Raw genomic sequence first — 57,671 nt, 5'->3', positions numbered from 1 at the left:
CCCGGAACCTATCTTGCCACCGGCATAAACATTAAAACCATAGGCACCTTCTTTGATTGCAAGGTAAAAACAAAGGTCGTTATACTTACAATTTATAGAGTCAACTTTTGCACCAAGTAAAGAAGGATTAAACTTTCTTGGAAGGTTAGCAAACTCCTTTTTACCAATAAATATATCTTCTATTTTTTTAGCAATAGGAATAGTATCTATAATACTTTCCTCGGTAAGTCCGGAAAGAGGATATCCTGTAATATTACGCACATTGTCCATTCCTGTTTGTAAAGTAGTTAAACCTATTTTTTGAATAGATTCTAATATTGTAAAAATATTTTTTAGCTCTACCCAACGAAGTTGTATTTGCTGTCTTGATGTAATATCTACTTCATTTCTACCAAATTCTTTTGAAAGATATGCAATTACTCTAGCTTGATCTGAACTAAGTTTTCCATGGGTAATTCTGATTCTAACCATAAAATAACCCGGTGTAGCTTTTCTGTAAAAAAATTCCGTACCATTTTAATCCGATATCTCTATCATCTAAAGGTATTTCCTCATGATTACTATACACTTTCAATTTATTTATAAGGTCAACATCAAATGGATGTTTTTCTTTTTTGTATACTTCCACTTTATTATTTGACATGATTAACTCCTAAAAATGTATTTTTATATTTACTTGCAATACTTATGCCATTTTGTTAAGTATCTGATAATTGTTAATTTTAGCAAGAATTAATTTTTCTTTTGCATAAAAAATATGCAATCAATAACTATACTCTGTCTGTTTTTTGTTCAAAAATTCTCAGTTTAAATATTTGAAAATTTTCAAGTAATTGATTTATAAATATTTTTTCAAATTGGCATAGTATTTGCTTTAAATAACATTAACAACATTTAAAAGGAGGAAATGGATATGAAAAAAGTTGAAGCCATCATTAAGCCGTTTAAGCTTGATGAAGTGAAAGATGCTTTGTCAACGCTTGGAAACTTTGGTATTACAATCACAGAAGTTAAAGGCTTTGGAAGACAAAAAGGTCATACAGAAGTTTATCGTGGTGCTGAGTATGTTATTGATTTCGTGCCTAAGATTAAGATTGAAGTGGTCGTAGATGACGCAATCGTTGAGAAAGTAATAGAAGCAATAATTACTGCTGCAAGAACGGGGAGGGTGGGGGATGGAAAAATTTTTATCTCCACTATTGAAGATGCTGTAAGAATTAGAACTGGTGAAAGAGGAACAGAAGCTTTATAAAAAAATTTTAAAGGAGGTATAGTTATGAAAAAGCTGTTGTTTTTAACGGCAAGTTTGGTTCCGTTGTTATCTTATGCGGAAGAGGCTAAGAAATTAGACGTAGGAAATACTGCTTGGGTTTTGGTTGCAACTGCATTGGTTATGTTAATGACACCGGCAGGCCTTGCTTTATTTTATGGTGGCATGACAAGGTCTAAAAATATCTTAAATACAATTGGAATGAGCTTTTTAGCTTACTGTGTTGTTTCTGTGGTTTGGATATTATGGGGATACTCACTGGCTTTTGGAACTGATGTTGGAGGAGTAATTGGAGGCTTAGAGAATGTATTTCTCTCCGGAATATCTGTAAATGATATTTGGGCAACTGGAAATATCCCAACGTTGTTGTTTGTTGGATTTCAGTTAACGTTTGCTGCAATTACTGTGGCATTAATAAGCGGTGCTGTTATTGAAAGAATGAAGTTTCAAGCTTGGTTAATATTTGCTATTTTATGGGCAACTTTTGTATACTCTCCTATTGCTCACTGGGTATGGGGCGGAGGATTTTTATCAAAATTAGGAGCTTTAGATTTTGCCGGTGGAACTGTTGTTCATATAAACGCAGGGGTTGCTGGGCTTGTCCTTGCAATACTACTGGGTAAAAGAAATGATTATGGCAAAAAAGCTATCTTGCCATCTTCAATCGTGCTAACAGTTGCCGGTGCAGCTTTATTATGGTTTGGATGGTTTGGATTTAATGCAGGTAGTGAACTTGGAGCGGATGGAATTGCAGCTTCGGCTCTTTTAGTAACAAACACTGCAGCAGCTCTTGGAGCAATTGCATGGATGTTAGTTGAGTGGATGGTAACTAAAAAACCAACTTTACTTGGTGCAGCTTCTGGAGTAGTGTCGGGTCTTGTAGCAATTACACCTGCAGCAGGTTTTGTAGATTTAATTGGTAGCATAGTGATAGGTTTAGTATCTGGTGTAATCGGTTTTATTGGTGTTTACTGGTTAAAATCTAAGTTAAAATACGATGATTCCTTAGATGCTTTTGGAGTGCATGGATTAAATGGTATATGGGGTGCGATTGCAACGGGTATTTTTGCAAATCCAAGCGTAAACTCTGCTGGAAAAGGTCTATTGTATGGCAATCCGGGACAAGTAATAGTCCAAGTTGAAGCAGTTTTAGCTACAATAGTATATACAGCTATCATGACAGCTATTTTATACTTCATCACATCTGTTTTAACAGGTGGTGGAAGGGTTGACGAAGAAACTGAAACTATCGGGCTTGATGAATCGGTTCATGGAGAAAGAGGCTTTGAAATCTAATAAAAATTTTAATTTAAAGGAGGCATTTGTCATGAAAAAATTAGCAGTACTATCAGGAGCAATCTTCAGCGTTGCGGTTGCAAATGCTGGACAGATCACTGTAGCAAACAGTGATATTAAAATTGATGGAGCATTGACAACAGGTTATTTTGCATCAAACAATACTGGTTCAAGCAATCATGACAGCTTTAAAGTGTCTAACTTTATTCTTGGGCTTAGCTCTGATGCAAAAGATGGAGGAATTGGCTTTAATGTAGGATTTGGAACAGTATTACTTCCAACTGTTTATGATGGTGGATTGGTTGATAACAAAGCAATCATTAACAAAAGCTTTGGACCTATCTATGCAGTATTAAGCTATAAACCAATTAGCAGTCTAACATTTGATGCAGGACTACTTACAACAAATATTGGATACGAACTTGCAACATCATTTACAAATCCAAACATCACATACGGAGCTGTATGGTTTGCACAGCCGTTTATTTATCCCGGTGCAAGAATCACTTATGCAGTAGGAGATATTAAATTCTATGCAGAAGCAAGCAAAGATAAAATATACTCTGATGGAGATTTTGCAAAGATTAAGAGTCCTTCTGGGAGAGATTTATCATTATCCGGAGCTTATGCAGTAGGTTCTCTTGGTATGCTTTACGGTATTAATTATGCAATATCTTATTATGATTACACAGCATATAAAAACTTAGTAGATATTGTCCTTTCAAAATCTATTAATGATAATTTAGACGTAGGAATTAACTTTGACTATCAATGGTTAGATAGTACAGCAAAAGATTCTGGATATGATAGTAAAGGCTATGGTGTAGCTGGTTATATTATTCCAAAATTTGGCAATTTCTCTTTACCTGTGAGAATTGAGTATGTGAATGGCGGTTCTAAAGGAAAAGAAAGCGGTATTTATAATGGTGCATCTAAAGCCTGGACTATTACAGCAACCCCAACATTTAGACCAACAAAAAACACATACGTTAGAGCTGAAGTTTCTTATGTAAACTCAGATAACAAAATATTTGCAGATAGTTCTGGAAATCCAAAAGATACGAAAGTATCTGCTGCTGCTGAGTTTGGATTTTTGTTCTAATAAGCTTTTTCAGGTTAACCTCCAACACCTTGCCTCCAAGGTCTAAAGCCTTGGGGGGATTTTTAGATTTTATATTAAGTAATTGTAGAGAGTGTTTTAAAATTCATGTAAGTTGCATGATGTATATGTAAATTTGGCTTGTCTTTGTTGGTTATCCTAAAGCCGAGGGCTAAAATGTTTCCTCTTTAAAAGGTGAGAAAGTGAGTAAAGGCAATTCATGAATTGCCCATACAGTGAATAAGTGAGAAGTAAAATGAAGGAGATTCTTCGCACGGCTGTAGAATGACATCTAAGGTTATCCTTCCTTTAATGTTTATCATTCAACCTTTGACTGTCATCGTTGTATAAGCTAAAAGAAATATGGGAAAATATAATATAAGAATTTAAAATTATGAAAATCGGGGGATAAAGATGAGAAAGAAAGTAGGAGCATCTACCTACATTCTTCAGAGAATTAATACACTTGAAAGAAAGCTTTTAAAACAAGTAAAAGAATTAGATGATGTTATGGAAAAACATCCAGAAATAATCTTTAGATTGCAAGTTGTAGAGTTTGCTTTAAAACATTCAGTGAAGGTTGCAGTTGAAGCTTTTGGTGTATCAAAATCTACCATATACAGATGGATTAAAGAGTATAAAAGCAGTAATAACAATCTCGTATCTCTTAAAAATCGTTATATATCAAAAAAAGGAATGAAATTAGAAAAATTACAAAAAATAACAGAAAAACATAAACAATTAGTTTTAGAAATAAGAAAGAAACATCCTAAGCTTGGGAAAGAAAAAATAAAGGTTTTACTTGATAAACTCTGCAAGCAGCACAATATTCCTACGATATCTGCAAGTTCAATTGGAAATATAATAAAAATGCTTAAAGAGGAAAGGAAGTTAAATCATGAGTACGCCAGGCAAAGAATCACAATCAACGGAAGAACTGGAAAGCTAATAGTGAAAGAAGATAAAAAGAAAACAAAGAAAGATAGATATAAAGACAAAAAACCAACAAAACCAGGAGAATTGGTACAAATAGATACAAAGCATGAATATGTAAATGGTAGAAAAGTTTATATATTTGTAGCCAAGGATGTAAAAACAAGAATCTCTTTTACTTTTGCATATGACAGGCTAAACAGTAAAAACGCAAAGGACTTTTTAGAGAAATTAATAAAAGCAATACCATTTGAGATAAAAGGTATACAAACAGATAATGGCAGTGAATTCTTGGGTGAGTTTAGCAAGGCATTAAAGAAAAAAGATATAAAACATTATTTTAACTATCCAAGATATCCAAAAGGACAAGCATATGTAGAGAGAATGAATAGGACATTACAGGATGAATTTATCATGTACTACGAAGATTATGAATTAAAAGATGTTTATGAGTTTAATAAAAAAATGATGGAGTATATGCTATGGTATAACATAGAAAGACCTCATCATAGTTTAAACAAAAAATCACCTATTGCATACTTTTGTGATATTATAAATTCAAGAAAATCGGAATTTTCCCAAACTGGTATGACCTATACAGATACTTGAACAAAAGTCTTAAATGATGTATAATATATATCTCTTTTGTGAGTCGCTAGCTCAGTCGGTAGAGCACCGGTCTTTTAAACCGGTGGTCCTGGGTTCGATTCCCAGGCGACTCACTTCTAAATATGGCCCCATCGTCTAGCCCGGCCTAGGACACCGGCCTTTCACGCCGGCGACACGGGTTCGAATCCCGTTGGGGTCATTTCTTTAAAACTCATAATAACATGGTCGGTTAGCTCAGTTGGCAGAGCACCTGCTCGACACGCAGGGGGTCATAGGTTCAAGTCCTATACCGACCACTTCTCTTCTTTTTTACTATTGCCTACCTTTCACTCTCTCACTTACTCACTTTTTATTAGCCGTACTAAAATTTTACGAAAGTCTAAAAATTGCTTGCTAATTAATTTTTTTGGTTTAAATTTAAATCAGAAAAAGAGTAACTTTAATTTAAAAAGGAGGGTAAATCATGAAAAAAGTTGTAATTGTTGGAAACAATGGAAAAGTATTTGTGAAAGATGCATTGAATGAAAATGTTTTAAAAGAGTTTAGTACAGTTTTTGAAGCCATAGAATACTCTATCGAAAATAATTTACAAATTCCAGATCAAGCTTATAATGGTGAATTTATAAGAGATGAAAATGGATTTATCTATTTCAATGGTAAGGATTTTGAATATGCAAACGGAGACTTGTTGGTAGATACAAAAAGATGTTTTAATTGTGGATGGATAACAATATGGAATGAAATCTTGGATGAAAATAAAAATACAAGAGAATGTTATGTTTGTCCAAAGTGTGGATTTGTAGAAGCTTGTAACCCAATTATTGAAGAGATGGCTGAAGGAGAATAATTACCAATATCTTATTCTTCCAGTGTCTATATGCACAAAATTAGAAGATAGGTAATATCCTACACCACCAGCTTTGAGGGATATTGCCGCATCTCTTAAAATATGTAATGGAACTCCAGAAATGTTTATATCAATTGCTTTCCCTTGCATGTGCAAGCTATTTTTTGCAACCCCTGAACTTAATTCTCTCAAAAGATTGTTTGTTTTTGGAGATCTATACCCAGAAATGATATTTATGGGTCTATTGTTTACTTCTAAAGTTTTTGTTAATATGTAAAGTGTATCTATTAATTTTATATCAATTTCAGCAATTTCATTAGTTCTAAAATCCCTTAAAATATAAAAAATATTCTTTAAACCTTCTTCATTGTACCTTCCATTTTCGTAAAATATCTCTTTTAAAAATTCTCCTGTATGTGTATTATAAAAATAAAGAATTCTTGCTTGGAAGTAACTATTAACAATACTACCAAAGGATTTTGGAACCAGTACACAAAAACCTGTAATTAAGCCGAATTTTAAAAAATCTCTTCTATTCATCAATATCCAACATTAAATTTAAAATCTTTTTATCAAAATTATACAAATCTTCATAAAAATATATTGTATCATTTTTTACTAATGCTGTGAAATAAAAAATATAAACATAAATATTTTTTGAAGGAACTAAATCAAGTGTTTTATTACTATTTATAAAATTTACTATTTCATTTTTATCTTTGTTTAAGATATACGAAGTTAAAGACAAAGCATCATTGATTCTTATACAACCAGAACTAAATGCTCTTCTTTTCTGTTTGAACAATTCTTTGAATGGAGTATCATGTAAATAAACTTGAAATGGGTTTGAAAATGTTATTCTTATTCTTCCTAAAAAGTTTTTATCACCGGGACTTTGTATCAAAGTAAAGTTAAAATTACTTTCATTATATTTACGCCAATTTATCTTTTTATAATCAACTTCTTGACCGTTATAAAAAACTTTAAAACCAAAATCTTCTAAAAATCTTGGATTAGACTTTATCTTTTTAAGAATATCTTTTGCTGCAATTTTCTTAGGTACATACCAGTATGGATTTAACGTAATTTTCTCAATTTTACCGTAGTATATAGGTGTTGGTCTAAAATCTTCTTCATAATTTTTTCCAACAATAACCTCTGTACTTAATACTTCTATATCATTTTCGTAATATTTTAGTTCAAATGAAGGAATATTAATTTCTATCCTATTTTCAGCTAAATTTTCAGGCAACCATCTGTATTTTTCCATGTTGATTTTAATAATATCAATTAATTCATTAAGAGGTCTGTTTAATTCGCTTAATGTTTTGACGCCTATTATTCCGTCTGCTTCTAAGTTTCTACTTTCTTGAAATCTCTTTACCGATTCCAAAAGTTCATCGTCATATACATCAGAATTTGTGTTTCCGTTATAAAAACCATAGATATACAAAAGCTGTCTTAATTTTTTGACTTCTTTATCTTTTGTTTTCGGTTTTAATTTTTTATTTATCTTTGGTAAATATGGATTTGATGCTATGATTTCATGGTATTTTGATAAATATTTTTTTAATGCTAAATAACCATCGTAATTTGGTTGACAGAGTTCAGGCAAGTTTTCTAATTGATTTTCTTTGATAATATTGGCAAGTTCTTTATATTTGTTAAATTTTTTCTTTGGTAAGTTCCAAGTTCTAAAAATTTCTTTAGGATTTATAGTTCCATTATAAAGGTCTAAGCAAATTTTTAAAGTGAGTTTTGATAGTTCAATCTCATCTTTTACAGGATTTCTGCTTAAGAAGAAGTTGTAGTTTGATGGATTTAAACCTTCTTTATCCAACACTTCTATTAGATTTCTAAGTTTTTCAGTTTTTTCTTCAAAACTATCGTTTATCCAAATCGGTGAAAAATTAGTAAATTGATATAAACTTTTTAAACTTTTATCATTCTTTAAGTATGTTTTTAAATCAACCAGCTCGACAGGATAGGCTTTGCTGGTATTAAATATAAGCAGTAGTAAAGTTTTAATTAATAGTAATCTTTTTATGAGCAAAATTCATTAAGCATTTTCTTTAACTTTTTCTTTTTTTATTACTTCTGCTTCTATTTCCTTAGGTGTGACAACTTTTTCATCTTCTTTCTTCTCTTCGCCAGATATAGCCGACTTAAAGCTTCTGATTCCTTCGCCTAATCCTCTTCCTATCTCAGGCAACTTTTTTGCACCAAATAGTAAAACTATAATTCCAAATATTAGTAAAAGCTCTGTCATTCCAATAGAACCCATTATATCATCCTCCTGTTAGTGAGATTTTAATGACCTAATTACTTTTATAACATCTTCGGTTTCCTCTTCTATTTTAAGAGGTTCCCATTCTTTTATAATATGTCCTTTGTCATCTACAAGGATTCCTTTTCTTATGACCTTTTCTTTTTCTATCCCATTTACAAATACTTTTTCATAAGCTCCTAATCCTTTTACTGTTCCCAACGTAGGGTCAGATAAAAGTTCAAAATTTATGTTGTATTTATGTTTAAACTCTCTATGTTCTTCAACCGTGTCTTGGCTAATTCCTATTACAATCACACCTTCTTTTTGAATTTTTTCTAAGTTTTCTTTAAATGGGCATTCAGATCTATTGCATTTAAATTTTTCATCCGTTGGATAGATGTAAATAAAAATTGGTTTTCCTTGACCAAGTGAATCATTTAAAGATACAAGCTTATCTTCTGTATTTAATAATTCAAAATTTTGAATAGCTTTAGCCATAATTTAACTCCTATATTTTATATTTACAGTAAATTATAACACATGAAATTAAAAAATCAAATTTCCGTATAGGTCATAATAGTTTTGGAAAATCTAAAAAATCAAAAATGACAGAAAGGACAGCCATCAAATGTTTTAAGTATACCTTTTCTCTTAAAATTTCCTCTGCTTTTTCTTCTGATGATGCTAATAGCATAGGTGGATTATTTTAAGCGATTACCAAAATTTAAAGAAGAAGTCGTCCTGACTAATGACCTTAGAATTAAAAATCCTGAGATCAAACATCGGAGAAAGAATATTCTTTCTGGTTATTCTGTAGGCGGTGAAGAATCTAATACTTTTTTGAATTTATTACTCCAAGGTATATTATAATTATATTTAAGAAATCTAAAATCAAAGGAGTAGATAGATGGAGATAAATTTAACAACAAAAAAGTTGGATAACGTTAAGACAGATGCAGTATTTTTCTTAATGTTTGAAGATAATAAAAAGCTTGAAGGAGAGTTAGAAAAGATAGATAAAGCTTTAAATGGTGGAGTTTCTGATTTAATCAAACTACAAAAATATAAAGCTGAAGAAGGTAAGTTTTTAATAGTTCCAACTCTTGGAAAGATTAAGGCTAACTATGTGGCTATTGTCGGGCTTGGTAAGGAGAAAAAATTTGAAAATGATATTTTAAGAAGAGTTGCAAGCTACATAATAAGAAAAGCAAAAGAGCTTAAGCTATCTGATATTATCATTGATACAAACTTACAACAGTTTGAAAATTATGATGAAGTAGTTCAAGCCATCACAGAAGGGTTAATACTTGGAGATTACTCGTTTGATAAATATTTCTCTAAAAAAGATGAGCATAAAGTAAAAGAAGTTCAGGTAAATATTCCAAAAAATCAAGATAAAGACAGATTGAATGAATTTGTTAGAATTGGGGAAATTCTTGCAGAAGCACAAAACTTTACAAGAGACCTTGTAAATGAGCCGGCTAACGTAATCAACACAATCCAATTTGCAGAAATTGCAGAAAAGCTTGCAAAAGAGTATGGTTTTGAAATCAAAATCTACGATGAAGAAGAGATTGAAAAAATGGGAATGGGTGCTTACTTGGCAGTTGCAAAAGGTAGCGATAATCCACCAAGATTTATACATTTAACATACAGACCTAAAAATTCACAAGGCGAAGTTGCTATAGTTGGAAAAGGATTAATGTTTGACAGCGGTGGTTTAAATATAAAAACTGGCGATTTTATGAGATGGATGAAGTCAGATAAATCAGGTGCTTGTGCTGTTTTTGGAATTTTTAAAGCAATTGGAGAATTAAAGCCTGATATTACTGTTCATGGAATTGTGGCAGCGGCAGAAAATATGCCAAGTGGAAAAGCTTACAGACCGGATGATATATTAAAAGCTAAAAATGGTGTAACAATAGAAGTTGGCAACACAGATGCAGAAGGAAGATTGACCCTTGCTGATGCTTTATCCTACGCTTCTGAGTTAAAACCAGATGCAATTATAGATATGGCAACATTGACCGGTGCTTGCGTTGTTGCTCTTGGAGAGTTTACAGCCGGAGTAATGGGAAATAATCAAAAATTTATAAATGAGATATTAAAAACTTCTGAAGAAACAGGAGAATGGATGTGGCAACTTCCATTTAACGATAAACTAAGAGAGCAGATAAAAGCTCCTCATGCTGATGTTTATAACGTTGGAACGACAAGATACGGTGGTGCTATCACAGCTGGATTATTCTTAGAGAAATTCGTTGACCCAAAAATTCCATGGGTTCATATAGATATTGCCGGACCTTCTCATCATACGAGTGGTTGGTATTATCACCCAAAAGGCGCAACAGGAATACCTGTTAGAACAATAACTTGGTATTTACTTAAAAGATCAAAGTTCTTTGATAAAATCGGTAAGTAATCGTATAAATCAACAAGGCAGGGTTAACCCTGCCTTATCCTGAGGACTTTAGTCCGAAGGATCTCCTCTTTTAAAAATGAGGAAAAAGGAGATTCTTCGCTTCGATCAGAATGACGATCAAAAGGTTAAATTAATTTTTAGACTTGGTTAAAATTTTAAAGCACCCCCACCTATTATTTCTTATTTCTACTTTAAATACTTTTTCAAAAACTTTCCTGTATAAGATTTTTCATTGTTTGCAACCATGTCTGGCGTTCCTTCTGCAACAATATAACCACCTCTATCACCGCCTTCTGGCCCAAGGTCTATAATCCAATCTGCACACTTTATAACATCAAGATTATGTTCTATCACAACAACAGTGTTACCCTTTTCTACAAGCTTATTTAAAACCTGTATTAGCTTTGCTACATCATGAGAATGCAAACCTGTTGTTGGTTCATCTAACAGGTAAAGAGTTTTCCCTGTATCTCTCTTTGACAGTTCTCTTGAAAGTTTTATTCTTTGAGCTTCTCCTCCGCTCAACGTGGTTGCTGGTTGTCCAAGTTTTATATAATCAAGACCCACATCGTGCAAAAGTTTTAATTTGTTTCTAATAGATGGAATATTTTCAAAAAATTCCAAAGCTTCTGCAACTGTCATATCAAGAACATCTGCAATACTTTTTCCTTTGTATAAAACCGATAAAGTTTCTTTGTTGTATCTTTTTCCACCGCAAACTTCACAGGTTACGTATATATCCGGCAGAAAGTGCATCTCAATTTTAACTACGCCTTCACCTTGGCATGCTTCACATCTTCCTCCTTTTACGTTAAAAGAAAACCTTCCTGGGTCGTATCCTCTTATTTTTGCCTCAGGAGTAGATGCGTAAAGCTCTCTTATTAAGTCAAAAACTTTTGTGTAGGTTGCCGGGTTTGACCTTGGCGTTCTTCCTATGGGTGATTGGTCTACGTTTATAACTTTGTCTATATGCTCCCATCCTTCTATTTTTTCATGCTTGCCTACGTATTCGTTTGACCCATGGAATCTGTTTTTAGCTGCTTGCCATAAGATATCGTATATCAGCGTTGATTTTCCGCTTCCTGATACTCCTGTAATAGCCACAAACAATCCAAGTGGAATTTTTACATCTATATTTTTTAGATTATGCTCTTTTGCACCATGAATGATTAAGTATTTATTATCATTTGGGGGTCTTCTTTTTGCCGGCAGTGGAATTTTTAGCTTTCCGCTTAAATATTTACCTGTTAATGAATTTGGGTTATTTTTTATCTCTTCAACAGTTCCAACTGCTGTAATATAGCCACCGTATACACCACTACCCGGTCCAATATCAACAATATAATCTGCCTCTTCAATAGTCTCCGGGTCATGTTCTACTACTATAACAGTGTTTCCAAGGTCTCTAAGCTCTTTTAATGTATTGATTAGCTTTTCTGTATCTCTTGGATGAAGTCCTATGGATGGCTCATCAAGAACGTATAAAACACCCGACAATTTAGAGCCTATTTGAGTAGCAAGTCTAATTCTTTGAGATTCTCCACCGCTTAAAGTTGTAGCCGTCCTGTCAAGGGTTAGATAATCAAGTCCAACATCTAATAAAAACTTTAATCTTTCTTTTATCTCTTTTACAATCTTTTCTGAGATTAATTTTTCTTTTTCTGTTTTCGGTACGCTCTCATACTCTTGGAAAAACTCAAAAGCTTTGGCTATATCCATTTTTACAACATCGTAAATATTCTTGCCGTTGACAAGTACAGTTAATGCTTCTTTTCTTAACCTTGCACCTTTACACTCCGGACATTGAATTTCTTTAATGTATTTCCCTATTTCTTCTCTGTATTTTTCGTTATCTGTTTCTAAGAATTTTCTTTCAAGGTGTGGAATTACACCTTCAAAATATCCATTACCATAAAGAATCTCTTCCTTTACATGCTGTGGCAGTTCTTTGAATTTTTTAAGCCTTGGAATTCTATTAAAAGTTAAATAATCGCTAACCATTGCTTTTATGTATTTAAAAGAGATATTCTCGGCTATTCTAAAAGCTTCTGTGGCTACTCTTTCTTCATCTATTAAAAGATTTTCATCAATTTTATGAATAACTCCAAGACCTTTACAGGTTGGACACGCTCCATAAGGACTGTTAAAAGAAAAAAGTCTTGGCGAAAGCTCAGGAATGGAGAAGTTATGAATAGGACATGCAAACTTTTCACTGTAAATAATATCTTTACCTTCATCTACAAGATTTACAACCACAAGTCCATCGGAAAGCTTTAAAGCCTGCTCCACAGAGTCATTAACTCTTGTTCTTGAACCTTCTTTTATAACAATTCTATCTATTACAACTTCAATCGTATGTTTTTTGTTTTTATCAAGCTTTGGAACTTCTTCTGTAAGATACACTTCTCCATCTATTCTTAATCTTGGATATCCAAGCCTTTTTAACTTTTCTAAGGTGTCTTTATGCTCTCCTTTTTGTCCCCTAATGATTGGTGCGATTATCTGTATTTTTGTTCCCTCCGGCAAAGACATTATACTTTCTGATATTTCTTGTGCAGATTGGGATGAGATTTCAACCCCACATTCCGGACAGTGTGGTTTTCCTGCCCTTGCAAATAAGAGTCTTAAATAATCATAAATTTCTGTTATTGTTCCAACTGTTGAACGTGGATTTTTAGATGTGGTTTTTTGGTCTATTGCTATTGCGGGAGATAGTCCTTCTATACTATCTACATCAGGTTTTTCCATTACTCCAAGAAACTGTCTTGCATAAGCTGACAGGCTTTCTACATATCTTCTTTGACCTTCTGCATAAATCGTATCAAAAGCCAATGAAGATTTCCCGGAGCCAGATGGTCCGGTGATAACTATTAATTTATTCTTTGGCAGTTCTAAATCTATATTTTTTAAGTTATGTTGTCTTGCACCATGAATTACTATCTTGTCCATTTCTCTTCTTCTTTCAAAAGCTGTTTTGCTAAACTTAAAGAATTTTCATCAATCATTCCTGTAAGCATTCTTGCTATTTCATGACTTCTGTCTTCTTCAAGAAGACTTACCTTTGCAACCGTTTTACCGTCTTCAATCTCTTTGCTGATGTAAAAATGTCTATCTCCAACTACTGCAATCTGTGGAAGGTGAGTGATTAAAATAACCTGAAAATCTTTTGACAGCTCTTTTAATTTTTTAGCCATCTCTATAGCTGTTTTTCCGCCAATTCCTGTGTCTATCTCATCAAAGATTAAGGTTTTAACAGATTTTTTTGATATTAGTTTTAATATTAAAGAGATTCTTGAAATTTCACCGCCGGATGCAACCTCTGAAAGCGGTCTTGGTTCAAATCCTAAGTTTGCAGAAAAATAAAAAGTTATCTTATCTTTTCCGTATTTGTCTATTGGCTTTTCTTCTATCTTAACCTTAAAAATAGGTGTTTTAAACGCCAAATCCTTTAAACCTTCAACCACTAAGTCTTCAAACTCACTTACTTTGCTTTTTCTAATGCTTGAAATTTCATCCGCTAACTGATTAATCTTATTTTCTAATGTTTTTAACCTCTCTTCAAGCTCAGGCAGTTTGTCTTCCAAGCTCATAAGTGTAGAAAGCTCACCATTTAAACTCTCCAAAAAGTTTGGCATCTCATCAGCTTCAACATGATACTTTCTCTCTAAGTCATTTATAAGATTTAGTCTTTCTTCAATCTCTCTAAGCTTATAATCATCTGCATAAAAATCTGTATCTTCAAGCTTATAAAAAGCATCTTCAATCAAGGCTTTAGCTTCTTCAAGATTTTGTAAAACTTTATTTAAACTCTCACTCAAATCAGAAATTTTTGAGATATTTTTTATCACCAAGCTTAAATTTGATAAAACGCTGTTGTCTTGAATCGATAAAACACTTTTAGAAAGCTCTACAACCTCTTTTATAAGTGCTATATTTGATAAATATCTATATTCCTCTTCAAGCTTGTGTTTTTCTCCGGGCTTTATGTTTGCAGATGAAAGCTCGTTTATCTGAAATGTTAAAAAATCAATCTTTCTTTGATTTTCTGCCTGCTTTGATAAAATATCTTCATACTCTTTTTTGACTTTTATATACTCTGAATATAACTTTTGAAACTCTTCAAGTTTATCTTCTGCTTTTGCAAATTTATCAAATATTTCTCTTTGATAGTCTGCATCAAAAAGCTTTTGGCTTGCATGCTGTCCGTGAATCTCTATAAGGTTTTGAGAAATCTCATCAATGATAGATTTAACAACCTTTCTTCCGTTTAGATAATATATATTTCTCCCATTTTTTACCTGCCGTGCAAGAATCAAAATTCCATCTTCTGCATACTGATTGTCAGCTTCAAACATCAGCTCAACATAATCATTCTCTTCAAAGCTTCCTCTCTCTCCAAGAACAAACGATATAGCATCAATGATTAGAGATTTACCAACGCCAGTCTCACCGGTAAAAACATTTAGTCTATCAGAAAGGGAAATCTCAATATCTTTTAAATAAAGGAATTTTTTAATTCTAATCTCTGAAAGCAAGTAATACCCCGTTTGATTTTAAAGTCTCAATTTTAAATTATAACATAGTGAATTTTTAAATTATTCTTGTCTGATAGTTTTTCAAGATTTTAAAAAGAGTGTTCCAAAAATCCACATCGTCATTCTGCAGCCAGCGAAGAATCTCCTGTTATTGTTTCCTTCCTTTTAAAACACATTAAAACATGAGATCCTTCACTTCGTTCAGGATGACAAAGAACGACCCAATGGTGTCATTCTGAGCGTTAGCGAAGAATCTCATTTTTCCTTATTTTAAAAGAGGAGATCCTTCGGCTTACAGCCTCAGGATGACAGGAAAAGGTAAGCTTACGAGAATTTTGGAACACTCTCAGATTTTGAAAGTAATTGTAAGAGTCCTACAAACACTTTAAAAAAGTTTTGATTATGATTGAGAAAACCTCTTACCAACTGGCAGGGATAAGATAATTAGATTGATTTATCTAATTTTTTCGCTTCATTTAAAACATCTTTAGCATTTTTTTCTGCCCCGATAGATTTAAAAAGATTATATGCACGAGTATAGTAATCTCGTGCCGTTTCTTTGTCTCCTTTGTCTCTGTAAAGATCTCCAAAATAACTATAACCTTTTGCTTCGAAATATTCATCTCCTGCTCTTTTTACACCTTCAAGCCCTTCAGAAAGATACTTTTCTGCATTTTTATAATCTTTCATATCTCTATAGACTTCCCCAAGGTTCAACTTAGAAAAAGAAACATTAAAATAATCTTTATATCTCTCAGCTACTTCAATAGCCTTTTAATAGTTCTCGATAGCCTTTTGGTAATTACCTTTTTCGTAATATATACTGCCAATATTGTTATAGACAATCGGTTTTCCTTTTTCGTTTTTTTCTAAACTTAAATACTCTTGGCAATGACCTAAAGCTTTATCTAGTTCTCCTTTTTGATGATATATACTAGCAATGCCTTTTAGTGCAATAGCCTGTATATCTGTATCACCTAATTCTTTTGCTAAACTTAAACTTTTATTGTAGTATGTAAGCGCATCATCTAAGTTATTCATATTCTCTAAAATCTGACCAATTCTACTGTAAATTTGCATTAGATTTTCTTTTTTGTTTGTTAAACTTTCTGCTTTTTTAAAAATTTCATAAGCGGCATCAAGTTTTAAAGTACGGTAATAAGCTTCTCCTAAGCAAAGATAGGCCACTAGATTATCAGGGTATTTTTCAACGGCTAATTTGCCGACCTCTATAGCTTTTTCATAATCTCCAGCATTAAGGAAAGCTATACATGCATCAATTAATGTTATTTTTTGTTCCATGGTTTTTATGCCCTCTATGAAATTTTTGCTTTATTTAAAAATTACCTTCCTCCCTCATTTTCTGACATAAGTATAGATAACTCCTCAATTTATTCTACCTAAACATTTATATAAACTATCATCAATATTATCTCTAAAGTTATACCTAAATTCAAGCTCTTTTAGATAGCAGATATAGATACCCTTACTTACACCATGCAATTTTAGCAACCTCTTTTGTTATTTCGTAAGTATTTATCCTTACAATCTCTTTCAAAACCATTTTTTTGTTGTAAGTAGGAAATTAGAGAATATTAAAAACCGAGATATTTTTAAAAACTATGCTTATTAATAGGTCTTTAATAATGAGTAGTTGTTAGATAGTGTATAATAGTTAAAGGAAAGCAATAAAATGTATATAGAAAAAATAAACTTATGATCCTTTATTATTGGACAAAGCATTTATTGTAAAAAAAGAGATCCTTCACTCTGTTCAAGATGACAAAGAAATAACAGGTTATGTTTGAAAAGTGAAATACAAAGCGATGTGTGATCCGTTATGTGTAAAAAATTTTAAAATAATTTTCACCTCTCGCTTCTTACCTTCTCATTACCAAGCTCTATTGATTAATCTCAAAAATACGAGAATCATCTTCTAATGGCTCAATCTTTATTTTTATAACTTTACAATCATCGCATCTTATCTCGATTTTTGGCCATTCAATAACGATTAAACCATTGCCAATTAAATCAGAAATATCAATATCATTAACTCTATACATATCAATGTGATAGATATCAAAATTTGGACTTTCGTATTGATTCATGACTGTAAAGGTTGGAGAGGTTATATGCTCATCAACTCCAAGATTTTTTAGTAAATACTTTGTAAAAGTAGTTTTGCCAGCTCCAAGGTCTCCTTCAAGGAGTATTATCTCATTTCCTTTTAGATTTTTGGCAATCTCTTTTGTTAGCTTATCTAATTCTTCTAAATTCTTTACTATGATTCTTTCCATTAAAAACCTTAAAAAATGTTTATAGAATAAGTTATAATTATTTTAACATTTCAAATCGGGAGGCTTTTTATTATGTTTTATGGCTCTGTTGTTGCTTTAATTACTCCATTTAAAGATGGTACGCTTGATAGACAAGGATTAAAAAGATTAATAGAATTTCATATAGAAAATGGAACAGATGCTATAGTTGTAGCAGGAACAACAGGAGAATCTCCTACTTTAACATACGAAGAACATGAATTACTAATAGAACTTGCGGTTGGGTATTCAAACAAAAGAATTCCAATAATTGCCGGTACCGGTGCAAACTCAACTCATGAAGCCATTACTCTGACAAAGTTTGCAGAAAAAGTAGGGGCTGATGCTTCACTGCAAGTTGTCCCGTACTACAACAAACCAACACAAGAAGGTATATATCAACATTTCAAAGCAATTGCAGAAGAAACAAACATACCACTAATTTTATACAACATACCATCAAGAACCGGCGTCGATATGCTACCTGAAACATTTGCAAGATTGTATGGTGACTTTCCAAACGTTATTGGAATAAAAGAAGCAACAGGTAATGTAGCGAGAGTTTCAGAAACTATATCCTTGACAAATGAAGATGTTTTAATATTATCCGGAGATGATGCATTAACACTACCGATGATGGCAGTAGGTGCAAAAGGTGTTATATCTGTAGCTAACAACATAATTCCAAAAGAAATATCTCAGATGTGCAAGCTTGCATTGGAAGGAAAGTTTGAAGAGGCTAAAAAAATTCACAATCAGTATTGGGATTTATTTAAAGTTTTATTCATTGAGACAAACCCAATTCCTATAAAAACAGCTGCATATCTCATGGGCTTAATTGAAAGCTTAGAATTAAGACTTCCACTTTATACAATGTCTAAATCTAATGAAGAGAAATTAAAGGAAGTTCTCAGAAAACATTCGTTAATAAAGTGAGGATGTTATAAAATTCCTGCAAGTTATATAACGTATGTGTAAAGTATCTTTACCTTTGCTTTTCATCCTGAGGACTTTAGTCTGAAGGATCCACTCTTCTAAAGAAGGTGAGAAAGTGAGTAAGTGAGAGGTAAGAAAAACAGGAGATTCTTCGCTTTACTCATGATGACGAATAAGGTTATCTTCCTTTAATGTTTATCATTCAAACTTTTCCTGTCATCCTGAGGACTTTGTCCGAAGGATCTCCTCTTTTAAAAATTGAGGAAAAAGGAGATTCTTCGCTTACGCTCAGAATGACGATCAAAAGATTAATTAATTTTTAGAATTAGTTAAAATTTTAAAGCACTCTCAGAAATTTACCAAAAATTTTTTTCTAATATTGGGGTGAGAAATTGGGAATTTTTATAAAATTTAAATAAATAAAAAGTGAGTAGAGACGATTCGTGAATCGCCCGTATACATCGCCCGTCAGTTTGTTTATCATTCTGCAGCCAGCGAAAAATCTTAGATTTTTTTAAATCTCTCATCCCGCTGTATATAACCTATACATATATTTGTTATAATTTCTCATGAATTTCTAATTGCTGTCTAAAATTTCAATTGCTTCTTTAACAATTTGTAATAAAGCCTTATCATCTTTGAATTGTTTTAATTTTTCTCTCAACAAAGGATGCCAGAATTTTTTAAAGTGATCAACTATTGCTTTAATACTGTCTTCTTTTTCATAAAATTCAAAAAATAACCCAATTCTATTTGCCATATCAATGATTATATTTTCTCCCGATTCTTTTAATTCTGGCTCAGATTCTGAAATCGGTTTTTCAATAGGTTCAACATCAACAGCTGTAAATTTATACTCTGGACATAGTGTTGCCCAATCAAAATTATTTTTTGTTAGAACATTTGTTTTTGTCTCAGGAAAATGGAAAGTTGAAAACACCACTCCGGGACTAACCCTTTCCGTTATTTTTGCTTTTATTACTATAGAACCATTTTCACCTTTTAATCTAACATAATCTCCATCTTTTATATTTTTTGCTTTTGCGTCCATTGGATTTATTTCTAAAATATCTTCTTTGTAAAAATTGATATTAAAAGTTCTTCTTGTGTTAGTACCAACGTTATACTGAAATAGATTTCTTCCCGTTGTTAAAATCAATGGATAATTTGATGATATTTTTTCTTTTGAAGGAATGTATCCAGTAATAAAGAATTTTCCTTTTCCAATTAGAAAACCATCTTTATGCAATGTAGGAGTGCCGTACGGAGCATTTTCATTGCAAGGCCATTGAATACCTCCAAACTTTTCCAATTTTTCATATGTAATTCCGTTGTATGTTAGGGTTAGCTTCGATATTTCTTCCATGATCTCCTGAGAATTCTGATAGCTAATATCATATCCCATCACTCTTGCTATTTCACAAAAGACCTCCCACTCTTGTTTATCACACATAGGTTTAATGACTTTTTTAAGAAGTTGAACTCTTCTTTCAGCGTTTGTAAACGTCCCTTCTTTTTCTAAGAAAGAGCATCCAGGAATGAATACATGAGCATACTTTGCTGTCTCGTTCAAAAATAAATCATGGACAACCACTAACTCCATTGACTTTAATGCTTCAATAACATAGTTTGTATCTGTTAGCGATTGAACTAGGTCAAAACCATGAAGATAAATACCTTTAAATTTTCCATCTATTGCAAGCTGAAGCATATCTTGGATTCTTAACCCGGGTTCTGGGTCTATATCTACATTCCATGCCTCTTCAAATAATTTTCTTGTTGCCTGGTCTGAAACATGTCTGTATCCACTTAGGTCATGGGGAAATGACCCCATATCATTAGAACCTTGAACGTTGTTTTGACCTCTTAGAGGATTAACACCTGTTCCCTCTCTTCCAACGTTACCTGTAATCATAGCAAGGTTGGCTAAAGCATAAACTGCTGTTGTTCCCTGTGTATGTTCGGTTATTCCAAGACCATAGTATATTGACCCTTTTTCTGCTTTTGCGTACAATCTTGCAGCTTCTTTTATCTGACTTGCAAGTACTCCTGTTATTTTTTCTACATATTCTGGCGAATTTTCTTCTTTTAAAATAAATTCTTTCCATCTTTCATATGTTTCTAAATCACATCTTGATTTTATAAATTCTTCATCTTCTAAATTCTCAGATATGATTACATGAGCCATAGCATTTAAAAGCGGAACATTTGAACCCGGTCTCAACTGAAGATGGATGTCAGCTTTAACGTGAGGAGAGTCTGAAATCTCTATTTTTCTTGGGTCTATTACAATTAGTTTAGCCCCATCTCTAACTCTTCTTTTTACTAAGGAACCAAAAACAGGATGACCTTCTGTAATATTTGCTCCAATTATCATTATTACATCAGATTTTAAAACTGAATTAAACTCATTTGTCCCGGCAGATGTACCAAATGCTGTTTTTAAGCCATATCCTGTTGGTGCGTGGCATACCCTGGCACAGTTATCAACATTATTATTTCTAAAAGCAGTTCTTACAAGTTTCTGCAATAAATATGTTTCTTCGTTTGTACACCTTGAAGAAGTAACTGCCCCAATAGAATATCTACCATATTTTTCCTGAATTGACTTAAATTTGTTAGCAACAAAGTTTATTACCTCTTCCCATGTGCATTCTCTCCAAGGTTCATTAATGCCTTTACGGATCATTGGCTTTGTTATCCTGCCTTTTGAATATATATAATACCAAGCAAATCTTCCTTTTATGCATGCATGGCCTTGATTGGCCTTACCCTTTTTGTCTGGAATCATTCTGATTACGTTATTTCCACTGACTTCGGCATAAAATGAACATCCAACGCCACAGTATGGACACACAGTTTTAACAAATCTATTCCCTCTACCATGTTCAACTACTTTTTTCTCTACAAGAGCTCCTGTAGGACAGTTAATTACACACGCTCCACAGGAAACGCATTCAGAATTTATAAAAAGCCCATCAATTCCGGGTTTTATCTTAGAGTTAAATCCTCTTCCTTCAACTGCTAAAGCATATGTTCCTTGAATTTCATTGCATGCCTCCACACATCTATAACACATAATACATTTTGATGGGTCAAAAACAAAGTATGGATTGCTATTGTCCACTGGTAAATCACAATGATTTAATCCTTTTTTATATTTAAATTCTCTAACACCAACCAAGCTTAAGGCCCTTTGAAGTTCACACGAGCCATTTGCCGGACATATTCCACATCTTAAAGCATGGTCTGAAATATATAGTTCTAATATTCCTCTTCTTAATTTTTGTATCTTTTCCGAATTCGTTTTAACTTTCATTCCTTCTTCAACGGGGGTTGTACATGCTGTCGGATATCCTTTTTTACCTTCAATCTCTACAATGCATAGTCTACATGAACCAACTGGTTTAAGTGTGTCTGTGGAGCATAATTTTGGAATATCTATACCAGCCATTTTTGCAGCTCTTAAAACAGATGTTTTTTCTGGAACTGATACTTCTTTGCCATCTATTTCAACTGTAATCAATTTTTCACTATTGCTTGGTGGAGTTCCAAAATCATCAAAAATTCTACAAATCATGTCAAACTCCTAAAAACTAAATTTTTCAAGGTCTTCTTTAAACAATCCAAACTCTTCTGGGAAATGTTTAAACAAACTTAATATTGGCTTTGGTGCCATTCCACCCAAACCACATAAAGATGTATTTATCATTACCTCTGATAAATCTACAAACATGCTTATTAACCTTTCATCTCTTCCTTGATTTAACAATTTATCTAAAATTTCTAAACCTCTGATAGAACCTATTCTGCAAGGAGCACACTTTCCACAAGATTCTATAAAACAAAATTCCATTGCAAATCTCGCTAAATATTTCAAATCAGCTTCTTCATCAAAAACTACAATACTTCCATGACCAATCGTACCTCCAATTTTAGATAGTGATTCATAATCTATTGAAATATCAAACATACTTTCCGGAATATAAATACCAAATGGACCACCAATCAATGCAGCTTTAACTTTTTTTCCTGTTTTTGTTCCACCACCAAAACCATAAACAATATCTTTAATAGAAATACCAAAAGGAACTTCTACTAATCCGGGATGTTTAACATTCCCCGAAAGCTGAATAGCGATTGTTCCTCTTGATTTTCCTACACCATAGTTAAAATATTTATCTCCACCTTCTCTGATTATCCAAGGAACTGTTGCCAATGTATTTACATTATTTATAAGCGTTGGCTTGTTCCATAGACCATTGATTGCAGGATAAGGAGGTTTTGGTCTGACAACGCCTCTTTTTCCTTCCAAGCTTTCTAAAAGTGCAGTTTCTTCTCCACAAACATAAGAACCTGCACCAACATATACTTCTAAATCAAAGTCTTTCCCTGAGCCAAGGATATTTTTACCAAGATACCTGTTTTTGTATGCCAAATCTATTGCCTTTGTTAAAACTTCTTTAGCCAAAGGATACTCTGAACGTAGGTAAATATAACCTTCATCTGCTCCTACCGCCAAACCTGCGATAACCATCCCCTCTATTAGTAAAAATGGGTCTGACTCCATTATCATCCTGTCAGAAAAAGTCCCAGAATCTCCCTCGTCAGCATTGCATACTACATATTTTTTATCAGAGCCTGTTTTAAAAACGGTTTCCCATTTTATTCCAGTTGGAAATCCAGCTCCTCCTCTACCTCTTAAACCAGATTTTTTTATCTCTTCAATGATTTCTTCTGATTTCATAGAAATTGCTTTTTTTAAACCTAAAAAACCACCGTTTGACTGGTAATCTTTTATGGATAAAGGGTCTACCAAACCAACCCTTTCAAAAGTAATCCTTGTTTGATTTTTAAAAAAATCTAAATCTTCAACCAATCCAACATATTTTTCATGATTTTGACTTCCAAAATAAAATTTGCTTTCAAATAAACTTTCAACATCATCAATAGAAATATTCCTATAACCGACTCTTCCTTTTTCTGTTTCAACTTCAACCAAAGGCTCAAGCCAATATGCACCTCTCGAGCCATTTCTTATAACTTCTATATCTAAATTTCTCTTTTTAGCCTGATTTACAATTTCTTCAGCTACTTCGTCAGAACCAACAGAGACTGAAGAAAAATCTTTTGGAACATAAACTTTAAATATCTTGTTCATTTTTATCTCCAGAAAGATTTTTTAATAATTCTTCTAATTTTTTTAAAGAAACTCTTCCATAAAGCTTGTTATTTATCATTACAGAAGGACCACATCCACAGTTGCCAAAGCAGAATACCTCTTCAAGGGTAAACTTCCCGTCCTCCGTTGTCTCTTTGAAGTTTATGTTAAGCTTTGATTTGAGATATTTTTGTATTTCCAACCCGCCGTTTGCAATACAAGACTCAGACCTGCAAACTTTTATTATATTTTTTCCCGGTTTTTTAGTTTTAAAATCAGAATAAAATGTTATTACTCCCCAAATTTCAGCTTTTGATAAATTTAACCTTTTAGCTAAAATTTCTACAAATTCAATGGGTATATATCCATAGTGATTCTGGATGGAATGTAATAATGGTATGAAACCGTTCTTTTTATTTTTAAGATTTTCAAATTCTTTATCTATATCAAACATAATATAGCCCTCTTTTTTTAACAGATTATTGTATTAAGTTAATTCATGATTAAAATCATTTCAAGATTTTGTTAATAATTTGTACAGACCCATCCCATAAATCCACAAATGATATAATAATTTCAATTACTAAAGTCAGGAGTCATCAATGGAAGAAAAAATTTTAAAAGCCCATGGATTAAACGTTGAGGAATATAAAAGAATTGTAGAGCTGATAGGTAGAGAGCCAAATGAAATAGAGCTTGGAATTTTTGGAGCTTTATGGAGTGAGCATTGTTCATACAAATCTTCAAAACCATTTTTAAAAGTATTTCCAACTAAAGCTGACTGGGTTATTCAAGGACCTGGTGAAAACGCTGGAGTTGTTGAAATAGATGATAAATATGCAGTTGCTTTTAAGATAGAGTCTCATAACCACCCATCATATATTGAGCCATTTCATGGGGCAGCAACAGGTGTTGGTGGAATTATCAGAGATATTTTGTCAATGGGTGCAAGACCAATAGCTTTAATGGATAGTTTGAGATTTGGAGATATAAGAAAAGATGGCACAAGAAAAGGAATAAAAGATGCTAAGCCTATTGTTAAAAGAGTTGTTGAAGGAATTGGATTTTATGGCAACTGTATAGGGGTTCCTACGGTTGGTGGTGAGGCTGTATTTGATGAAGTTTATGCAGGAAATCCGCTTGTAAATGCTTTCTGTCTTGGAGTGTTAGAAAAAGACAAAATGTTTAGAGCAAGAGCTACAAAAGTAGGTCAAAAAATGGTAATGGTAGGGTCTTCTACTGGAAGGGATGGCATTCATGGTGCAACGATGGCATCGGCAGAATTTAGCGAAGAAAGTGAATCAAAAAGACCAAACGTTCAAATCGGAGACCCGTTCTTTGGAAAAAGATTAATTGAATGTACATTAGAAGTTATGGAAAAAGGATTGATAGAAGGATGTCAAGACTTTGGAGCTGCAGGGTTTGCAGGTTCAACTTCAGAATTTGGAGCAAAATCTGGAATGGGCGTCAAAGTATATCTTGAAAATGTTCCACTTAGAGAAGAAGGAATGACACCTTACGAGATATTACTATCAGAATCTCAAGAAAGAATGCTTTATGCAGTAAATGATGAAAATGTAGAAGAAGTTATAAAAATAGCCAAAAAACATGGACTTGAAGCAGCAGTGATTGGAGAAACAACAGATACAAAAAGAATGGAAGTATTCTACAAAGGAGAAAAAGTTGCAGACCTTCCAATCTCAGCTATTGTAGATGATGCACCCGTGTACAACAGACCAAGAAAAGAGCCTGAGTATCTAAAACAAGTCAAATCATTTAGCCAAAACAACCTTCCTGAGGTAGATTTAGCGGAAGCTATAAAAAAAGTTTTATCATCTCCAACAGTTGCTAAAAAATCATGGGTATACTCTCAATACGACCATGAAGTAGGAACAAATACAGTCTTTAAACCCGGTCATGATAGTGCAGTTTTAAGATTAAAATGGGTTGTTAGACCAGAAGTAAAAACAGAGAAAGGTATAGCAATATCTTCTGATGGAAATGGCAGAATCGTCTACTTAGACCCATACGAAGGCGGAAAAAGAGTTGTAGCCGAGGCGGTTAGAAATGTTTATATAACAGGAGCAAAACCACTTGCAATAACAGATTGTTTAAACTGGGGAAATCCAGAAAATCCAGAAATCATGTGGCAGTTTGAACAAGCTACAAAAGGAATGGCTGACGCATGTAAAGAGCTAAATACACCAGTTATAAGCGGAAACGTATCTTTATACAACGAAACAGTATTATCAGACGAGAGAATAAACATATATCCAACACCAATAGTGGTTGCAGTAGGAGTATTAGATAAAGTAGAAGAAGCGATACCGTCATTCTATCAATCAGTAGGAGACTTGATAGCAATCGTTGGAGAAACAGAAAAAGGGCCAAACATAGCAGGAAGTGAGTATTTAAAAGAAATCTTTAATACAGTAGCGGGAGATATAGGGCAAATTAGCTTTAAAACAGAAAAAAAGTTAATGGAATTTATCCATAAAAATAAAGACAAAATCAAATCAGCTCATGATGTTAGCGATGGTGGACTAATCACAGCTTTATTAGAGCCAGCATTTAGAGAAGGTCAAAAACTTGGTTTAGAGCTAAATATAGAAACAAAATACAGACCGGATTTTGAACTTTTTGACGAGCTTAGGTCTATCGTAGTTATATCATTAAAAGAAGATGATTTAAAAATATTAGAAAAAGAGGCTAAAAAATTAGGATTGGGCTTTAAGATTGTCGGTAAAGTTTTAGAAAGAGATAAAATTTTATTAAAAGTTAACGATAAAATCATACTTGAAGAGCCTTTAAGCAATTTGAAAAATTTATATGAAAATGGACTTAGTAAATTAATGGGTTAGTTTGATGAAAAAACTACCAATAGGCATTCAAACTTTTGAAAAGATTATAAATGAAAACTGCTACTATGTAGATAAAACACCTTTCATTAAGAAATTAGAACAAGGTGGATATTATTTTCTTAGCAGACCAAGAAGATTTGGGAAATCTCTATTTTTAGATACAGTCAAAGAAGCATTCTCGGGAAATAAAGAGTTATTTGAAGGCTTGTACATCTATGATAAGTGGGATTGGAATAAAAAGCATCCGGTTATAAAAATTGATTTTACAGAAGGAAATGTTAAGACACAGGAAGATTTAAAAATCAAACTAACAGAAATGTTTATTAGTCTACAGAGAGAGTTTGACGTTGAGATTACTTTTCAGACATTTAGCGGTAAACTCAGTGAGCTTATTTATGCTCTGTATAAGAAATATAACCAGCAAGTGGTAGTTTTAGTAGATGAGTATGACAAGCCAATCTTAGATGCAATAGAAAACATAGGGTATGCAAAAGAAAATAGAGAAATATTAAAAGACCTTTATTCAGCACTGAAAAAATCAGACCCATACATCAAGCTTGCATTCTTAACAGGAGTATCAAGATTTTCTAAAGTATCTATTTTCAGTGGATTAAACCAGTTAAACGATATTACATTAGACCCAAACTTTGCTACTATCTGCGGATATACACAAACAGATTTAGAAACAGTATTTGCAGATAGGATAGTAGATTTTGATAAAGAAGAAGTAAGAAAATGGTATAACGGCTACAGCTGGCTTGGAGAGAAGGTTTACAATCCTTTTGATATTTTACTGCTTTTTGATAAGAAAATATTTAGACCTTATTGGTTTGAATCAGGAACACCTACATTTTTAATCAAACTTTTTAAACAGTACAATTATTATTTACCAGAATTAGAAAACTTAGAAGTAGGCGAAGAGCTTTTATCCAATCTTGATATTGATGATTTATATGTAGAAAATGTTTTATTTCAAGCAGGATATCTGACTATAAAAGATGTAAAAAGAAGACTATACAGAGAAGTTTATACACTCTCATATCCAAACTATGAAGTAAAAGTAAGTTTAAATAATTTCTTTTTGCTACATTTTGTTCCTGACCGTAGTTTAAAAGATAAAACAGAAAATGAGTTAGAAAAAGCTTTAAGAGACAACCAAATAGATAAACTAAAAGACATCTTATACAGATTCTTTGCAAGCATACCATATGATTGGTATAGAAAGAATGATTTAGAAAACTACGAAGGCTTTTATGCATCAATCGTCTATGCTCTATTTAGTGGAGCAGGATTTGAAATAATCGCAGAGGATACCACAAACAAAGGCAAAATAGATTTAACAGTTATATACAATAACAAAGTGTATATCATAGAGTTCAAAGTAGTAGAAGACAAGCCAGAAAAGACAGCTTTAAAACAGATTGAAGAGAAAAGATATTATGAAAAGTATTTAGGTAAGTTTGAAGAAGTTTATTTAATTGGAATTGAGTTTAGTAAAAAGGATAGAAACATAGTGGATTTTGATTATAAAAAAATACAGGAGGCAGATTGATGTTTGATTTAGTAATTAAAAATGCTTGGGTATTAACAATGGATGAAAACTTTACAGAATATAAAAATGGATACATTGCCATAAAAGATGGAAAAATTGCAGAAGTAGGAGAAAACAAAGAGAATTTAAAAAGTAGAGAAGTAATTGATGCTAATGGAAATATTGTACTACCCGGATTTATAAACACACATACCCATGCAGCAATGACTCTGCTTAGAGGATATGGAAGCGATAATCCTTTAAAAGTGTGGCTTGAACAGTATATTTGGCCAGTTGAAGGAAAGTTTGTTAGTTATGAGTTTGTAAAAGATGGTACAGATATAGCATGTTATGAGATGTTAAGAAATGGTATCACATGTTTTGTTGATATGTATTTTTACGAAAATGCAGTTGCTGATGCTGTAAAATCCGCACATATGAGAGCTGTATTGACCACCGGAATTCTTGACTTTCCTACCCCCGGAGCAAAAACACCAGACGAAGGAATCCAAAAAACCATAGATTTTATAAGAGAATATAAAAATGATGAGTTTATATATCCAGCAATAGGACCACATGCACCTTACACGTGCAGCCCTTCAACGCTACAAAAATCCATGCAGGTTGCAGTAGATTATGACGTTGTATATCACATACACGTTGCAGAAACTTTACATGAAGTTGAAGATATTAAAAACAGATATGGAGATACACCTGTAAAACATCTAAACAATATCGGGGTTTTAAATGATAGAGTTTTAGCAGCTCATATGGTTCATCCGACAGATGAAGAAATTGAACTATTGGCAGAAAAAAATGTAAAGATTGCCCACTGCCCAGAGAGTAATTTAAAATTAGCATCAGGAATTGCACCTGTTCCAAAAATGTTAGAAAAAGGAGTTATTGTTTCTTTTGGAACTGATGGAACAGCTTCAAACGATGACCTTGATATTATTGGTGAGCTTTCTACTGCTGCAAAATTACACAAAGGATATAACTTAAATCCAACAGTTTTACCTGCAAAGCAAGTTTTAGCAATGGCAACAAGAGATGCAGCAAAAGCAGTTAGATTAGACAAAAAAATAGGAAGTATAGAAGTTGGTAAGTATGCAGATTTAGTAATAATTGATATAAATCAACCACACTTACAGCCACTTTTTGACCCATACATACAGATAGTCTATTCATCAAGAGGCAGTGATGTTGATACTGTATTAATAAATGGAAAAGTTGTAGTTAAAAACAAGGAAGTTTTAACTGTTGAAAAAGAAAGAGTGCTATCAATAGCTAAAAAGTGGAAGGAAAAAATTTTAAGTTAAATATTAAGAAGCTGTTTTAAATTTTCTACTTGACAGGTTAAAAATTTTTTTGTATATTTATGTTAGTTTTTTAATTTTTTATCTGTACCTTGGCAATTGAATAGGTTAGCCCGCACAAGCTTATTTTACGTGAGAACGTGAAACGTGAGACGTGAAAAGTTAGAGATAAGTTAATCAATATCTTAGTAATTTTTGTTTGATTGAGTGATGGCTTGGTGAGATGATTTAACAGTCAGTAGAGCTAAGGTATTGATAATGTGATTTTATTTTTTGATGTTTGATTTAAGCTTGTGTAGTAATGGTTTGAAAGGGATTTTTTGAAAAGAAGTTGTAAGTATTTGTTGAATTAAACTTTTTGATTTTGAATTTTTTAATTTTTAAGTTTTTGAGAATTTATAATTTTTTATTTTATAATTTTTTCAGATCGGGAAGTTAAGGAGTGATATTTTCCGCCCCTTTCTGAGTTTGGGGTTTTTGGAAATCGGCTTGTGATGGGAAGTTGGAGGATAAAATATAATAATATATTTTCTGTATATCGAGGTTTGTGGAAAAAAACTTCAACTTGCCGATTTCTTAAAAATTTGGTATAATGTTTTACACATTGGCAATTGAATAAGGTTTTCGCGATATGATTGTTGAGTTAAGATTTAACGGGTTACATCTGAACCGTGTGGGTTATAAAGTAAAAATGTAATCATAATAAAAACCATAAAAAATTAAGTTACATCTGAACCGTGTGGGTTATAAAGTTTTATTTTAAATTATTTTACCATATAAATTTTATTGTTACATCTGAACCGTGTGGGTTATAAAGCATCATAAGCATTAGCAACTGTTAGTCTATTATTAGGTTACATCTGAACCGTGTGGGTTATAAAGCATCATAAGCATTAGCAACTGTTAGTCTATTATTAGGTTACATCTGAACCGTGTGGGTTATAAAGCATCATAAGCATTAGCAACTGTTAGTCTATTATTAGGTTACATCTGAACCGTGTGGGTTATAAAGTAAATCTACAAAATCTCTTTTATCTTTTGAAAGCAAGTTACATCTGAACCGTGTGGGTTATAAAGTTTTCTTATTCAATTTTTTACATTATAAATTTTATATGTTACATCTGAACCGTGTGGGTTATAAAGTAATGCAATCATAAAACAATCATAAAAAGCCATAAGTTACATCTGAACCGTGTGGGTTATAAAGCCGATTATATCCGATGCTTGGACTTTAGTCGGGTCAGTTACATCTGAACCGTGTGGGTTATAAAGGTAGGAATAGTAGTATGAACTGGTGCAGTTCCAACAAGTTACATCTGAACCGTGTGGGTTATAAAGTTGCTCTTTTAGTCTCTGCTTTAGAAATCATAGCCGAGTTACATCTGAACCGTGTGGGTTATAAAGCTGCAAAAACTGCAAAAACTTTTTGTGCTCTTTGGGGTTACATCTGAACCGTGTGGGTTATAAAGTCTCTGTAAAAAGATTATAACGACAAGAACTACTCCAAGTTACATCTGAACCGTGTGGGTTATAAAGGCTAAAATCTTTTATATAAAGAATTTAACAGGAACCGTTACATCTGAACCGTGTGGGTTATAAAGTTTTTATGCAATTTTTAATTTTCATATTCAATTTTAGTTACATCTGAACCGTGTGGGTTATAAAGGCTAAAATCTTTTATATAAAGAATTTAACAGGAACCGTTACATCTGAACCGTGTGGGTTATAAAGTCTTGCTTAAGATTAGATACAAATTTATCAATATCAGTTACATCTGAACCGTGTGGGTTATAAAGTTCATAGAAATTCTCATCAGACCAAGTCTTAATTCTGTTACATCTGAACCGTGTGGGTTATAAAGTTCATAGAAATTCTCATCAGACCAAGTCTTAATTCTGTTACATCTGAACCGTGTGGGTTATAAAGTTCATAGAAATTCTCATCAGACCAAGTCTTAATTCTGTTACATCTGAACCGTGTGGGTTATTTAAAGTGAGACGTGAGAGGTGAGATGTGAGACGTTAGATCTAAAGTAATTTAAATATTGTTTCACGTGTATCGTTTCACTTCTCACGTTTTGCGTTCCATCTGAACCGTGTGAATTATAAAAAATCAAATAGCTTAGATTACCATCTTGACCAAGATCTCTATTTTCTCTTCTTATGACAACTCCCAAAAATCAATCAAAACTAACAAATCTTTTCATTTTCCGATTTACTCACTTCTTATCTGCAATGTTATAATATTTTTGAATTAAACCATTAAAGGAGGGTATTATGGCAAATATTCTTTCTAATTTAGACCAAGTTAAAGAAGTTTTAAATGGAGTTGTTGAGATTTCAGATTCCGGCATAAAAATTTTAGATGAAAAAAAATTAAGAGAAACAGTTATTGATGACCTTATTTACACGGCGGTTTTTTCAAAAGATTACAATTTAAAAGAAGAAGTTAAATACATTATCAGAGAAATAGCAAATGAGTTTGGAGCTGTTGCATCTTCCATACATGATTTATACATGGCAATGGGAAGAGGAGAAACAAGAAACTTTACAACACCGGCAGTAAACATTAGAGGGATGACTTACGACGTTGCAAGAAGAATGTTTAAAGTTGGAATAAAAAATAATATCGGTGCGATGATTTTTGAGATTGCTAAATCTGAAATTGAATACACATATCAAAGACCTTCTGAGTATGCAGCATGCGTATTAGCTGCAGCTATAAAAGAAGGGTACAAAGGACCTGTATTCATACAAGGAGACCACTTCCAATTTAGTGCTAAAAAATACTTTGAAAATCCAGAAAGAGAATTAAACGCTATCAAAGAATTAACAAAAGAAGCAATAGATGCAGGATTTTACAATATAGATATAGACCCATCAACGTTGGTTGACTACTCAAAAAAAACTTTAAAAGAACAGCAATATCATAACTACTTAAACACTGCGAAAATGACAGACTATATTAGAGAGATAGAGCCGGAAGGAATAAACGTATCCATTGGTGCAGAGATTGGACATATTGGCGGTAAAAACTCTACTGTAGAAGAATTTGAGGCGTTTATGGAAGGATATTTAGAGACATTAAATAAAAAGCCGGGTATATCTAAAATCTCTGTCCAAACGGGAACAGAGCACGGAGGTATTCCACTTCCGGATGGTACGGTTGCAAAAGTAAAACTTGACTTTAATGTATTAAGAGATATTGGAGAAGTTGCAAGAAAGAAATACGGACTTTCAGGAACGGTTCAACACGGAGCTTCTACATTACCGGAGGAGCTGTTTGATAAATTCCCAGAAAACAACTGCTCTGAAATACATTTAGCAACGGGATTTCAAAACATCATGTTTGACCTTGCACCAGAAAAGTTTAAAGAAGAGATATACAAATTCATCGAAGAAAACTTTAAAGATGAATGGAAAGAAGGAATGACAAGAGAACAATTCTTATACAAATCAAGAAAAAGAGGATTTGGACCGTTTAAATATCAATGGTGGACTTTAGAAAACAAAGAAGAAATTCTTGATGCAATAGAGAAAAAGTTTGAATTCTTATTTGAAAAATTAAAAGTGTTTGACACAAAGCAGTACACAGACAAATACATAAAACTTGTTAAAAAAAGCTACGTTAAAGGTTCTACAAAGGACGTTCAACAAAAAGCACAAGAGATTAAGCTTGAAGCCGGAGCAGATTAATTGAGTTTAGACAAACAGATACAAGCCATAAAAGAGATTTACAGAGAGTATAAAAGGGCGGGAGAAAAAACTCGCCCTGTAATAGTTGGTAAGTTTGCTTTATCTGTTTATACCCAGGGAATGTATCCTGCCAATATGATTTCACTTCTTCATCCGGATGTAATTTTTCTTGAAAAAGTTTTATCCAATCTTGGATATAAAAAATTTGGCGACCTTTGGCTAAAAGATGATATTACTATAGAAGTAAGTAAAGATTTTCATCTAATAACCGGAATGTTAAATCAAATAGAGGTTGACGGAGAAGAGATTTTAAACGTCCTATCTCTTGAAGACTTGATTTTAGATATGATGAAATTCTGCGTAGAAGGTGATGACTTAGTTTGTGAACTTGTTAGAATGATTGTTAAATCTTATTACAGTGCTTTAGACTTTCATTATGTATATCAAAACATAAAAGATAGAAGATTTATACCAAAGCTTAAAGAGTATAAAAAAGAAGCGGAGGAATTAAAATGGCAAAAATAGGTATGGATTTAAATAGTTTTATTTTAGAACAAGAAAGACTTTATCCGAATGCAACAGGGTCTTTATCCCGTGCATTGGTTGCGATAGAATCAGCTACAAAAGTTATTGCTTCTCATGTAAGAATGGCAGGATTGGCTGATATTCTTGGAATGGCGGGCAAAAAAAACATTCAAGGCGAAGAAGTTCAAAAGCTTGACGAGCTTTCAAACAATCTGCTTATTCAATACCTCTCACAGTCAGGTGAATTTTTCGCCTTAGCTTCTGAAGAACTTGACGAGCCAATCTTCCCAGAAGAAGGAAAAGATGCTAAATACGTGATAGCTTTTGACCCGCTTGATGGCTCCTCTAACATTGATGTAAACATCAGCATAGGAACAATTTTCTCTATTCATAGAAGAGTAAATTCCGATGTTTCAGATTTCTTACAGGAAGGATACAAGCAGGTTGCGGCCGGATATGTAATCTATGGGTCTTCTACAATGCTTGTTTTATCAACAGGAAATGGCGTTAATGGCTTTACATTAGACCCGGCGGTTGGTATGTATCTACTTTCTCATCCAAATATGAAAATACCAGAAAAAGGAAAGATTTACTCAATCAATGAATCCAACGATAAAAAATGGATTGATGCAGGATTAAAAGAGTACATAGAAAGTCTAAAAGATGAAGGCTACACATCAAGATACATCGGGTCTATGGTTGCAGACGTTCACAGAACGTTAATAAAAGGTGGAATTTTTGCTTATCCGGCGGATGTAAAAAATAAAAACGGAAAGCTAAGACTTTTATACGAAGCATCACCTATGGCATTTTTAACAGTCCAAGCCGGCGGAATAGCAACGACAGGAAAGGAAGATATATTAAACATCAAGCCAACAGACATACATCAAAGAGTACCTGTTTTCTTAGGTGGAAAATATGAGATGGAAAAATTAAAGAGTATGTTAAAAAATGGATAATTGGATAAAGCTATACGTTGCAGATAGCAGAAGCATGGAAGAAGTTGAAGACGAAAGTATAAGTCTAATAATTACTTCACCACCATATTGGCATATAAAAGATTACGGCGTTGAAAACCAAATAGGTTATGGTCAAACATTGCACGATTATCTTAAAGATTTATACAGGGTTTGGCTAGAGTGTTTTAGAGTACTAAAACCGGGCAGAAGATTATGTATCAACGTAGGAGACCAATTTGCAAGGTCTGTAATTTATGGAAGGTATAAAGTTATCCCCATTCATTCAGAAATCATCAGCCAGTGTGAAAAAATAGGATTTGATTACATGGGCAGTATTATTTGGCAGAAAAAAACAACTATGAACACAACAGGCGGAGCCGTTGTAATGGGGTCTTATCCATACCCACCAAACGGATTGATAGAAATAGATTACGAATATATATTAATTTTTAAAAAACCGGGCGGTAAAGAAAAAATAGCAAAAGATATAAAAGAAAAATCAAAGCTTACAAAAGAAGAATGGAAAGAATATTTTTCAGGACATTGGAAATTTGGCGGTGAAAAGCAGATAAATCATGAAGCTATGTTTCCAGAAGAGCTACCAAAGAGACTTATAAAAATGTTTTCTTTTGTTGGAGAAACGGTTTTAGACCCTTTTGTAGGAAGTGGAACTACCTTAAAAGTAGCCAATCTTCTACAAAGAAATGCAATAGGATATGAAATAAACGAAAAATTTTTAGATATCATAAAGCAAAAAATCTCGTTTAAAGATATTCTATTCACAAAAATTGATGTTATAAAACGAGAAACAAAAACAGAAGTTAAACCAATAGATTATACGCCTTCAATCCAAGACGCAAAGCCGGAGATAGACCCGAAAAAACTAAATTTTAAAAAAGATTCTACCTATAAGGTTATTGACATACTTAGTGAAGATACTATAAAGCTTAACACAGGACTTAATGTAAAGCTGTTAGGTGTAAAAATATTAGATAAAGAAAAATCCTTAGAATATCTTAAAAGTCATGTTCTAAAAAAAGAAGTTTTACTAAAATTTGATAAAAACCCTATCTTGAATGAAAATATGGTTTATGCTTACGTGTATTTAAAAAATAAAATATTTATTAATGCTTACATGATTAAATCAGGTATGGCAAAAACAGACACGGAAATAGATTTTAGTTTAAAGGAAAAATTCTTAAAACTTGAAAAGGAACTTATTAATGAGTAAAGAATGGATTCTAAACATAGCGACAAACAGATGGGGTTTAAATAAAAAAAATAGCGTAGGACCTGTGTCTGAATGGATAAGAGAATGCTCCCCAAAGAAAATAGAAGAATGGGAGATTTGCTATAAGGATAAATTAAAAAAATTCTTAGAGAGAAAGAAAATTTATATCAAGCCAGATGAGTATTTAGAAGATTTAGGAAAAAAATTATATACAAAAATATCAGAGGTCTTAAAAAAAGAAATAGAAGAAGTATCTGAGGAAGATTGTATTGTTTATATTAAAAATTTAGTCATTAACAGAACCTTTGAAGGATATCAAACAGAAATTAATACAATTTATAGCATTTTAGAAAAAGAACTTGGAGTAAAGTTAATTCCTGCACCGGATAATTGGGATAGGTTATATAATGTTGATTTTTATATCCAAGTGAAAGATAAGTATATCGGAATTCAGATAAAACCTATATCGTACAATCAAACACCGGAAATTCATAAGTGGAAAGATTGGTTAGAAAAATCGCACAAGAAGTTTAAAGAAAAATTCGGTGGAGATGTTTTTATAGTTTTTTCTGTAAAAAACGAAGCAGGCAAAAAAGAAATTTGGAATAAAGAAGTTATTGAAGATATAAAAAAAGAAATAGAAAGATTGAGCTAAACCATGTCCAGTAGAATAAAACATTATCTTATAAATGAAAAATACGAAGACCCGGGAATAGTTATAGAAATTCCTGAATTACAAGACTTTATACTTTTTGATGTTGGAAATATTTATAAGCTTGATAGAGATCTAATCAAAAAGATAAATAAAATCTTTATTACGCATACACATATGGACCATTTTATTGGATTTGATTTTTTACTTCGAAGCAAGCTTGGAAGACCACAAACTGTTGAAATGTTTGGAATAGACCCTTTATCTTACAATGTTTTTTGTAAATTACAGGGCTATACTTGGAATCTTGTTGACCTTGAACCACAGATAATATTCAAAGTTAAATGTTTAAAAGATAACCTTTATCAATATTATGAATTTGACATAAAGAAAAAATTCGCAAATGACTTTATAAAAGAGGAAGAGGCTGATAGTGATATAATCTATGAAAATAGCCATTATAGAGTTAGGTATGCAGTTTTAGACCATAAAATCAAGGTCATGGGATATGCTTTTGAGTATAAAGACAGACTTTTTCTAAAAAAAGAAAAAATCCAAGAATTACCATTAAAAGGAAAAGAGATAGGGTTTTTTAAACAGTGGCTTGAAAATCCAGAAAATCAAGGCAAAACCTTTAAAATCTTAGATAAAGAATATCCTTACGAATATTTAAAAGAAGAGTACAGCTATGCTCAAAAAGGCATAAAAATTTCCTACATTACTGATGTAGTTTACAGCCAAGAAAATAAAGAAAAAATAGTAAACCTTGTTAAAGATTCAGATTATTTATACTGTGAATCGGTCTTTTTAGAAAGAGATAAAGAACAGGCAAGCAAAGTTTATCATTTAACGACAACGCAAACGGCAGAAATCGCAAACCTTGCAAATGTTAAAAACTTAATCGTTTTTCATTTTTCAAGAAGATACGGAAAAAATAAAGATATAGTATTAGAAGAAATCAGAAAATACTTTCCAAATGTTTCGTAATCTACTATATCCATTGTCAGCCATCTATTGGACGTTAGCATCATTAAGAAGGTTTTTATATGAAAAAAATATAATAAAGAAAAAAAGACTGCCAAAGCCTGTTATATCTGTTGGAAATCTTTCAGTTGGTGGCACAGGAAAGACTCCGATTGCCATATCCATAAGCAAATACTTACAAAATCAAGGCTTTAAAGTTGCAGTTTTGTCAAGAGGGTACAAAAGAAAATCAAAAGAAGAAATCATTAAATGTGATAATACTCTAAACGCTAAAAGCTGCGGAGATGAGCCGTTTTTAATGGTTAAAAAAGGAATGGATGTTTTCGTAGGAAAAGACAGGTATAAATCAGGAATGTATGCTTTAAAGATTAAAGATTATGATTTTTTTATCCTTGACGATGGATTTCAGCACTTTCAACTTTTTAGAGATTTTAATATACTTGTTGTAGACGCAGGTAAGCCATTTTGGAAGGATAAAATTCTACCGGTTGGAAATCTTAGAGAACCAAAGAGCTTTTACAAGTATGCTGATGTTTTTTTGATTACAAGATATAAAGGACAAGCCGATGTCATTGATAAACTTAAAGAATTTGGAAAGCCGTTTTTTATTACACAAGAAAGATTCGATGGGTTAATAGACTTGGATAATAACAAAATAGATTTTTCATTCTTGAAAGGAAAAAAAGTGTCTGTTATATCAGGACTTGGAAACAATCTACAGTTTTTTAATTTAGTAAAGTCTTTGTCAAAACAGTATGATTTTATAGTAGAAGAGTTTATAAACCTTCCAGACCATTTTGACTATAAAAACTTTAAGTTTGACCTAAATAAAACTTATATAACAACCGAAAAAGATTTGGTAAAAATAAACCAAAAAAATGTCTATGCTGTTAGTTATGAAATATTAATACCTGAGGAGTTTTACAAGTTCATGATGGAGAGAATTCATGCAAGAGCAAAATCCGATTGATATAATCTTAAAGCTTGTTTTAAAAGGAGAGATAGACCCTTGGAATATAGATATTACTGTTTTAGCTGAAAAGTATTTAGAAGAAGTTAAAAAAATGTACATTCCGGATTTTCAAACTGTATCAAAAGTCCTAATCGTTGCAGCATTACTTCTGAAGATGAAAGCAGAAAGCTTAAAAATTGAAGATGAAGAAGAGAATGAAGATAAAACATCAAGAAAACGTCTTTTTGGAATAAAAAGATTTTATACAATAGAAGAACTTGCAATGATTTTAAAAGAGTATACACAACCACCGGTAGATTACTCACCATCAAAAAGAAGCCCTTCGCAAAAAAGAGAAAGAAATTCAGCTAAAAAAATAAAAAAATTTGATTATCAACTACACAAAGCTTCACTAGAAGAAGCGATAAAATTTATAGAAGACTATCTTAAAGAAGTCCTACAAGTTATAAAATTTTCAGAATTTAACTATCCGGATAAAACTCAAGCATTTATAGCACTGCTATTTTTAAATTACGACAATAAGATAAATCTTTACCAGGAAGAACATTTTGGAGAAATATATATAGAGCCTATTATGGTATAATCTTATTCATGATAAGAGTATTTTACAGAGAAGGCTTAATAATAAAGTCAATCCAGCTTAAAGAACTTGAAAAAATAGAGGATAAGTCTAACATCTTATGGGTTGATATCTTCAATCCAACGGAAGAAGAAATAAAATGGTCTGTAGAAACTTTTAAGATTGAATTTCCATCATTCCAAGAAAGGGAAGATATAGAGATAAGTTCAAGATATTGGGAAGAGGAAGACAGCATAACGATTAACACATACTTTTTAATCAGAGAAGAAGAGAACGCATTTAACGATACTGTCTCTTTTATCATAAAAGACAATTACATCATCACTGTAAGATACAGAGAGTTAAAGACATTCAGAGAATTTGTAAGAAGATTACTTACCAACCCAAGCATCTATAAAACAGGATTTCATGTTTTCTCTTCTATTCTTGAAATCAAGATTGCATCAGATTCCGACGTTCTTGAAAATGTATCAAAAGAGATTTCAAAGCTTGGAAAAATCGTATCTTCCGGAAACTTAGATGTTACAGAAACAGTTTTTGAATCTATCTCTTACTACGAAGATTTAAACATGACTATCAGGGAATCCCTTATAGATAAGCAAAGGGTTTTATCTTCATTACTAAAAAGCTATAAAGTTCCTGAAGATGTTAGAGAAGAGCTAAGAATTTTGATCAAAGACGTAAACTCTCTAATTGATTATACAAAGTTTAATTTTGAAAGACTAAGCTATTTACAAAATACATTCTTAGGTTTGTTAAACATAGAGCAGAACAAAGTAATCAAAATCTTTACAGTTATAGCTACTATCTTTATTCCACCTACATTGATTGCAAGCATTTATGGTATGAACTTTGAAAATATGCCAGAATTACATTGGCAGTATGGATATTTTTATGCCTTAATTCTCATGTTTTTGTCAGCATCTGTTCCAATTTTCTTATTTAAAAGGAAAGGGTGGCTATGATAAAGAAAAAAATGCTTTTTTTGTTTGTTGAAACCGTTGCATTTGTGTTTCTAATCATTCTTGGACTGTCTGTTATAAATTTTATCTATAAAAATGATATTATCCAAGATAAAGCAGACTTTTTTAAAGCTGTATGGGTTGTGATAGTTGTAACTTTATATAGTTCAAGTGTAATCTTTACTTTAAAATTAAAAGATAAAGACCCTGCTTTAGAGCAAAAAGAGTTAGAAGAAAGGTTAAAAGCTAAACAACTTTATGAAGAAAGAGATTTTATAATAAACAGAAGAATAACACTTGCTTATGGAATAACTTTACTCTTTTTATTTTTTGCAGTTTTAACATCTGAGCTTTTAAGCTTTTTCTTTGATGAAGGTCTTTTATCACCTGTTCAGCTTGCATTTCATACAGCAGCGTTTGTTGGCTATGTGATTACATTTAAGTATGTTTGGGAAAAGCAGGACTATATAGAGTATAAAAGCAGAGAGTTTGTAAGAAAGCAGATTAAAGAAGATGACAACTTAGTGGAGTAAAAGATGCCATACATAGTAAGAGTAAGACAGAAATTTAACGCAGCACACTTCTTGACGGATTATCACGGACAACCAGAGCCATTACACGGGCATACTTGGATGGTCGAGCTTTTCATAAGAGCTGATAAACTTGATAACGGTGGTATGGGATACGACTTTATAGAGATTAAAGAATTTCTAAAAGAGATTCTGCCAGACTATAAATGTATGAATGATATATACGACTTTTCTCCAAGTGCTGAAAATGTAGCTAAGTACTTATATGATAAAATAAAAGAAAGATACCCAACACTTCAAAAAGTTGTTGTTTGGGAAACTGAAGAGGGCGGAGCTGAATACTACGAAGAATGACCTTCCGCAAAAGCTAATGCACCAAAAGCACCACTCCAACTTCCAAGCTTTGCCATATCAATTTTTAAATCTCTAAGTGGTAATGGAAAAATAAGATTTTTTGTTTTTTCTCTAACAATCTCTAAAATATCAGGATAATGTTCTATAATGCCGCCCGCCAGCAGTATTTTGTCAGGATTAAATATATGAGCAATATTCATAATACCGGTTGATAAGTAATTACTAAACATCTCAAAAGATTTTAAAGCTTTTTCATCTTTGTTCTTAGCAAGATTAACTATCTCAAAAGATGTTGTCTTTTTTTCTGTAAGCATACAGTATATCCTTTCAAGTCCGTAGGAAGACACATAAGCTTCTAAACAACCATTTCTTCCACAGTGGCATGGTAGTCCATTTTTTTCAACAGCAATATGACCTATCTCCATAGCACTACCCGAGACGCCGGAGATGATTTTACCACCAATTACAGCACCACCACCAAGACCGGTTCCAAGGGTCAAGCAGACAAGAATTTCGCTATCTTTGCCATTTCCGTAAACATACTCACCATAAGCAGCAAGATTTGCATCATTCTCTATAAACACTTTGATATTACTGTGATTTTCTATCTCCTGCTTTAAATTCAAACCTTCTAAAAACTTTAGATTTGGTGAGTTTGTAAGCTGACCGGATTTTTTATCAACAAGTCCGGCAATGGCTATACCAACTTTTAAAGCTTTGTGTTTTTCTATTAATTTAAGTATTTCACTTACAAAAGTTTTTTTATCCTGAAAATTAACGCTAATTTTCTCTTTAAAAATGTTATTATTCTCATCTTTACCAACAACCTTTATAAAAGTCCCACCAATATCAATTCCAAGAATCAAAGTTAGCTCCTAAAAATTTATTTACTTTTTACGATTATTATATTATAAAAAGTTTGAAAGGAGGATATTCAAAAAATCAGGTTAGAAATATTTGGTTTTTATAAAATTTAAAAAAGAGATCCTTCGGCCTTACGGCCTCAGGATGACAGAGAAAATGAAAGCATGTTAACGATTACCTTATTTGTCATTCTGCAGCCGGCGAAGAATCTCATATTTTTATTAAATTTCTCACCCGACGTGTTTGAAAGGAATTAGATAAAATATTTACAAAAGCGGATTTGAAAAATATAAACCGGAGGTTCTAAACAATGTCGCTATTGGCAAGTTTATCCATAGCAGGACAAAGCTTATTAACATTTCAAAGAGGAATAAACTCTACAAATAAAAATATATCCAACGTAACTACAGAAGGGTACAATAAAGAAACGCCGGTTTTTCAAGATTTACCAAAAAGCGGAGTATATCTAAATAAAATAATCAGAGCTTTTGACCAATCATTATTTAACAGGTCTATTTCTTTGAATCAAAGCGTAAATTCTGATAAAAGTTATAGTGGCATACTTGATAATATAGAAGATGTGTTTAACGATGCACTTGGTGGTGGATTTTCTGATACACTAAATACATTTTTTAACTCCATAAACGATATGCTTATAAAACCTGATGATTTGGCTGCAAGGTCTCAATTTATAGCAAATGCTAAGGTTTTAGTTGGAAAAATAAGAAGCAGTAATAAAGCACTTGAAGACTTAAAACAGCAAACAGTTTTAAAAGTAAGGGACCAAATTAATCAAATCAATCAAATTACCGAGCAGTTAGCAAAGTTAAATAATCTTATAAAGACAAAAACTCTTGATGTTGAATCTAACAACGAATATCTAAATGAAAGAGACAGATTAATAACTCAATTAAGCAATTTAATAGACACAAAGGTTGTGTTTAATGAAGATAACACTGTTAATGTATTTACTGCTAAAGGTTTTGGCTTGGTAGTCGGTATGACAAATACACAGCTTCAGTTTGAAACAGATTCCAATGGAAATGCTATTATAAAATGGAATAATACAAACGATATAACAAAAGAGATACAAAATGGAGAGCTTGGTGGCAATTTAAAAGGAATAGATGCAATTAATGGACAGCTAAATAGATTAAATGACTTTGCAACTGTTTTAGCAAATGTGTTTAATAAAGTTCACAGTCAAGGTTATGGATTAGACGGCAGCACCGGTTTAAATTTCTTTGGAATTGACCCAAATTCTTCACTATCTAAAATAGATGCATCTAATATTATTGTAGCTATAGACGATCCTAAACAAGTTGCTTTGGCAACAAATAATGCATATTTAAATTCAGATAATACAAACGGTAAAAATCTTTTAGCATTAAAAGATAGTATCAACGGCGTACTTACACCTACCGAAGAAACAGCTTTAAAATCAAGTCTTAACGACCCAAACAATTATGACATCATTAAAAATAGCAAATTTTCAGAATATTACAACTCACAACTTGTGGCTATTATTTCGTCTGAAAGTTCAAGAATAAAAACACAGATGAAAAATAACCAATTTCTATATGATGCCATAACAGAAAAGATGAAAAGCTTAACCGGTGTTAATATGGATGAAGAGTTGATTAACTTAACCAAGCTTCAAAGGTCATACCAAGCTGCTGCAAGAATAATCACTGTTACGGATGAATTAATGCAAACGATTTTGAATATAGGCAAGTAATATTTTAAGATATCTTGGGTGAGAAATTAGTGGTTTTTATAGAATTTAAAAAGGAGATCCTTCGGCCTTACGGCCTCAGGATGTTCTATGTTAAATGTCAAGTACAAAAATTTTCATCAAATGGTCTTCTGCTTTTTAATACACCATATGCTTGCCTTAATAACTTATGTGCTACAGCCACTAATGCTAATTTTTTAGCCTTACCTTTACTTACTAATCTTTCGTATAATTCTCTGCAGTATTTGTTAAACCTTATTGCTGATAATGCTGCCATGTATAATATTTTCCTTGCATATGGATTTCCCATCTTTTTTATCCGGACACTTTTCTTTACACATGCTGCACTTTCATATGGGCTTGGATTAATTCCTATAAAACTCGATATATCTTTTACACTCTTAAATCTTTCAAAATTTCCATATACTGATATTATCATTCCTATAGTCCTATCACTTATACCAGGTATACTTTTTAAAAGTTTGTATTCCTCTTGATAATTCTTCTTAGACAATTCTTTTATCTCTTTCTCAAGTTCTTTTATGTTTTTTTCTATTTTTCTAATTAGCTCATCGTAATATTCTAAATTCTCTTTCAATTTTTTCATTGGTACATAGGTTAATGATTCTCTTTTGTTTCTTAGCATTGTAAGCTGCTGTTGTAGGTCTTCCAATATCTTTAGTTTTACTTCTATTTCTTTTTCTACATCTGATTTTGGTTTATAAAGCTCTCCATCGAAAAACGTTCTTCCATATTCTGCAATAAAGAATGAATCAGCTTTATCTGTTTTAACTCTTGTCATTTTAGCTTCCATAAATTTCTTTATTGAAAATGGATTTACTACTGCTACTTTATAACCATTTTCATACAGATAATTAGCAAGCTTTAAATGGTAAACTCCCGTATGTTCCATTATGATAAGCATATCTGACTTTTTAAACTTCTTAAGGTAAGGCTTTACTTTCATTTCAAACTCTACCGGGTCAGATTTAACTTCAAAATTTTCTTTCTTGTTATCATACAAAACTGTAGCAGTGAATGAGTTTTTAGATACATCAATTCCTATGACTATTTTGTAGCTGTTCATAATAGTACCTCCTTTCATAAAATACTTGACATGAAAGAAACTTCCTGATAACCTATCATCGTAGTTAAATACAGGCTTAAAAGCCTAATGTTCTAATTCAGGTTGTAGGAAGTAGAGGAAGGACAGTCTAAAACATCCTGATCGGTCTTAAAAGACCAATGACAGAAACTTGATCTGTCCTTCTTTTTTTCTCCCATGTCTATAATTATTATAAAACTTATTCTCTTATAGTTTAAAAAATTTTTAGTATATTTAATATACGATGACAGAGAAAGTAAAAGCATGTTAATTACCTTATTTGTCATTCTGAGCGAAGCGAAGAATCTCATGTTTTTCTTTTCAAGTCGAAAAATCAAAAAAGAGGTCCTTCGGACTTCGTCCTCAGGATAACAGGAAAAGTTAAAGTTATAAAAATTTTAGAATAGTTTCGTATATAGGATTTTTTAACATTTAAACAAGAGATTCGTCTTTCGCTTTCAGGATAACCACTAAGCTTAATCTTTCTGTCGATTTCTTACTCTATTATTCCAATTAACCTATATACTCTCCATAATTAACTTGACAGCTTCTTCTTCTGGCATTGGTTTTGCAAAATAAAATCCTTGCAGATAATCAGCTCCAAGTAAAGATAAAAATTTTACCTGCCCCTCTGTTTCTACACCTTCAGCTATTGTTTTTAATCCAAAATCTTTAGCTAATCCAATTATGAATTTTACTAACGATAAGTCTTGTCTACTTCTTGCAATGTTCCTTACAAAAGACATATCTATTTTTAGTATATCAATAGTTAAATCTCTTAAATATGTTAAAGATGAATATCCTGTTCCAAAGTCATCTATCGCTATTTTTATGTTTTTATTTAAATCTTTAATGTCTTTAAATATCTTCTTAGATTTTTCTATATCTTTTATGACATTTCTTTCTGTGATTTCTATTACTAAGTTATTTTGAGTTTCTATTGGCAAAGATTTTAACCTTTCAACAAAGTTTTTATCTGATAGTTCATCTGATGTTAAGTTTAATGAGTATCCAAGCAGTCCTTTTGGTGATAGGTTTAGAGATATTGTTCTATCTTTTTTATCATTCAAAGAGTTAAATTTTTTTATCTTTTGAGAAACTTCTTCTAAAGCCCATTCTTCAAATTTTGTGATATATTTGCTGTTTTCAAGATAATCTATAAACTTTATAGGTGGATAAACAGTTCCATCTTCGTCTACTATCCTGACTAATGATTCAAATCCTGCTACTGAAAAGTCTTCTGATTTAAAGTATGGCTGGAAGTAAAATTTAAATAATTTCTTTTTAAATGCTTTTTCTACAATCTTTTCAGCTGTTAGATATTCTTCTAATTTTTTATTTAACTGTGATTCATAGAATTTTATTACATTTTCTCCTTCTTTTTTAGCTGTGTTTAAAGTGAGAACAGCGTTATTATAAAGCTCTTCAAATGTTTGACCATCTTCATTGTATAAGACAATTGAAGCGTTGTAAGAAATATGAATTTTGCCTTTGGAAGTATTTAAATCTTTATCTAAAGCATCTCTAATCTTATAAATAAGTATTGACTCGTTTTCTATATTTGGAATAAGTATTGCAAACTCATCACTTCCAATTCTGGCTGCATATCCATCTGGAAATTCTTTTTTTAGATTTTTTGCTACTTCTTTTAAAATTTCATTGCCTGTTTCAAATTCATAAGAAGCATTAACTACAGACATGTTATAAATGTCTATCAATATTAATCCAAATTTTTCGTATATTTTGTTTTTAATTATTTCTGAGAATTGAATTTTAAATGATATAAAATTTGGAAGCTCAGTTAAACTATCATAGTATTTATATTTTTCTATTTCCTCTGAAAGTAGTTTCTCTTGTGTTATATCTCTTCCAATGGAAACAAATTTAAGTGTTTTATTTTTTAATTTAATTGGATAGATGGTTTGGTCTATATAAATTAGTCTTCCATCTTTTGTTTTATTTACAAATACTGCTGAAAATGGTTTGCCCGACAATATAGTGTTCCATAATTCTTTGTAAAATTCTATATCCTGTATTCCAGATTTAAATATTCTTGGATTTTTGCCAATTATTTCTTCTTTTGTGTATCCTGTCAAATCTATAACATATTGATTTACATACTCTATTGTTCCATTTGAATCAGTGATTAAAAGCCACATTTTTGAATTATCTACAGCCTTTCTTAAAAGTATATTTTCTTTATCTTTTTCTATTTTATTTAAAGCAAAAGATATATCTTGTTTAAGTTCTTCAAATAAAGTTAGAAAGTCTTTTCTAAATACAAATGGCTTTGTTGAATAGATAGTAATTACTAAATAAACTTCTCCATTTTTTTCTACCGGAATAGCTAACGATGAATATATGTCTCTTTTTAGAAGCTGATTTTTCCATGGAGTCATAAATTCTGACGTTAATGTATTTTCATTTATAATAATTCTATTTTCTCTGTAAGCTCTTCCTGATTGACCTCTTCCCTCCGGCAGGTCTTCTCTGACACTTACAACTAAATTATCTATATATCCATCGTCTTTGCCATACTTACATACTGGCTTAATAAAGTCTCCTTCTCTCTTTCCAATCCACACAAATTTAAAATGATTTTTTTCTACAAGGCTTTCACATATTCTTTGAAATAATTCCTCTTCTGTTTCTGCAGATATAATTAGCTGATTAATATCTTTTAAGCTTTCTATAAGAATCCTCTGTATTATTAAATTCCTAACTATTTTTCCAAGTTCATGATATTCTTTAAGTTTATTGATTTCGTCTTGAGAAATCTCTTGTAAATCTAATTCTTGGATAAATGTAATTATATTAAAGGAATTCTTTTCATAAAATTCTTCTGATACCAAAAAGTAATGGCTTATATCCAAATCTATTTCTTCTACGATTTTTAGCTTATCTTTAATTTCTTGACCTAATTCATCATAATATTCCTTAAATATCGCTCCAGCATCAGCTTTTCCATTTAATAAAGAATTTATGATTTCATCAAAAGATTCATATAAAATAACTTCTTTATTATAAAGACCTGTTTTGTTTAAAATACAATAAGAACTAAGTTTATCAACTATTGCTATATTTTGGAAATCCTTTTGATTATTTAAACTAATTAAAAGAAATTTATCGTAATAACCTTTAAATCTTCCTATAAGTTTGTAATTTTTTTGTAAAAGAATTAAAGCAGCATCAAAGCTTGCATAATATATATCTGGTTTAAAATTATCTACTGATATTAATGCTTCTTCTTCGTAGAAGTTTTTATAAGGTTTAAAATCTACTTCTTGTTTAAAAATTTGCTTTATTTTATCTGAGATTTTAAGCCATTTTTCCAGTCCCTCTTTTGTATCATGCGGACAAACTCTAAAGGTAATCATGAACCTCTCCTTTTAGAATTCCTTTAATATAATATCCATTATATTGCACCATTTATACGACCGTTAAATAGATTATACCATAATTGAAAATTTAAAAAATCATATAAAATTTAAAAATAAATTTACATCATCATATAATCTTTATCATCTTGTTTATCTGCCGAATTAAGCTAAAATAATAAAAAACTTACATAAAGAGGTGAAAAATGGAAAAATCTATCTTAATTTTTAAAGGACATCCTTCAAAATTCCCTACACAGGTAAATCAGAAAATAGAGTTTGATAACATTGAAACATACATGGAAATACCTTTTGAGTTTTATTTAGATATGCCGGAAGAAGAAAAAGCGTTTGTGCAAGGATTTAATTATTATATTGATGGAAATCTCAAAGATGCGAGAAAAGAGTTGGCAAAATCTGCAAGTAAAGTTCCAGAAGGTAAGTATATGTTAGCTTTAGTAAATTATCTTTTAGGAAAAACTACAGAAGCAAAACTGCTTTTGACAGGATTTTCATCAGATTGGCAGAGATTTATCCAAACATGGAGAGTTCCGGTTCTCGTTGTTCCATTTAAAAATGGTACAGATGCATTATATATTTCTTTAGATGAGAACGGATTAAATGCTTTACAATATTTATTAGAAGGTAAAACGCCAGAGGAAGTGGCATTTATTTTAGGACTATAAAAGGAGTGAAGCATGTATAAAGAATTGGTTATGTCAAAAGCACCGTACATATTAACGGCTTTAATGGCAGATGGTGGAGAGTTTGGAGAGATTTATTTTGAAAATTTAAAAAGCTTAACCTTAAATCTTGAAGACAACAAAATAGAAAGAATTTCAAAAGGAATAGATGCAGGCGTTGGGATAAGACTGATAAAAAACCTTAAAACCTACTATGGCTATACATCAGAGATTACTTTCCAAAACATGATGGAAATTGCTAAATCCTTAGCAAAAGCAGAAGGAGAAGGAAGAATAGCCGTTGGAAAAGCACACTATAAAGCATACACAAATGTTTTGATAGACCCGGATGAGTTTGAATTAAAAAAGAAAAAAGATATTCTTGAAAGAGCAAACGAAATAGCAAGAGCTTACGATGATAGAATAAAGCAGGTTTCTGTTACTTTAAGAGATGTAAAAAAAGAAATTTTAATAATAAACACAGAAGGAGAAATTATTGAAGATACTCAAATAAGAGTTGTATTTTTTGTAGAGGCAATAGCTTCCGATGGAGAATCTTTATACAGAGGATATGAATCTACCGGCGGTAGCATTGGATACGAGCTATTTAATGAAGATTTTGTAAATGTTATAGATTATGTAGCTACAAAGGCTGCAGAAAGAGCAGTTCTTGGATTAAAGGCAAAGCCTGCACCGGCAGGGAGCTTTACAGTTGTGATTTCATCGGAAGCAGGCGGAACTATGATTCACGAAGCAGTGGGACATGGACTTGAAGCGGATTTAGTAAATCAAGGCTTGTCAGTTTACAGAGGTAAGATAGGCGAAAAAGTAGCCTCAGAATTGGTTAGCGTGATAGATGATGGAACATTATTAGGAAAAAATGGAAGTTTTCATTTTGATGACGAGGGAGTGCCAGCACAAAGAAAAGTATTAATTGAAAATGGTATTTTAAAAGGCTATATGTACGATAGACTTACAGCAATGAAAGAGGGAAGGCAGTCAACAGGAAACGGTAGAAGGGATGGATATAAAAATATTCCAATTGTAAGAATGACAAATACTTACATAGATGCAGGAAAAGATAATCCATCTGATATTATTAAAGATACAAAAGACGGAATTTATGTTGTAAAAATGGGTGGTGGTCAGGTAAACACAGTCAATGGAGATTTTGTCTTTGAAATCATGGAAGGATACAGAATTGAAAACGGTGAGATAACATATCCAATCAAAGGAGCAACATTGATAGGCAATGGACCACAGGCATTGATGGATATAGATGCGGTGGGCTATGACTTAGGATGGGCTATTGGCACATGTGGCAAAGATGGGCAAAGAGCACCGGTTAGCGATGCACAACCAACGGTAAGAATCAAAAAACTTACTCTCGGCGGGGTAATTTGAGAATCTCAGATTATGAAAAAGAAATAATCGTTAAAACTGCCAAAGATATTTTTGGAAACAACACAAAGGTTTATCTATTTGGAAGTAGGGTTTATGATGACAAAAAAGGTGGAGATATAGATTTATACATAATTCCAGAAAATAAGGATAAACTTTTTGAAAAAGAAATAAAATTTAAAACCTTACTCCAAATAAATCTTGGAGAGCAAAAGATAGACGTTGTCCTGCATAAAGACTTTGAAAGAGATATAGAAAAAGTAGCACTATCAGAGGGCGTTTTACTTGAATGACAAAAATTATCTTAGATATCAAAAGCTTTATAATGAAGTAAAAAAACATTATCTTGTTTTAAACAAAGCCTTTGATAGTTTAAGTCATTATGATATGAAAAATTATAAAGAAGACCTAGAGCTTCTAAGAATATTAGACCAAATTGCCTATAGATTTTCTAAGCTTCAAGACTCAACAGGAAAGCTGTTGAGGGCATATCTTACCTTAAAGGGCGAAAACGTAGAAAACTTACCAATCATTGACGTTATAAACTTAGCAGAAAAATTTAATTTTCCTATGGATAAAAAATTTTGGTTTGAAATGAAAGAAATCAGAAATCTTATAACTCACGAATATGAAGAAGACTATGAAAAAATAATCAATACACTTGAGCTGATAAAAAACTCTATGCAAAGATTTAAGGAGTTAATTGAAGCGTTAAGATGAAAAAGTAAGAGGTGAGAGGTAAAAGATTGGGATTTTTAACTCACCTGCAGAATGACAAAGAATATAAAAACAAGCTTTTCTTTATAAATTATTAGTTCAAATTTTTAAAACTTTAAGATGAGAATGTTTTGAAAAATTCTTAAGATTTGGTATACTATCATTTTGCATTTGTGATAAGAATGCTATTTTGCGTTATTTGTTATTCTGAAGCCGGTGAAGAATCTCTGTCTTTTTACTTCTCACTTATTCACTTACTCACCTATTTTAAAAGAGGAGATCCTTCGGACTAAAGTCCTCAGGATGACGAGGAACTTCCGAATGGTGTCATTCTGCAGCCGATAAAGAATCTCTGTTCTTTTGCCTCTCGCTTATTCACCGTACGGGTAATTCATGAATTACCTCTACTCATTTTTTCGCTTTTTAAAAAAGAAAATCCTTTGGACTAAAAGTCCCTCAGGAGGATGACGGACAAAAGTAAAGTTATAAAAATTTTAACAGTGTTCTTAATTTAACAATACACTATAAACTAATCTTTCTCTATCGGAATTACTGTTATGGTTCTTTTTCCTTTTGAGTTTATAATTTCAAGCTCTATCATATCTCCTGGTTTTACTTTATTTAAAAATAGCCTAAACTCTTTAGAATTTTTTATTGGATTACCATTAATTTTAGTTATTATATCGCCGACAACTAAACCAGTTCCGGAAGCAGGGCTATTCTTCTCAATTTTTAATACCAAAGCACCACCGTTTATATTCATTCTTTCTTTTATCTCTTCAGACACATCTGTTACAACTATACCAATCCAACCTCTTCTAACCTTACCATATTTTATTAGTTGATTTACAGTGTCTTGTAGTATATCTACAGGGATAGCAAAACCGATACCTTGTCCAGTTTGAACTGTGGCTATACTCATTCCAACAACTTTTCCGTCAAGATTTAATAGTGGTCCACCGGAATCACCCGGATTAATAGAAGCATCTGTCTGAATAAAACCTTCTATAGATGAAATACCTACTTCTCTGTTTATAGCTGATATGATTCCAAACGTGTAAGTATGCCCCAAATTATAAGGGCTGCCAGCAACCAACACAAACATTCCAGGCTTTATATTCTCTAAATATTCAAATTTTAGAGATTTTATATCTCTATTAAAATTATTCAGTTTTACTTTCAAAACGGCTATATCAGTTTTAGTATCAACTCCTACAACTTCGGCTTTAAAAACTCTATCATTATAGAATCTAACAAAAATATTTCCCTTTTTCTCAATTACATGTGCATTTGTGGCTATATAGAGATAATTAGATGTTTTTTTAATAACAAATCCAGAACCGACTGATTCATCATCAATATCTTTAAGTAATAAAGAAGTTTCTTTGTCTTGTTTTGTGAAAATAGTTACTACAGATGGAGTGGTTTGTGAGATTACATTTTCAATTCTGTCTTGAATTAGTTTAACAGCATCTTTTTCTTTTTTTGATTCACAAGATTGAATAATTAGATATAAAAGGATGTAAAATAAAAGTAATTTGTTTATTTTTTCGAAATTAAAACGGTCGCTATTATCCATTTTTTGTTATTATATCACCTCAGTAATCTTTGAAAATGTTAGATTTAATTATATCATAAAACGGTATTATAATGTTTTAAAATGAATTTTTAAGCATTTAAACGAAAATTTAAAAAGCTTAATATGTTTTAAAAAAGTTAACGAGGTGAAACATGCTAAAAGGTTTATATGTAATCACAGATGAAAAATTAACTCCATACGATAAAATTTTTGACATGGTAGAACAATCTTTAAAAGGTGGTGCTAAATTAGTTCAGCTGAGAGATAAAAATAATACCGATGACTTTTTATTACCAATAGCTAAGGACTTGAAAAATCTTTGCCATAAATATGATGCTTTATTTATAGTTAATGACAGGCTTGAATTAACTTTAAAGTCTGATGCTGATGGAATTCATGTTGGAGAAGAGGATGTTGACATATCAGAAATTAGAAAAGCTCTAAAAGATAAGATCGTTGGTGTATCTTGTTATGGAGATGTTGAAAGGGCAATATTGATGGAGCGTTTATCTGCTACTTATGCTGCTTTTGGAAGTTTTTACCCTTCTCCAACAAAGCCTAAATCTAAAGTCGTTGATAAATCTGCAATAACAGAAGCTAAAAGATTTTTAAAAATACCTGTCTGTGTAATAGGTGGTATTACGGTTGAAAGAGCTAAAGAACTTGTTGAGCTTGGTGCTGATTTAGTGGCTGTAATAAGTGATATATGGACTGCCGAAAACATAGAAGAGAGGGCAAGAGAATATGCAGAATTGTTTAGAGGTAAAAGGTAATATAGAGTGCTTTAAAATTTTGATTAAGTTTAAAAATCAATAAGGCTGTTCCAAGAAAATTTTTTGATAAAGACATCATCTTGCCTGTCATTCTACATCCAAGCAAAGAATCTTCTTTTATGTTTATCTTATCTTTAAAAGACCTTAAAAGAGGAGGTCCTTCGCTTTGTTACTGGATAAGACGTTAAACAACCATTCGTGTCATTCTGAGCATAAGCGAAGAATCTCCTCTCCCCATTCTCACTTTCTTCTTATTTCCCGGATTTTAAAAGAGAAAATCTTCAGACTAACGTCCTCGAGATTACAAAAACCGCCAATGGGTCATTCTGCAGCTGACTAAGAATATTCGCCCTTTTTACCTCTCATTTGTTCGCTGTGCGGACAATTCATGAATTGCCTCTACTTTTTAACCTTCTTTAAAAGAGAAAATCCCTCAAACTGAAGCCTTAGAATAGTGGTAAAGTTAAAGATATATTACATATACATTTAAAACTTAAAAAAATTTTTAAAGCAGTCTCAGGGTAATATATTTCTTACTTTCTCACTACTTACTTACCTTTTCTAAGTGGTTAAAAAATTCCGGGTAAGATATATAAACACAATCAGCATCTTTTATTGTAATTCCTTCTTCACTTACTAATCCAAGAATTGCAAAGCCCATTGCTATTCTATGGTCTTTATAAGAATCTACGATTCCACCTTTTACTTTCTGTTTTCCTCTTATTATCATACCATCTGGAAGTTCTTCTGCTTCAAGCCCTAAGCGTTTAAAGTTTTCTATTACTGATTTAATTCTGTCGCTTTCTTTTACTCTAAGCTCATGGGCACCGGTTATTACCGTTTCTCCTTCTGCTTGAGTTGCAATGATTGCAAGCAGTGGAATTTCGTCTATCATTGAAGGAACTTCTTGAGGCTCTACTTTTACACCTTTTAATTCATGATAGCTAATATAGATATCTGCTACTATCTCACCTGCTTCATCTCTTTTGTTTTTGTATTCAACCTTAGCCCCCATTTCTTTTAACTTTCTAAAAAATCCATCTCTTGTTGGATTTATTAAAACATCTTTTAATTCTATGTGAGACCCGGAAATAATTGATGCTGCAGCTGCAAAAAATGCCGCCGAAGATGGGTCGGCAGGTACGTTTATATGTATAGGATTTAGCTTATCTGCTTTTTTGACAGTTACTCTATATCCGTCTTTTGTAAATTCTCTACTTACATATGCTCCCATACTGTTTAACATATTTTCTGTATGGTCTCTTGAAATTACAGGTTCTATAACTGTTGTATCTCCTTTTGCAAACAGTCCAGCCAAAAGAATAGCTGATTTTACCTGTGCCGACATTTTTTCATTAAAAAAATCTATTCCTGTAAGCTTTCCACCTCTTATAGAGATTGGAAGTAAATTACCATCCTTTCTTCCATCTATTTTTGCACCCATTTTAGAAAGTGGCTCTGCTACCCTTTTCATAGGTCTTTTTCTTAGACTATCATCACCTGTTAACGCAGCAAAAAAATCAAATCCAGCCAATACTCCAAGAGTTAATCTTGTAGTTGTTCCAGAGTTTCCCATATCAAGAAGATCATCAGGTTCTTTCAGCCCATCTAAACCTTTCCCATGGACGTAATAAACACCTTCTTTTTCTACTATTTCAACCCCAAGTTTTCTGTATGCGTTTACAGTTGTAAGAGTATCACCAGCCTTTAAAAAGTTTTTTACAATAGATGTACCATCTGCCAATGAAGATAAAATTATTGCTCTGTGTGAAATAGATTTATCCGATGGAACTCTTAAAGACCCTTCTATTCTTTTTACTTTTTTAACTGTTTTTTCCATCTTTTATTCTCCTTTTAAATAATTCCCATAATGCTATTGATGTTGCGTTTGAAACATTCAGAGATGTTATTTTACCAACCATTGGAATAGTTGCAATAATATCTGCTTCTTCTAATATAGATTTTGAAACTCCTTTTCCTTCTGAGCCAACTATTAACGCAATCGGATATGGAAAGTCTATCTCAGCTATATTTCTTCCACCTTTTTCAATAGCAACAACCCAACCACCCTTCTTTTTAAATTTTTCAATTACATTTCTTAAACTTCCAACTTTTGCAATCGGAAGATGAAAAACTGCCCCTGTAGATGCTTTAACTACTACTTCATTTATAGGGCTTGACCTTTCTTTAGGGATTATAACTCCACTTACTCCAAAAATTTCTGCTGTTCTTAAAATGCTTCCTACGTTTTGAGGGTCTGTAATATGGTCTAAGATTAACATAATACCCTTTTCTTTTATTGTTTTATCTATAATTTCATTTTCATCATAATATTTTATTGGACTTACGAGTGCAACAACACCTTGTGTTTTCTTAGTGTTTGCGAGCTCTTCAATCTTTTGTCTTGATACTTTTTGTACTTTTACTTTCTTCTCATTTGCAAGCTCCAACAACTCTCTTGGCGGATGTGAATCATGAGCAATAAGAATTTTTTCAAGACTTCTTCCGGCTTTAAGTGCTTCTATTACTGGATTCCTTCCCCAAATTACCAAGTGATTATTATTTTCTTTTGTCATTCATTTATCCTTAATTTAATAATAAGATAATATTTTAGCAAATATTAGTTTTTTAACAAAAAATAAATTTTTAGACAGCTTTAGTTTTTGAATGAAATTTTGTAATTTTAAAACTTCCTTATTTATTTTAACTTAAGTTGCCGCCTTAACCAGCTTTGGAATATTATAAGAAAAAATAGCTTTCAGCCCTAATTTTCCACCAATTTAAGCTGATCTTCAAAAGTCGTAGTTCTTATAATCTTTATATCCTATCAGCTTATCTTCTCTCCATGTAATTGAAAGACATATTAGCTAAACCTTCTAAACTATGGCAACTTTCCTTCTATTAAATCTTGACTTTGATAGTACGTATTTAAAAAGAGTTTGTCCGCTTTCTTTAAGAAATCGTAGAGTTTTTTGATAATTTAATAAAAAATACTCGTTAGCAATGAAAACAATGATAAGTATTTTATTTTCTGAGACTTTTTGCTGTTTGTCTCCTTCTAAACCAAAGGCTTTTATCAGATCGTCATAAAGTAATCAACTTATCTTTAATCAAATCTACAGTATATTTTAACTTTCTATCTTTTTCCATTATTTCTTTTATTTTATTTGCAGCATTTAAAATTGTTGTATGGTCTTTTTTATGAAAATATCTTGCTATTGAGGATAAGGATTCATCAGTTAGCTCTTTTGATAAGTACATTGCTATCTGCCTTGCAGTTACAGATTTTTTATTTCTTGAGTTTCCAAGTAATTCTTTTATATCAATATTAAAGTAATTACATACTTCTTTTTGAATTCTTTCAACAGTTAATGGCTGTACTTCATTTACTTCTAATACATCTTTTAACACAGTTCTTGCAACGTCTAAAGTTATTGGTCTTCCCATTATTTCGCTGTAGGCTTTTAATCTTTTTATTGAACCTTCCAGCTCTCTAACACTTGTATTTACGGTTTTTGCAATAAATAGAACTACATCCCTTGAAAATTCTACATTCAATTCTTTCATCTTCTTTAATGTTATGTTAATCTTTGTTTCTAAATCCGGCTTGGTTATTTCGACAATTAATCCGCTGCTAAATCTACTTATCAATCTTTTTTCTATGCCATTTAACTTAGAAGGCGGTTGGTCTGAGGATAAAATTATCTGTTTTCCAAGGCTGTATAAAACGTTAAAAATATGATAGAACTCTATTTGTGTTCTTTCCTTTCCAACTAAAAATTGTATATCGTCAATAAGTAGAAGGTCTACTTCTCTGTATTTTTTTCTAAACTCTAAAATCATTCCTTTTTCTAAATATGAAAAAAGTTCAGAAGCAAATGTGTCTGCTGTTGTGTAAATGATTTTTGCTGAAGAGCTCTTTGCAAGGACATGATAAGCTGTTCCGTGTAATAAATGAGTTTTGCCAAGCCCAACATCGCCATAAATAAAAAGTGGATTATAAATTTTTCCTAAATTTTCTGTAACAGCCAAACATGCTTGAAATGCAACTTTATTATTATTTCCAACTATAAGATTGTCAAAAGTGTATTTTGGATTTAATGATAAATATTGATAAAAATCTGTTTCTTCAAAGTTTTTTGAATTCTTGCCTTTTTTTGTTTTCTTTGAAGATTTATCCTTTAAAGAAATAACATGTATTTTTACATTTCTTCCAATAACCTTATTTGCTGAAGTTTCTATATTTTCTAATATTTCTGTTTCTATCCAATTTTTGTAAATATTGTCTGGAGTATAGATATATATATTTCCTTCGTTGTAGTATACCTCTTCAAGAGAATTTAGTATCATATATGATGTATTATCAATTTTTTCCCTTAAGTCATGGAGAATAGACTGCCAAAGTTTAGATTCACTAATACTGACGTTTGATGTATTGCCAGCATTATTTTTACTTAAATCCATTCTCCACTCCTTTATTTCATTTTAGGGATATCCATTATATTTTCTTTTAGGTAAATTTTTAAAATTTTTTTATTTGACTTTTAAAATTTTTATGATAGAATTAATATATAATTAAAAAAATATGAGTT

Annotated in this window: 49 protein-coding genes, 3 tRNA genes and 1 CRISPR repeat array (1 of these 53 running past the window's edge); of the genes, 30 read left to right on the top strand and 22 right to left on the bottom strand. The window is 31.8% G+C overall.

Annotated elements, in window-relative coordinates; genetic code table 11:
* Both SYO3AOP1_RS00250 and SYO3AOP1_RS09465 read right to left on the bottom strand, forming a co-directional pair.
* Positions 1–471, bottom strand: partial view of a hypothetical protein gene (locus SYO3AOP1_RS00250; RefSeq protein ID WP_049751879.1) — the beginning only. Its footprint begins 801 nt before the window's first position; only the first 471 of its 1,272 coding nucleotides appear in the window; its start codon is at positions 469–471; its stop codon lies off the left edge, out of view.
* On the bottom strand, positions 464–643 hold the full coding sequence (locus tag SYO3AOP1_RS09465) for a hypothetical protein (RefSeq protein WP_049751878.1): 180 nt from the start codon (positions 641–643) through the stop codon (positions 464–466). Before SYO3AOP1_RS09465 ends, SYO3AOP1_RS00250 begins: the two co-directional genes overlap by 8 nt.
* Positions 644–913: 270 nt before the next feature.
* Here SYO3AOP1_RS09465 and SYO3AOP1_RS00245 point away from each other — a divergent pair, with 270 nt between their 5' ends.
* From SYO3AOP1_RS00245 to SYO3AOP1_RS00210, 8 genes are all read left to right on the top strand, one after another.
* Complete coding sequence (locus SYO3AOP1_RS00245) at positions 914–1,252, top strand: P-II family nitrogen regulator (protein ID WP_012458788.1); 339 nt, start codon at positions 914–916, stop codon at positions 1,250–1,252.
* A gap of 24 nt (positions 1,253–1,276) precedes the next feature.
* Entirely contained in the window at positions 1,277–2,566 is a 1,290-nt protein-coding gene (locus tag SYO3AOP1_RS00240) for an ammonium transporter (protein WP_012458787.1), read from the top strand.
* 31 nt (positions 2,567–2,597) lie between these two features.
* Positions 2,598–3,668 carry an outer membrane beta-barrel protein gene (locus tag SYO3AOP1_RS00235; RefSeq protein WP_012458786.1) on the top strand — a complete coding sequence of 357 codons (1,071 nt, stop codon included), beginning with the start codon at positions 2,598–2,600 and terminating at the stop codon, positions 3,666–3,668.
* Between the two features lie 411 nt (positions 3,669–4,079).
* On the top strand, positions 4,080–5,207 hold the full coding sequence (locus SYO3AOP1_RS00230; protein ID WP_012458785.1) for a DDE-type integrase/transposase/recombinase: 1,128 nt from the start codon (positions 4,080–4,082) through the stop codon (positions 5,205–5,207).
* A 40-nt stretch (positions 5,208–5,247) separates the two neighbouring features.
* Positions 5,248–5,320: transfer RNA gene (locus SYO3AOP1_RS00225), tRNA-Lys, on the top strand.
* Positions 5,321–5,331: 11 nt separating this feature from the next.
* Positions 5,332–5,406: transfer RNA gene (locus SYO3AOP1_RS00220), tRNA-Glu, on the top strand.
* 24 nt (positions 5,407–5,430) lie between these two features.
* Positions 5,431–5,503, top strand: a tRNA-Val gene (locus tag SYO3AOP1_RS00215).
* 167 nt (positions 5,504–5,670) lie between these two features.
* Positions 5,671–6,054: a hypothetical protein gene (locus SYO3AOP1_RS00210; protein ID WP_012458784.1), complete on the top strand. Its 384-nt coding sequence runs from the start codon at positions 5,671–5,673 to the stop codon at positions 6,052–6,054.
* Here the strand turns inward: SYO3AOP1_RS00210 and SYO3AOP1_RS00205 are convergent, their stop codons facing one another.
* From SYO3AOP1_RS00205 to SYO3AOP1_RS09460, 5 genes are all read right to left on the bottom strand, one after another.
* Entirely contained in the window at positions 6,055–6,594 is a 540-nt protein-coding gene (locus SYO3AOP1_RS00205; RefSeq protein ID WP_012458783.1) for a YcbK family protein, read from the bottom strand.
* The gene (locus SYO3AOP1_RS00200; protein ID WP_012458782.1) at positions 6,587–8,107 is read right to left on the bottom strand and encodes a L,D-transpeptidase family protein; all 1,521 of its coding nucleotides are present in this window, start codon (positions 8,105–8,107) and stop codon (positions 6,587–6,589) included. The genes SYO3AOP1_RS00205 and SYO3AOP1_RS00200 overlap by 8 nt, the downstream gene beginning before the upstream one ends.
* 6 nt (positions 8,108–8,113) lie before the next feature.
* Positions 8,114–8,338, bottom strand: coding sequence for a twin-arginine translocase TatA/TatE family subunit (locus SYO3AOP1_RS00195; RefSeq protein ID WP_012458781.1), 225 nt, complete (start codon positions 8,336–8,338; stop codon positions 8,114–8,116).
* A 15-nt stretch (positions 8,339–8,353) separates the two neighbouring features.
* A complete protein-coding gene (locus tag SYO3AOP1_RS00190; protein ID WP_012458780.1) occupies positions 8,354–8,821 on the bottom strand; it encodes a redoxin domain-containing protein in 468 nt (155 codons plus the stop codon).
* A gap of 73 nt (positions 8,822–8,894) precedes the next feature.
* On the bottom strand, positions 8,895–9,017 hold the full coding sequence (locus tag SYO3AOP1_RS09460; RefSeq protein WP_281340754.1) for a hypothetical protein: 123 nt from the start codon (positions 9,015–9,017) through the stop codon (positions 8,895–8,897).
* 213 nt (positions 9,018–9,230) lie between these two features.
* Here SYO3AOP1_RS09460 and SYO3AOP1_RS00185 point away from each other — a divergent pair, with 213 nt between their 5' ends.
* Positions 9,231–10,745 carry a leucyl aminopeptidase gene (locus SYO3AOP1_RS00185; protein ID WP_012458779.1) on the top strand — a complete coding sequence of 505 codons (1,515 nt, stop codon included), beginning with the start codon at positions 9,231–9,233 and terminating at the stop codon, positions 10,743–10,745.
* Between the two features lie 186 nt (positions 10,746–10,931).
* Here SYO3AOP1_RS00185 and uvrA read toward each other — a convergent pair whose 3' ends face one another.
* From uvrA to tsaE, 5 genes are all read right to left on the bottom strand, one after another.
* Positions 10,932–13,694, bottom strand: coding sequence for an excinuclease ABC subunit UvrA (uvrA, locus tag SYO3AOP1_RS00180; RefSeq protein ID WP_012458778.1), 2,763 nt, complete (start codon positions 13,692–13,694; stop codon positions 10,932–10,934).
* Positions 13,682–15,280, bottom strand: a complete 1,599-nt coding sequence (gene recN / locus SYO3AOP1_RS00175) for a DNA repair protein RecN (protein WP_012458777.1) — start codon at positions 15,278–15,280, stop codon at positions 13,682–13,684. The genes uvrA and recN overlap by 13 nt, the downstream gene beginning before the upstream one ends.
* A gap of 444 nt (positions 15,281–15,724) precedes the next feature.
* Entirely contained in the window at positions 15,725–15,997 is a 273-nt protein-coding gene (locus SYO3AOP1_RS09105) for a tetratricopeptide repeat protein (RefSeq protein WP_198001833.1), read from the bottom strand.
* Positions 15,998–16,054: 57 nt separating this feature from the next.
* A complete protein-coding gene (locus tag SYO3AOP1_RS09100) occupies positions 16,055–16,582 on the bottom strand; it encodes a tetratricopeptide repeat protein (RefSeq protein ID WP_049751876.1) in 528 nt (175 codons plus the stop codon).
* Positions 16,583–17,181: 599 nt separating this feature from the next.
* Positions 17,182–17,577 carry a tRNA (adenosine(37)-N6)-threonylcarbamoyltransferase complex ATPase subunit type 1 TsaE gene (tsaE, locus tag SYO3AOP1_RS00165; protein WP_012458776.1) on the bottom strand — a complete coding sequence of 132 codons (396 nt, stop codon included), beginning with the start codon at positions 17,575–17,577 and terminating at the stop codon, positions 17,182–17,184.
* A 72-nt stretch (positions 17,578–17,649) separates the two neighbouring features.
* On the opposite strand from tsaE, the gene dapA reads away from it, so the two are divergent.
* Positions 17,650–18,531, top strand: a complete 882-nt coding sequence (gene dapA / locus SYO3AOP1_RS00160) for a 4-hydroxy-tetrahydrodipicolinate synthase (RefSeq protein ID WP_012458775.1) — start codon at positions 17,650–17,652, stop codon at positions 18,529–18,531.
* A gap of 577 nt (positions 18,532–19,108) precedes the next feature.
* Here dapA and fdhF read toward each other — a convergent pair.
* Genes fdhF through SYO3AOP1_RS00145 form a run of 3 tightly spaced genes read right to left on the bottom strand, consistent with a single transcriptional unit; the run spans position 19,109 to position 24,146 of the window.
* Positions 19,109–22,111, bottom strand: a complete 3,003-nt coding sequence (fdhF, locus tag SYO3AOP1_RS00155) for a formate dehydrogenase subunit alpha (protein WP_012458774.1) — start codon at positions 22,109–22,111, stop codon at positions 19,109–19,111.
* A 9-nt stretch (positions 22,112–22,120) separates the two neighbouring features.
* Complete coding sequence (locus SYO3AOP1_RS00150; RefSeq protein ID WP_012458773.1) at positions 22,121–23,692, bottom strand: formate dehydrogenase beta subunit; 1,572 nt, start codon at positions 23,690–23,692, stop codon at positions 22,121–22,123.
* Entirely contained in the window at positions 23,676–24,146 is a 471-nt protein-coding gene (locus tag SYO3AOP1_RS00145) for an NAD(P)H-dependent oxidoreductase subunit E (protein ID WP_012458772.1), read from the bottom strand. Before SYO3AOP1_RS00145 ends, SYO3AOP1_RS00150 begins: the two co-directional genes overlap by 17 nt.
* Positions 24,147–24,294: 148 nt before the next feature.
* On the opposite strand from SYO3AOP1_RS00145, the gene purL reads away from it, so the two are divergent.
* The 14 genes from purL to SYO3AOP1_RS00075 all read left to right on the top strand — a co-directional run bounded on the left by purL (position 24,295) and on the right by SYO3AOP1_RS00075 (position 40,845).
* Complete coding sequence (purL, locus tag SYO3AOP1_RS00140; RefSeq protein ID WP_012458771.1) at positions 24,295–26,553, top strand: phosphoribosylformylglycinamidine synthase subunit PurL; 2,259 nt, start codon at positions 24,295–24,297, stop codon at positions 26,551–26,553.
* A 4-nt stretch (positions 26,554–26,557) separates the two neighbouring features.
* Entirely contained in the window at positions 26,558–28,105 is a 1,548-nt protein-coding gene (locus SYO3AOP1_RS00135) for an ATP-binding protein (RefSeq protein WP_012458770.1), read from the top strand.
* Positions 28,105–29,403: an amidohydrolase gene (locus tag SYO3AOP1_RS00130; RefSeq protein WP_012458769.1), complete on the top strand. Its 1,299-nt coding sequence runs from the start codon at positions 28,105–28,107 to the stop codon at positions 29,401–29,403. Before SYO3AOP1_RS00135 ends, SYO3AOP1_RS00130 begins: the two co-directional genes overlap by 1 nt.
* Before the next feature lie 654 nt (positions 29,404–30,057).
* Positions 30,058–31,391: a CRISPR direct-repeat array (repeat unit 29 nt; unit sequence GTTACATCTGAACCGTGTGGGTTATAAAG).
* Between the two features lie 285 nt (positions 31,392–31,676).
* A complete protein-coding gene (locus SYO3AOP1_RS00125) occupies positions 31,677–33,095 on the top strand; it encodes a class II fructose-bisphosphate aldolase (protein ID WP_012458768.1) in 1,419 nt (472 codons plus the stop codon).
* Positions 33,096–33,620, top strand: a complete 525-nt coding sequence (locus SYO3AOP1_RS00120; protein WP_012458767.1) for a hypothetical protein — start codon at positions 33,096–33,098, stop codon at positions 33,618–33,620.
* Entirely contained in the window at positions 33,608–34,579 is a 972-nt protein-coding gene (fbp, locus tag SYO3AOP1_RS00115; protein WP_012458766.1) for a class 1 fructose-bisphosphatase, read from the top strand. Before SYO3AOP1_RS00120 ends, fbp begins: the two co-directional genes overlap by 13 nt.
* On the top strand, positions 34,572–35,810 hold the full coding sequence (locus SYO3AOP1_RS00110) for a DNA methyltransferase (RefSeq protein ID WP_012458765.1): 1,239 nt from the start codon (positions 34,572–34,574) through the stop codon (positions 35,808–35,810). The genes fbp and SYO3AOP1_RS00110 overlap by 8 nt, the downstream gene beginning before the upstream one ends.
* Positions 35,803–36,465 carry an MjaI family restriction endonuclease gene (locus tag SYO3AOP1_RS00105; RefSeq protein WP_012458764.1) on the top strand — a complete coding sequence of 221 codons (663 nt, stop codon included), beginning with the start codon at positions 35,803–35,805 and terminating at the stop codon, positions 36,463–36,465. Before SYO3AOP1_RS00110 ends, SYO3AOP1_RS00105 begins: the two co-directional genes overlap by 8 nt.
* A gap of 3 nt (positions 36,466–36,468) precedes the next feature.
* Positions 36,469–37,449: a ribonuclease Z gene (locus tag SYO3AOP1_RS00100; protein WP_012458763.1), complete on the top strand. Its 981-nt coding sequence runs from the start codon at positions 36,469–36,471 to the stop codon at positions 37,447–37,449.
* Positions 37,439–38,416, top strand: a complete 978-nt coding sequence (gene lpxK, locus SYO3AOP1_RS00095; protein WP_012458762.1) for a tetraacyldisaccharide 4'-kinase — start codon at positions 37,439–37,441, stop codon at positions 38,414–38,416. Before SYO3AOP1_RS00100 ends, lpxK begins: the two co-directional genes overlap by 11 nt.
* A complete protein-coding gene (locus SYO3AOP1_RS00090) occupies positions 38,394–39,002 on the top strand; it encodes a segregation/condensation protein A (protein WP_012458761.1) in 609 nt (202 codons plus the stop codon). The genes lpxK and SYO3AOP1_RS00090 overlap by 23 nt, the downstream gene beginning before the upstream one ends.
* A gap of 8 nt (positions 39,003–39,010) precedes the next feature.
* Entirely contained in the window at positions 39,011–39,964 is a 954-nt protein-coding gene (corA, locus tag SYO3AOP1_RS00085; RefSeq protein ID WP_012458760.1) for a magnesium/cobalt transporter CorA, read from the top strand.
* Entirely contained in the window at positions 39,961–40,494 is a 534-nt protein-coding gene (locus tag SYO3AOP1_RS00080; RefSeq protein ID WP_012458759.1) for a hypothetical protein, read from the top strand. Before corA ends, SYO3AOP1_RS00080 begins: the two co-directional genes overlap by 4 nt.
* A gap of 3 nt (positions 40,495–40,497) precedes the next feature.
* Positions 40,498–40,845 (top strand): 6-carboxytetrahydropterin synthase, encoded by a 348-nt coding sequence (locus tag SYO3AOP1_RS00075; protein ID WP_012458758.1) that lies wholly within the window; start codon positions 40,498–40,500, stop codon positions 40,843–40,845.
* On the opposite strand, the gene SYO3AOP1_RS00070 is transcribed toward SYO3AOP1_RS00075, so the two are convergent.
* A complete protein-coding gene (locus SYO3AOP1_RS00070) occupies positions 40,833–41,711 on the bottom strand; it encodes an ROK family protein (protein WP_012458757.1) in 879 nt (292 codons plus the stop codon). The two genes, SYO3AOP1_RS00075 and SYO3AOP1_RS00070, sit on opposite strands and share 13 nt — an antisense overlap.
* Positions 41,712–42,019: 308 nt before the next feature.
* Between SYO3AOP1_RS00070 and flgK the strand changes: the two genes are divergently transcribed.
* Positions 42,020–43,447 (top strand): flagellar hook-associated protein FlgK, encoded by a 1,428-nt coding sequence (flgK, locus tag SYO3AOP1_RS00065; protein ID WP_012458756.1) that lies wholly within the window; start codon positions 42,020–42,022, stop codon positions 43,445–43,447.
* Between the two features lie 97 nt (positions 43,448–43,544).
* On the opposite strand, the gene SYO3AOP1_RS00060 is transcribed toward flgK, so the two are convergent.
* The gene (locus tag SYO3AOP1_RS00060; protein ID WP_012458755.1) at positions 43,545–44,531 is read right to left on the bottom strand and encodes an IS110 family transposase; all 987 of its coding nucleotides are present in this window, start codon (positions 44,529–44,531) and stop codon (positions 43,545–43,547) included.
* Positions 44,532–45,067: 536 nt separating this feature from the next.
* Positions 45,068–47,926, bottom strand: coding sequence for an EAL domain-containing protein (locus tag SYO3AOP1_RS00055; protein ID WP_012458754.1), 2,859 nt, complete (start codon positions 47,924–47,926; stop codon positions 45,068–45,070).
* 206 nt (positions 47,927–48,132) lie between these two features.
* Between SYO3AOP1_RS00055 and SYO3AOP1_RS00050 the strand changes: the two genes are divergently transcribed.
* From SYO3AOP1_RS00050 to SYO3AOP1_RS00035, 4 genes are read left to right on the top strand one after another with little or no spacing between them, the layout of a single operon-like run.
* Positions 48,133–48,612: a hypothetical protein gene (locus tag SYO3AOP1_RS00050; RefSeq protein ID WP_012458753.1), complete on the top strand. Its 480-nt coding sequence runs from the start codon at positions 48,133–48,135 to the stop codon at positions 48,610–48,612.
* Positions 48,613–48,624: 12 nt separating this feature from the next.
* Positions 48,625–50,013 carry a TldD/PmbA family protein gene (locus tag SYO3AOP1_RS00045; protein WP_012458752.1) on the top strand — a complete coding sequence of 463 codons (1,389 nt, stop codon included), beginning with the start codon at positions 48,625–48,627 and terminating at the stop codon, positions 50,011–50,013.
* A complete protein-coding gene (locus SYO3AOP1_RS00040; protein WP_012458751.1) occupies positions 50,010–50,303 on the top strand; it encodes a nucleotidyltransferase domain-containing protein in 294 nt (97 codons plus the stop codon). Before SYO3AOP1_RS00045 ends, SYO3AOP1_RS00040 begins: the two co-directional genes overlap by 4 nt.
* The gene (locus SYO3AOP1_RS00035) at positions 50,296–50,730 is read left to right on the top strand and encodes a hypothetical protein (RefSeq protein ID WP_012458750.1); all 435 of its coding nucleotides are present in this window, start codon (positions 50,296–50,298) and stop codon (positions 50,728–50,730) included. The genes SYO3AOP1_RS00040 and SYO3AOP1_RS00035 overlap by 8 nt, the downstream gene beginning before the upstream one ends.
* Before the next feature lie 526 nt (positions 50,731–51,256).
* Here the strand turns inward: SYO3AOP1_RS00035 and SYO3AOP1_RS00030 are convergent.
* The gene (locus tag SYO3AOP1_RS00030; protein WP_012458749.1) at positions 51,257–52,306 is read right to left on the bottom strand and encodes a trypsin-like peptidase domain-containing protein; all 1,050 of its coding nucleotides are present in this window, start codon (positions 52,304–52,306) and stop codon (positions 51,257–51,259) included.
* 152 nt (positions 52,307–52,458) lie between these two features.
* Here SYO3AOP1_RS00030 and thiE point away from each other — a divergent pair, with 152 nt between their 5' ends.
* Positions 52,459–53,079, top strand: coding sequence for a thiamine phosphate synthase (thiE, locus tag SYO3AOP1_RS00025; protein ID WP_012458748.1), 621 nt, complete (start codon positions 52,459–52,461; stop codon positions 53,077–53,079).
* Between the two features lie 544 nt (positions 53,080–53,623).
* Here thiE and aroA read toward each other — a convergent pair.
* The 3 genes from aroA to dnaA all read right to left on the bottom strand — a co-directional run bounded on the left by aroA (position 53,624) and on the right by dnaA (position 57,543).
* Positions 53,624–54,919, bottom strand: coding sequence for a 3-phosphoshikimate 1-carboxyvinyltransferase (aroA, locus tag SYO3AOP1_RS00020; RefSeq protein WP_012458747.1), 1,296 nt, complete (start codon positions 54,917–54,919; stop codon positions 53,624–53,626).
* Entirely contained in the window at positions 54,903–55,655 is a 753-nt protein-coding gene (gene rlmB / locus SYO3AOP1_RS00015) for a 23S rRNA (guanosine(2251)-2'-O)-methyltransferase RlmB (protein ID WP_012458746.1), read from the bottom strand. The genes aroA and rlmB overlap by 17 nt, the downstream gene beginning before the upstream one ends.
* A 508-nt stretch (positions 55,656–56,163) precedes the next feature.
* Complete coding sequence (dnaA, locus tag SYO3AOP1_RS00010; RefSeq protein WP_012458745.1) at positions 56,164–57,543, bottom strand: chromosomal replication initiator protein DnaA; 1,380 nt, start codon at positions 57,541–57,543, stop codon at positions 56,164–56,166.
* Between the last annotated feature and the right edge of the window lie 128 nt (positions 57,544–57,671).

Source organism: Sulfurihydrogenibium sp. YO3AOP1, assembly GCF_000020325.1.
Classification (GTDB): Bacteria; Aquificota; Aquificia; order Aquificales; family Hydrogenothermaceae; genus Sulfurihydrogenibium.
This window is presented reverse-complemented; position numbering and strand designations above follow the sequence as displayed.

Excerpts from the sequence above, each read along its gene's own strand:
- SYO3AOP1_RS09465 (WP_049751878.1), bottom strand. The coding sequence starts at position 643 with ATGTCAAATAATAAAGTGGAAGTATACAAAAAAGAAAAACATCCATTT.
- SYO3AOP1_RS00245 (WP_012458788.1), top strand. The coding sequence starts at position 914 with ATGAAAAAAGTTGAAGCCATCATTAAGCCGTTTAAGCTTGATGAAGTG.
- SYO3AOP1_RS00240 (WP_012458787.1), top strand. The coding sequence starts at position 1,277 with ATGAAAAAGCTGTTGTTTTTAACGGCAAGTTTGGTTCCGTTGTTATCT.
- SYO3AOP1_RS00235 (WP_012458786.1), top strand. The coding sequence starts at position 2,598 with ATGAAAAAATTAGCAGTACTATCAGGAGCAATCTTCAGCGTTGCGGTT.
- SYO3AOP1_RS00230 (WP_012458785.1), top strand. The coding sequence starts at position 4,080 with ATGAGAAAGAAAGTAGGAGCATCTACCTACATTCTTCAGAGAATTAAT.
- SYO3AOP1_RS00210 (WP_012458784.1), top strand. The coding sequence starts at position 5,671 with ATGAAAAAAGTTGTAATTGTTGGAAACAATGGAAAAGTATTTGTGAAA.
- SYO3AOP1_RS00205 (WP_012458783.1), bottom strand. The coding sequence starts at position 6,594 with ATGAATAGAAGAGATTTTTTAAAATTCGGCTTAATTACAGGTTTTTGT.
- SYO3AOP1_RS00195 (WP_012458781.1), bottom strand. The coding sequence starts at position 8,338 with ATGGGTTCTATTGGAATGACAGAGCTTTTACTAATATTTGGAATTATA.
- SYO3AOP1_RS00190 (WP_012458780.1), bottom strand. The coding sequence starts at position 8,821 with ATGGCTAAAGCTATTCAAAATTTTGAATTATTAAATACAGAAGATAAG.
- SYO3AOP1_RS09460 (WP_281340754.1), bottom strand. The coding sequence starts at position 9,017 with ATGCTATTAGCATCATCAGAAGAAAAAGCAGAGGAAATTTTAAGAGAA.
- SYO3AOP1_RS00185 (WP_012458779.1), top strand. The coding sequence starts at position 9,231 with ATGGAGATAAATTTAACAACAAAAAAGTTGGATAACGTTAAGACAGAT.
- uvrA (WP_012458778.1), bottom strand. The coding sequence starts at position 13,694 with ATGGACAAGATAGTAATTCATGGTGCAAGACAACATAACTTAAAAAAT.
- SYO3AOP1_RS09100 (WP_049751876.1), bottom strand. The coding sequence starts at position 16,582 with ATGGAACAAAAAATAACATTAATTGATGCATGTATAGCTTTCCTTAAT.
- tsaE (WP_012458776.1), bottom strand. The coding sequence starts at position 17,577 with ATGGAAAGAATCATAGTAAAGAATTTAGAAGAATTAGATAAGCTAACA.
- dapA (WP_012458775.1), top strand. The coding sequence starts at position 17,650 with ATGTTTTATGGCTCTGTTGTTGCTTTAATTACTCCATTTAAAGATGGT.
- fdhF (WP_012458774.1), bottom strand. The coding sequence starts at position 22,111 with ATGATTTGTAGAATTTTTGATGATTTTGGAACTCCACCAAGCAATAGT.
- SYO3AOP1_RS00150 (WP_012458773.1), bottom strand. The coding sequence starts at position 23,692 with ATGAACAAGATATTTAAAGTTTATGTTCCAAAAGATTTTTCTTCAGTC.
- SYO3AOP1_RS00145 (WP_012458772.1), bottom strand. The coding sequence starts at position 24,146 with ATGTTTGATATAGATAAAGAATTTGAAAATCTTAAAAATAAAAAGAAC.
- purL (WP_012458771.1), top strand. The coding sequence starts at position 24,295 with ATGGAAGAAAAAATTTTAAAAGCCCATGGATTAAACGTTGAGGAATAT.
- SYO3AOP1_RS00135 (WP_012458770.1), top strand. The coding sequence starts at position 26,558 with ATGAAAAAACTACCAATAGGCATTCAAACTTTTGAAAAGATTATAAAT.
- SYO3AOP1_RS00130 (WP_012458769.1), top strand. The coding sequence starts at position 28,105 with ATGTTTGATTTAGTAATTAAAAATGCTTGGGTATTAACAATGGATGAA.
- SYO3AOP1_RS00125 (WP_012458768.1), top strand. The coding sequence starts at position 31,677 with ATGGCAAATATTCTTTCTAATTTAGACCAAGTTAAAGAAGTTTTAAAT.
- fbp (WP_012458766.1), top strand. The coding sequence starts at position 33,608 with ATGGCAAAAATAGGTATGGATTTAAATAGTTTTATTTTAGAACAAGAA.
- SYO3AOP1_RS00110 (WP_012458765.1), top strand. The coding sequence starts at position 34,572 with ATGGATAATTGGATAAAGCTATACGTTGCAGATAGCAGAAGCATGGAA.
- SYO3AOP1_RS00105 (WP_012458764.1), top strand. The coding sequence starts at position 35,803 with ATGAGTAAAGAATGGATTCTAAACATAGCGACAAACAGATGGGGTTTA.
- SYO3AOP1_RS00100 (WP_012458763.1), top strand. The coding sequence starts at position 36,469 with ATGTCCAGTAGAATAAAACATTATCTTATAAATGAAAAATACGAAGAC.
- lpxK (WP_012458762.1), top strand. The coding sequence starts at position 37,439 with ATGTTTCGTAATCTACTATATCCATTGTCAGCCATCTATTGGACGTTA.
- SYO3AOP1_RS00090 (WP_012458761.1), top strand. The coding sequence starts at position 38,394 with ATGCAAGAGCAAAATCCGATTGATATAATCTTAAAGCTTGTTTTAAAA.
- corA (WP_012458760.1), top strand. The coding sequence starts at position 39,011 with ATGATAAGAGTATTTTACAGAGAAGGCTTAATAATAAAGTCAATCCAG.
- SYO3AOP1_RS00080 (WP_012458759.1), top strand. The coding sequence starts at position 39,961 with ATGATAAAGAAAAAAATGCTTTTTTTGTTTGTTGAAACCGTTGCATTT.
- SYO3AOP1_RS00075 (WP_012458758.1), top strand. The coding sequence starts at position 40,498 with ATGCCATACATAGTAAGAGTAAGACAGAAATTTAACGCAGCACACTTC.
- flgK (WP_012458756.1), top strand. The coding sequence starts at position 42,020 with ATGTCGCTATTGGCAAGTTTATCCATAGCAGGACAAAGCTTATTAACA.
- SYO3AOP1_RS00060 (WP_012458755.1), bottom strand. The coding sequence starts at position 44,531 with ATGAACAGCTACAAAATAGTCATAGGAATTGATGTATCTAAAAACTCA.
- SYO3AOP1_RS00055 (WP_012458754.1), bottom strand. The coding sequence starts at position 47,926 with ATGATTACCTTTAGAGTTTGTCCGCATGATACAAAAGAGGGACTGGAA.
- SYO3AOP1_RS00050 (WP_012458753.1), top strand. The coding sequence starts at position 48,133 with ATGGAAAAATCTATCTTAATTTTTAAAGGACATCCTTCAAAATTCCCT.
- SYO3AOP1_RS00045 (WP_012458752.1), top strand. The coding sequence starts at position 48,625 with ATGTATAAAGAATTGGTTATGTCAAAAGCACCGTACATATTAACGGCT.
- SYO3AOP1_RS00030 (WP_012458749.1), bottom strand. The coding sequence starts at position 52,306 with ATGGATAATAGCGACCGTTTTAATTTCGAAAAAATAAACAAATTACTT.
- thiE (WP_012458748.1), top strand. The coding sequence starts at position 52,459 with ATGCTAAAAGGTTTATATGTAATCACAGATGAAAAATTAACTCCATAC.
- aroA (WP_012458747.1), bottom strand. The coding sequence starts at position 54,919 with ATGGAAAAAACAGTTAAAAAAGTAAAAAGAATAGAAGGGTCTTTAAGA.
- rlmB (WP_012458746.1), bottom strand. The coding sequence starts at position 55,655 with ATGACAAAAGAAAATAATAATCACTTGGTAATTTGGGGAAGGAATCCA.
- dnaA (WP_012458745.1), bottom strand. The coding sequence starts at position 57,543 with ATGGATTTAAGTAAAAATAATGCTGGCAATACATCAAACGTCAGTATT.